Origin of the sequence: Thiomonas bhubaneswarensis (assembly GCF_001418255.1) — a bacterium.
Classification (GTDB): domain Bacteria; phylum Pseudomonadota; class Gammaproteobacteria; order Burkholderiales; family Burkholderiaceae_C; genus Thiomonas; species Thiomonas bhubaneswarensis.
Genome location: NZ_LIPV01000011.1, coordinates 1 through 57,671 on the forward strand (window position 1 = coordinate 1; position 57,671 = coordinate 57,671).

A 57,671-nucleotide genomic window follows, 5' to 3' on the forward strand; every position below is an offset into this window, starting at 1 on the left:
CTTCACGCTTGGTGCCGCGCAGCAGAATGCCCACGTTGTCGCCGGCCTGACCTTGGTCGAGCAGCTTGCGGAACATTTCCACGCCGGTGCAGGTGGTCTTCTGGGTGGGGCGGATGCCGACGATTTCGATTTCTTCGCCCACCTTGATGATGCCGCGCTCGATACGGCCGGTCACGACGGTGCCGCGACCGGAGATGGAGAACACGTCTTCGACGGGCATGAGGAAGGCACCGTCCACGGCGCGCTCGGGCGTGGGGATGTAGCTGTCGAGGGCGTCGGCGAGGTTGAAGATGGCCTTCTCGCCAAGGTCGCCTTTGTCGCCTTCGAGGGCGAGCTTGGCCGAGCCTTTGATGATGGGGGTGTCGTCACCGGGGAAGTCGTACTTGGAGAGGAGCTCGCGCACTTCCATTTCGACGAGTTCGAGCAGCTCGGCGTCGTCGACCATGTCGCATTTGTTGAGGAAGACGACGATGTAGGGCACGCCGACCTGGCGGGCGAGCAGGATGTGCTCGCGGGTCTGGGGCATGGGGCCGTCGGCTGCGGAGACGACGAGGATGGCGCCGTCCATCTGGGCAGCGCCGGTGATCATGTTCTTGACGTAGTCGGCGTGGCCGGGGCAGTCGACGTGGGCGTAGTGACGGGTGGCGGTCTCGTATTCGACGTGCGCGGTGTTGATGGTGATGCCGCGGGCCTTCTCTTCAGGAGCGGCATCAATCTCGTCGTATTTCTTGGCCGAACCGCCAAACTTGGCCGACAGCACGGTGGTGATGGCCGCCGTCAGCGTGGTCTTGCCGTGATCCACGTGACCAATCGTGCCCACGTTGACGTGCGGCTTGGTCCGCTCAAACTTTTCCTTCGCCATGATTCAAACTCCTCAAGCCAACAATGATCGACAAAACAACGAAATCAACTGGTGCCCATGGCGGGAATCGGACCCGCGACCTCTCCCTTACCAAGGGAGTGCTCTACCACTGAGCCACATGGGCATGAACGCCAACGCGCTCAATGCAAAAAACGAAAGATCCTGAAAGACAACCGATACGCAAGACAGGAGGTGGAGCGGGAGACGGGAATCGAACCCGCGCCATTAGCTTGGAAGGCTAAGGTTCTACCATTGAACTACTCCCGCCTTGCCACGCTAACCCTGAGCTGGCGCGATCAAGGCTGCACTCCGCCTGTCAACTGCCGTTCATCTACCTCAACACCCACCAACCCTGCCATCACCGACCGCAACTCGCGACACCGAGAGAAATGGCCTTGTCGATGCTTCTCGAAACTTGGCGCCTGGTGGAGAGGGCTGGATTCGAACCAGCGTACTCGTTAGAGGGCAGATTTACAGTCTGCTGCCATTAACCACTCGGCCACCTCTCCGCAGCGAACCGCAGATTCTTAGCGATTTTTGCGGCGATGTCAAATTCCAGGGCTTTACCCCGAAGAGCCGAAGAGCGCCTGCAAGGCCAGCCCGGGATCTTCGGCGCGCATGAAGGCCTCGCCGACGAGAAAGACCTGAACGCCCGCCTCGCGCATGCGACGGACATGCTCTGGCGCCAGAATGCCGCTTTCGGTCACGACAACGCGGTCGGCCGGAATGCGAGCCAGCAGGTCGAGCGTGGTTTCGAGCCGGGTTTCGAAGGTGCGCAGGTCGCGGTTGTTGACGCCGATCAGCGGCGTGCGCAGCGCCAGCGCGTCTTCCAGTTCGGCGGCGTTGTGCACCTCGACCAGCACATCGAGACCGTAGCTGATCGCCTCGGCCTCCAGATCGACCAGTTGCGCCCTCGGCAACGCGGCGGCAATCAGCAGCACGCAATCGGCCTGCATCGCAGCGGCCTCGGCGATCTGGTAGGCATCGACCATGAAGTCCTTGCGCAGCACCGGCAGATCGCAGGCGGCACGCGCCTGCTGCAGATAGGCGGTCGCGCCCTGGAAGTAGGTCACGTCGGTCAGCACCGACAGGCAAGTGGCGCCCGCAGCCGCGTAGCTGCGTGCAATCGCGGCCGGATCGAAGTCGGCGCGCAGCACGCCGCGCGACGGACTGGCCTTCTTGACTTCGGCAATGACGGCAGGGCCGCCTGCTGCCACCTTGGCTTTCAGCGCGGCGGCAAATCCGCGCGGCGCGCTGCGGGCAGCTGCCTGCTCGCGCAGCGCCGACAGGGGCACGCGCGCTCGGGCGACGGCGACTTCCTCGGCCTTGGTCGCCAGAATGCGCTGCAGGATGTCGCCCTGAGGACGCCCCGCCGCACTCGATGACCCTCCCTTGCCGCTCATGCCGCCTCCGGCGCGCGCAGGGCGGAGGTCACGCGAACAAATTCCCGCATCTTCTCGCGGGCAGCGCCGCTGGCGATCGTCTCGCGCGCCATCTGCACGCCTTCGCTGAGGGTGGGTGCGACATTGGCGGCATAGAGCGCCACGCCGGCATTGAGCGCCACGATGTCGCGGGGCGGGCCATCCACATCGTTGAGCGCCTCGTGCATGAGTTCGATCGACTGCGCGGGCCCCTCCACCCGCAGCGCCTCCAGTGGCGCCGCCTTCAGGCCAAGGTCGCCGGGGTGAATGGCGTATTCGCTGATCTGGCCGTTCTTGAGCTCGCCAATCAGCGTCTCGCCCGACAACGACACCTCGTCGAGTCCATCGAGCCCATGGACCACCACGGCATGCTCGCTGCCCAGACGCTGCAGCACGCGCACCATGATGCCCACCAGATCGGGATGGAACACCCCAAGCAGTTGGTTGGGCGCACCGGCCGGATTGGTCAGCGGCCCGAGGATATTGAACAGGGTGCGCACCCCCAGTTCCTTGCGTACGGGCGCCGCGTGCTTCATCGCCGGATGGTGGTTCGGCGCGAACATGAAGCCGATGCCGCATTCGGCCAGACTCTGCGCCACCTGCTGCGGCGTGAGCTGAATGTTCGCACCCAGCGCTTCGAGCGCATCGGCCGAGCCGGAGGAGGAGCTCACGCTGCGCCCCCCATGCTTGGCCACCTGCGCCCCGGCTGCCGCGACGACGAACATGCTGGCGGTGGAGATGTTGAACGTGCGCGCCGAATCGCCGCCCGTGCCGACGATGTCGACCAGCCGCTTTTTGTCCTCCACCTCGACCGGCGTGGCGAACTCGCGCATCACCGTTGCGGCGGCGGTGATTTCGCCGATGGTTTCCTTCTTCACCCTCAGCCCGGTGATGAGCGCCGCCATCATCACCGGCGGCATTTCTCCGGTCATGATGCGCCGCATCAGCGCGATCATTTCGTCGTGAAAGATCTCGCGGTGTTCGATGACGCGAACCAGCGCCTCCTGATTACTGATGGTCATGGAAATGGCCCTCCTTCAGCGCCAGAAAATTCTGCAGCAATCGGTGCCCGTGCTCCGTCTCGATGGATTCGGGATGGAACTGCACCCCCTCGATGGCGAAATGGCGATGGCGCACGCCCATGATTTCTCCATCCTCGGTCTGCGCCGTGATCTCCAGCGCGGCGGGCAGGCTGGCGCGCTCGATCGCCAACGAGTGGTAGCGCACCACGGTGTAAGGGCTGGGCAGATCGGCGAACACGCCGCGGCCGTCGTGGGTGATGGGGCTGGTCTTGCCGTGCATGATGTGCTGCGCCCGCACGATCCGGCCACCGAAGGCCGCACCGATGGCCTGATGCCCCAGACACACGCCCAGAATCGGCAGCCGCCCGGCGAAATACTGCAGCACCGGCACGGAAATACCGGCCTCGCTGGGCGAGCATGGCCCGGGAGAAATGACGATGCGCTCGGGATGGAGCGCCGCGATGGCTTCGAGATCGAGCTCATCGTTGCGCACGGTGTGCACATCCTGGCCGAGCTCGCCAAAATATTGCACCAGGTTGTAGGTAAAACTGTCGTAGTTGTCGATCATCAGCAGCATGGTGGACTCCGTGGGTCTCGTGGGAGGCGGCGGGTTGCGGCTCAGCCGTCCAGCCCTTCCTGCACCTGTTCGGCCGCGCGCAGCACGGCGCGCGCCTTGGCCTCGGTTTCCCGCCATTCCATCTCGGGCACGGAGTCGGCCACGACCCCGGCTGCGGCCTGCACGTACAGCCAGTTGTCCTTGACGATGCCGGTGCGGATGGCAATGGCCAGATCCATGTCGCCAGCAAAGCTCCAGTAGCCCATCGCCCCGCCGTAGAGCCCGCGCCGCGTGGGTTCGAGTTCGTCGATGACTTCCATCGCCCGAATCTTGGGCGCGCCCGACAGCGTGCCCGCCGGAAAGGTGGCGCGCAGAACGTCCATGGCGGAATGGTCGGGCTGCAGCATGCCTTCGACATTGCTCACGATGTGCATCACGTGCGAGTAGCGCTCGATGGCAAACGCCTCGGTCACCTTGACGCTGCCGGTCTGCGCGATGCGACCCAGATCGTTGCGCGCCAGATCGATGAGCATCAGATGTTCGGCACGCTCTTTCGGATCGGCCAGCAGCTCGACCTCGTTGCGCTGATCGGCCTCCGGCGTGGCGCCACGCGGCCGCGTGCCCGCCAGAGGGCGGATGGTGACCTTGCGCCCCTCGGGCACGGCTTCTTCGCGCACCAGGATTTCGGGCGACGAGGCCGCAATCTGAAAGTCACCGAAGTTGAAGTAAATCATGTACGGCGACGGGTTCAGCGAGCGCAGCGCGCGGTAGAGCGACAGCGGCGAATCGCTGTACCGCTTGCGCAGCCTCTGCCCCACTTGCACCTGCATGAAATCGCCGGCGGCGATGTAGTCCTTCGCCCGCTCGACCGCCTTGAGGTAATCGGCCTTGTCGAACTCGCGCTCGATCGGCGTGACGCTGCTGCGCTGCATGGGCGGCGCCGAGACCGAGTAGCGCAACTGCTCGCGCAGGCTGCGCAGCCGCGAGCGCGCCTTGGTGTAGGCCTCGGGCTGGGCCGGATCGGCGTAGACGATGAGATACAGCCGCCCCGACAGATTGTCGATGACCGCCAGCTCCTCACACAGCATGAGCAGGATGTCGGGCATGCCCAGCGGATCAGGCTTGGGGTACTTGGCAGCCGAGGCCATCAGCCGAGGCTCGATGTAGCGCACGGCGTCGTAGCCGAAATAGCCCGCCAGGCCGCCACAGAAGCGCGGCATGCCCGGGGGCAGCGCCACCTTGAAACGGGCGTGGAACGCCTCGATGAAATCCAGTGGCGGCTGATCCGAGGTTTCGACCACGGCGCCGTCTCGCAGCACTTCGGTGAGGCCGTTTTTCACCCGCAGTTGCGTGCGCGCGGTCAGGCCAATGAAAGAGTAGCGGCCGAAGCGCTCACCCCCCACCACGGATTCGAGCAAAAAGGTGTTGCGTCCACCGTCGGTGCCGTGCCCCAGCTTGAGGTACAGCGAAAGCGGCGTTTCCAGATCCGCCAGCGCTTCGGAGACGAGCGCAATGCGGTTATAGCCCTGGCGGGCCAGTTCCTTGAATTCGAGTTCGGTCATGTTCATCTCGAGGGTCTGCCGCCCGACCCACGCGGGCAGCGGTCATCACGGGAGCGCAGACTGAGGCTAAGGGTCGAACCCGCGCCACAAAAGGCGCAGAACCCAGGCCGTCTTTAGTGCGCGACAGCGGGCACGATCACGCAGGACCGCCAAGGCCAGGCCCCCCGGTCTCCCGAACCCGATGCGTGTCGCCGATGGATGAACATGAAAGTGTGAGCCGTGCAGAGCAATGCGAGTGAGAAATGTAGCAAATTCTCTAAGTCCGGCCCATCACATCGCCCTGCGGCCGTTCAGGCGTCGAAATGCTCCGGCATCTGCACCGCCACAACTTCGCCGCGGGCTGTGGCCACGCCCTGTGCGGACACGGTAGTCGTCACCACGACCTTGCGGCCCTTGATTTCCTTGACAAGCCCGCGGATTTCCAGCTCGACGCCCAGCGGTGTGGGCTTGAGAAAGTCCACATGCAGCGAACCTGTGACAAAGCGGAATGGCGGCTGCGAGTCCATCTCGCGGCCTTCGGCCCGGTACATCGCCGCAGCCGCCGTGCCGGTGCTGTGGCAATCGATCAGCGAAGCGATCAGGCCGCCATAGACAAACCCCGGGACGGCGATGTGATACGGCTGGGGCGTGAACCGCGTCACCGTTTCGTCGCCATCCCAGACCGTCTTGATCTGATGGCCCTGCGCGTTGAGACGGCCGCAACCGTAGCAGTGCGCGAGCGGGTCTGGGTAGAAATCCTGAAAGGCCTTGGGCATGACATCTCCTTCTTGGCTTGGTGCAGAGCATGTTAGGGCCTGGATCCACTTGTCAAAGCGCGGCGTTTTGCGAAAAATGAACGACCGTTCGATTACAGGAGACATCATGGATCACCGCGCCAAACCCTCGCTGCGCAAACTCGCTGCGGCTGCCGCCGTGCTTGCTTCGCTGGCCGCAGGGCTCGCCACGCCGAGCGCCCAGGCACTGACTCTGCACGGGGTGGACATCCCGTCCCAGGTGGAAGTCGGCGGCAAGACGCTCACGCTCAACGGCGCGGGAACCCGCTATGTCTTCCTGTTCAAGGTCTATACCGCCGCCCTGTACCTGCCGCAGAAAAGCTCGCAGCCGCAGGCGATCTACACCATGGCCGGCCCCAAGGAACTCAAGCTCACCATGCTGCGCGACGTCAGCGGCAAGGAGCTCGGCGACAAACTCAATGAAGGGGTCAAGAACAATCTGACTCCGCAGGAATTCAACGCCTTCATTCCCAGCCTCGTGCAGCTTGGCGGCCTGTTCGCGCAGAAGAGCCAGGTCAAGACGGGTGAGACGGTCACCATTCAGGAGATTCCCGGCAAGGGCACGACGATTGCCATCGACGGCATTCCGTCGGGCGGCGTGTTTACCGAGCCGCAGTTTTTCAACTCCATGCTGAAGATCTGGCTGGGCAAAGACCCTGCCGAAGACCGGCTGAAACGAGCATTGCTGGGCAACGCCGACGACGGCAAGTGAGCCTTTCGGGCGCGCTGGCTTGCGCGCCGTCATGTTTGGTGACCACTCCAACACGACGTTTCGGTGAAAACCCGGACACCCAAGGGCCGGGTTCCTAAAATAAGATTTCGCTGATATTCGACCACCCGAGGAGTCCCCAATGAAACAAGTCTGGGCCGCGACCGCCATTGCGCTGGCCGCCACCTTCAGTGCCGCCAGTGCTCAAGCCGCCGTGAACATCGGCGGCATGCCCATCATGCAAACCGCGCCGGCCAACGGCGTTCCGCTGCTGATCAACGGCGCGGGCGTCGTGAACATGGGCGGCAAGATGGCCGCCGCGGTCTACCTGCCGCAGAACACCACGTCGGCAAGCAGCATCATGACCATGCCCGGCGCCAAGTCGATCCGCCTGACCGCCATGGCCAACATGTCGGCCGATGCGCTGGCCAAGGCGCTCGAAGCCGGTGTCAAGAAGGGGGTGTCCGCTGCGCAGTACGCCTCGTTCAAGCCCGCGATGGACGCCTTCGCCAAGCAACTCGCCAGCGTGAAGCAGATCCCCAAGGGTGAAACCGTGGAACTGCTGTTCGAGCCCTCCAACGGCATCGTGCTGATGGGCCCTGGCGCGCACATCATTCCGGGCACGGGCAACGCCGAGCTGTATCAGGCCATGCTGCGCATGCTGCCGGCCAGCGTGTTGTCGAACACCGCAATCCAGAAGCAGAACGTCAGCTGAGCGCGATCTCTAAGCCAATGAAAAAGGCGCCCTCGCAGGGCGCCTTTTTCATTGGCCTGCGCTCAGGCCGGGAGTAGATCGCCGATGCGGTCGGCAAAGGCGTCGGCGTCGGCTGTACGGATAGGCTCGCCGTGGTTGTAGCCGTAGGTGACCAGCGCCACCGGGCAGCCCGCTGCGCGTGCGGCCAGCGCGTCGTTCTGCGAATCGCCGATCATCAGCACCAGCGCGGGCGGCAGACCGAGTTGTTTGCAGGTTTCCAGCAAGGGCATGGGATCGGGCTTTTTGCGCGGGAAGGCATCGCCGCCGTTGACCAGCTCGAAATACTGCAGCAGGCCTTTGATCTGCAGCAGCTGGCGCGCCAGCCCGGTGGGCTTGTTGGTGGCGCAGGCCAGACGCAGCCCGGCGGCCTTGAGCGCGGCGACACCCTCGACGACCCCGGGAAAGGGATCGGCGAACTCGCCGTTGAGCTGGGCATATTGCTGCAGATAGGTGTCGAGCGCACGGGCGTACAAGGCCTGCGCCTGCTCGTCGGGCAGATGAATGCGCAAAACTTGCAGCACCAGATATTCCGACCCCTTGCCGATGCGGTGCTCGACCTGCTCGCGGCTGACCGCAGGCAGACCCAGCACGTCCATGGTGCGCTGCATGGCGGCGTGCAGATCACCCAGGGTGTCGATCATGGTGCCGTCGAGATCAACGATGGCGCCCTGCACGGCGTGGCCCGCCAGCATCACGCCGTCAGGCGTGGTGTTACGCGCGTCCATCAGGCGACTTGCGCGAGCTGGGCGCGCATGGCGTCGATCACGGCCTTGTAGTCGGGTTTGCCGAAAATGGCGCTGCCTGCGACGAAGGTATCCACCCCCGCGGCGGCGGCCGCGGCGATGTTGTCGGGCTTGATGCCGCCGTCGATCTCCAGCAGGATGTCGCGGCCTGACTGCGCCTTGTAGGCGTCGAGCTTGGCGCGCACCTGCCGGGCCTTGGGCAGGCTGCTCTCGATGAAACTCTGACCGCCGAAGCCCGGGTTCACGCTCATCAGCAGCACCAAATCGACCTTGTCCATGACGTAGTCGAGCACGCCCAGCGGCGTGGCGGGGTTGAAAACCAGCCCGGCCTTGGCGCCTCCGTCGCGGATCATCTGCAGCGTGCGGTCCACATGCTTGCTGGCCTCGGGGTGGAAGCTGACGATGTCGGCCCCGGCCTTGACGAACGATTGCGCGATGGCATCCACCGGTTCGACCATCAGGTGCACATCGAGCGTGATGGGGGTGCCGTCGGCCTTCTTGCAGTAGGGCTTGATGGCCTCGGCCACCAGCGGGCCGATGGTGAGGTTGGGCACGTAATGGTTGTCCATCACGTCGAAGTGGATGAAATCGGCGCCGGCGTCAATGACGTTGCGCACCTCCTCGCCCAGACGGGCAAAGTCGGCCGAGAGAATGCTGGGGGCGATGCGGTAGGTTTTCATGGCTGCGGATTCTAGGCCAACGCCGCGCAGCCCCGATAGACTTCTAGAATTGGCCGAATGTCTACTTACCAGTTCTCCGTTTCGGTCATCCCGCAGTTTCTTCCGGAGCAGTCCGACCCGGAGCAGGGGGTCTATGCCTACAGTTACACGGTGACCGTCATCAACACCGGCGGCGTGAGCGCGCAGCTCATTTCGCGCCACTGGATCATCACCGACGGCGCGGGCAAGGTGGAGGAAGTCAGAGGCCTGGGGGTGGTGGGTCAGCAGCCCCTGCTCAAACCGGGTGAGGCGTTTGAGTACACCAGCTGGTCGCAACTGAGCACGCCGATGGGCAGCATGAGGGGCAGTTATTTCTGCGTCGCCGAAGACGGGACGCGCTTCGAGGCGGTCATTCCCGAGTTTGCACTGGTGCAGCCGCGGAGCCTGCATTGATGGGTTTTGCCGCCAGGCGGGCGCGCAAGGCCGCCGCGCTCGCGGCCGAGGGACTGCGCACGCTGATTGCCGCAGCCCATTCGCAATCGCAGCCCGTAGAGCAGTGGTTCTGGGTCATCGAGGCGCTGGACTGGCTGCGCCACGGCCCACCCCCCGAAGTTCTGCGCGCTGAGTTGACGCTCGCGCCCACAGCGGCCCCGGGCGATGCCGCCTTGCCCGAGGAGATCGAGCGGCTCAACCTGCTGCTCGACGTGCTCGACGGCCAGCCCGAGCGCCGCGCGGACATCGCGGCCATTCTGGGGGGGGTGTTGCGGCACACCGACGCCACCTTGCTGCTGGCGGATTTCGGCTTCAGCCAGCGTCCCTCGTTTTTCAGCGAGTTCGGCGAGCGTTTGCGCAACAAGTGGCTGCCCCAGTCGCCCGAAACACGCGATCTGGCCGTTCTGTTCTCGCTGTTCTTCCCGCACGAGCACGATGCAGTCTGGCTGGAGGCGCTCGACACGCGCACGCTTCACCGCCTGACCGAGTTGCTGGCGACGCCCGTCGCCGTCAAGCACGCACAAGACCTGCCTGCCACCGCGGCGCTCTGGCGCACTGCGCTGCTCGACGCGCTGACCTACACCATCAGCCAGATCCGCGCCACCGGCTTCTCGCCCGACCTGCGCTCGCGCATGCAGCGCAACAACGCGCTGGACATGGATGTCGAGGCGCCCTTCAAGCATCTGGCGGCGCAGTATGAGCAGGTGAAGGCGCTGTTGACCAACGACGCATCCGCCGAGCCGAATGCATTGAGCCAGTCGCTGACCCTGTTGCGCGCCGGACTGGCCGCCTGCCGTCAGCAGGCTGATTCGGTCACCGGCCACCTTGAAGACTATGGCACCTCCGTCAGCCTGGTCTATGTGCTGCATCAGCTGCACCAGCGCATCGACCGCGCCGAGGCGCTGTTGAACTGCCTCGTGGGCGACACCCCGGCACGCGACACCGTTCATCTGTTCGCAACCCTGGTGCGCCTGAACGCGCAACGCCGCAGCCTGAGCGCGCTGTGGCGACACAACACCGCGCTGCTGGCCAGGAAAATGGCCGAGCGCCACGCCGAGTCGGGCGAGCATTACATCACCCGCGACCGCCGCGAATACCGCGCCATGCTGGGCGCGGCCATGGGCGGTGGGCTGATCATGGGGTTCACCACCTGGATCAAGATCGGCATTCTCGGGCTGCAGAGTGCACTGTTCTGGACCGGCCTGCTCGCAGGGTTGAACTACGCCGTGAGCTTCGTCATCGTGCAACTGCTGCACTGGACCATCGCCACCAAGCAACCGGCGATGACGGCGCCGGCGATGGCCGACAAGCTCGCCGAGCTGTCCAAGCCCGGCGGCGTGGAGCGCTTCGTCGACGAGGTCGCCAACCTCACCCGTTCGCAGTCGGCCGGGGTGTTCGGCAATGTGCTGATGGTCATGCCCGTGGCGCTGCTCATCGGCCTGGGCGGGCTGGCCTGGTTCGGCCCGCAGTTCCTGCCCGTACCCAAGGCGGAGCATGAGCTTGAGTCGCTGTCGCTGCTCGGGCCGACCCCGCTGTTTGCCGCGTTCACCGGGGTGCTGCTGTTTCTTTCCAGCGTGATTGCGGGCTGGGCGGAGAACGCCTTTGTCCTGCACCGGCTCGACAGCGCACTGGCCTGGAATCCGCGCATCCGCCGTCGCCTGGGGCCGCAGCGCGCCGCGCGTTGGGCCACCTGGTGGCGACGCAACATCGGAGTGATGGCAGGCAATGTGTCGCTCGGCCTGTTGCTGGGGCTGACGCCGGAGTTTTTCCACATTTTCGGCATCGATCTTCAGGTGCGCCACGTCACCCTGTCATCGGGCATGTTCGGCGCGGCCTGCGCCAGTCTGGGGCCCGCGGTGGTGAACGACCCGGCGTTCTGGTGGGCGCTGGCCGGGATAGCCGTCAACGGCGTGCTCAACGTCGGCGTGAGTTTCTATCTGGCCTACCGACTGGCCTTGCGTGCCCGAGGCATCCACGTCAAGGAGCGCCGCGCCATCTACGCCAGCATCGCGCGCCGACTGCTGCGTCGGCCGTGGACATTCATCCTGCCGCCGCGCTCAGCAGCGTCCGCAGACCCCGCATGAAAGGCGCGGCGCTGAGCGTTGTGGGACGCAGTGCGCGGGCCGCGCTGCTGTGCCTCGTGGTCGGCCTGCTGGCCTCGTGTGCCACGACGCCGACGCCCACGACCACCAGCGCGCCGACCGCGGCCATGCCCGCACCGGCCTGGCCGACCACCCCGCCGGGCACGACGACAGCCTTGACCGGTTCCGGGGTGACCTTGACGGCTGCTTCATGGAGCGACCTGCCCGGCTGGTCGCAGGATGACTTCGGCTACGTCTGGCAGGCATTCCGCCGCGACTGCTCGGCACGGCTTCCCGAGGCCCTCGCCGAGGTCTGCGCCCGGGCTGCTTCGGTGCCGCCGAACGACACGCAGGCGCAGCGGGCGTTTTTCCAGGCGCAGTTCGCACCCTGGCAGATCCAGTCAGCCGAGGGCAAGGATGCCGGGCTGATCACCGGGTATTACGAGCCGGTGCTGCACGGCTCGCTCACCCGACAATGGCCTTATGTCGTGCCGGTCTGGGGGCTGCCTGCCGACCTGGTGCCGCGCGCGCCTGGCAACGACGGCATCAGCGGCGGGCGTGTGGCCTGGGTCGATGGCCAGCAGCGCATCCTGCCCTACTGGAACCGGGCGCAGATCCAGGCCGATCCGGCGGTGCAGGCCGCGCTCGACCGCAGCGTGGTGGTCTGGCTCGACAGCGCCGTGGACGCGCTGTTTCTCCAGGTGCAGGGCTCCGGCCTGGTGCGTCTGCCCGACGGCCAGGACCTGCGGCTGAGCTATGCCGGCACCAATGGCTGGCCCTACAAGTCGGTGGGCCGGTGGCTGCTCGACACCGGGCGCGTCAAGGGCACGGTCACCATGTCGGTCATCCGCGCCTGGGCGCAGATGCACCCGGACGAAGTGCCGCAGATGCTGGCCTCCAACCCTCGCGTGGTGTTTTTCACCGCTGCGCTCGACACCGATCCGCAACGCGGGCCGGTGGGCGCGCTGGGCGTGCCGCTGACGGCCATGCGCAGCATCGCCGTGGACAAGCGATCCATCGCGCTGGGTCTGCCGGTCTGGCTGTCCACCTCGCAACCCTATGCGAACGGCACGCCACCGCAGCCGCTCAACCGTTTGGTCTTCGCCCAGGACGTGGGCTCGGCCATCACCGGCACCGTGCGGGCCGACCTGTTCACCGGCACGGGCGATGCCGCCGGTGAACTCGCCGGACGCATGCAGTGGCCCGGCCGGATGTGGGTCTTGCTGCCCGTCATCCCCTGAATACGTCGCGAACTTGCGCGTGGCGGTGGCAGCCCGGACTGAATCGCTTTATGGTTTGGGTTTGATCCTCACTTTGGGAGCCTTGTCCATGACCCTCGACCCACACGATCTCGCCCATGAATTCCCTGCCCTCGCCGACAAGATCCACAGCCTGAAGACCAGCAACGCCCACTTCCACAAACTGGCCGAGCGGTATGAAGAGATCAACAAGGAAACCGTGCAGATCGAAGAAGGCGTGCGCGTCGCAGACGGCGCCTATCTCGAAACCCTAAAAAAGGAGCGGCTGCTGCTCAAGGACCAGATCGCCGCCATGCTCGCGGGGTAAAAACGTCAGGACACCGCCGCGCGCAGTTTCTGCACCCCCGTCCAGACGAGCACGGCGGCGATGCCCGCGATGATGCCGGTGGCGGCGTCGAACAGCAGCGGTGTCAGCCAACCCCAGCCTGCACCGACGCGATATGCCAGACTCTCGCTGGCGTGATGCAGCCAGGGCCAGCCGTGGGCGATGATGCCGCCGCCCACCAAAAACATGGCCGCGGTGCCGACCACGCTCAAGCCCTTCATCAGCCAGGGCGCTGCGGCCAGGATGCCCCGGCCAAGCCGCTGCGCCGCGGCGGAGGTCTGACGGCTCAGGTAGAGCCCGGCATCGTCGAGCTTGACGATGCCGGCCACCAGACCATAAACCCCAACGGTCATCAGCAGCGAAATGCCCACGAGCACCGCCACCTGCGTGGCGAAGCTCGCCTGGGCCACGGCCCCCAGGGTGATGGCGATGATCTCGGCCGACAGCACGAAATCCGTTCGCACCGCGCCCTTGACCTTGTCGCGCTCCAGCGCCAGCAGATCCACCTCGGTGTGTATGAGCGCTTCGGTCAGCTTTTCGTGATGCGCCGCATCCTCCGCGTCGTGGTGAAAGAACTTGTGCGCCAGCTTTTCGGCACCCTCGAAGCACAGGTAAAGACCGCCCACCATCAACAGCGGTGTGATGGCCCAGGGCGCAAACGCGCTGATGGCCAGGGCCAGCGGCACGAGAATGGATTTGTTGATCAACGAGCCCTTGGCCACGGCCAGCACGACCGGAATCTCGCGGTTGCTCTGCACGCCGGTGACCTGCTGGGCGTTGAGCGCCAGATCATCGCCCAGCACGCCCGCGGTCTTTTTCGCCGACAGCTTGGTGAGCACGGCGATGTCGTCCAGCACCGTGGTGATGTCGTCGAGAAGGGCGAGCAGACTGGTGGCCATGATCGGGCGAAATGTGTTACTGAAGGAAAGCGGCATTGGACTACAAACAGCGCGACAGGCGCCGGGCAAACCAACCGCTGTGCGTATGCTTGTGCTTTTTGTGTGACAGTCTCATGCCTTTCGATGGTTTCACCCTGGCGCTGGTCGCGCTGGCCGCTTTCCTGGGCGCTGCGCTGAACGCCGCAGCCGGAGGCGGTAGCTTCCTCACCCTTCCCGCGCTGATCTACGCCGGCGTTCCGCCCGTGGCCGCCAACGCCACCGGCACCACCGCCCTGCTGCCGGGCTATGTCGCCAGCACCTGGGGCTTCCGCGAGGATCTGGGGCCGCCGCGAGCCGTCGGCATGACCGCGCTGCTGGCCACCTGTCTGGTGGGCGGCGGCCTGGGCGCGGGGTTGCTCATCACCACCAGCAATCAGGCGTTTCGGGCGCTGGTGCCTTGGTTGCTGCTGTTCGCCACGGCCTTGTTCGCCTTCGGGCCGACCCTGCTGCGTTGGATCGGTCGCCACCCCGAGCAGCACGCCTCGCGAGCTCAGGCGCTGCTCGGTCTGTTCGTGGTGAGCGTGTATGGCGGCTATTTCAACGGCGGGCTCGGCGTGCTCTTGCTGGCATTGCTGACCCTGATTGGCGAAACCCACCTCAACCGGATGAATGCGCTGAAAAATGCCGTCTCCGCCGTGCTCACCCTGTTCGCCGTGGGTATTTACGCTGCAGCGGGCACGGTGCAGTGGCGCTGGGTTGCGGTGATGCTGCCCGCCGTGCTGCTCGGCGGCTATGTGGGCGCGCGCGCCGCGCGGCGCATTCCCCGCGACGTGATGCGCTGGGGCATCGTCATCATCGGCCTGGTGATGAGCGCGCTGTTTTTTCGCAATTAACCCGCTGCGCAGCAGCCCACTTCGATACGGTTCTTGCCATTGCGCTTGGCGGCGTAAAGCGCCTGATCGGCCAGACGCAAGACCCGATCGAGGTGGGTCATGCCCTGGTGGAACAACGCTAGGCCGATGCTGATGGTCACCGGCTGCGGCCCCTGGGACATGACCACTGGTCGCGCCTGCGCTGCGTGCAGGAAACGCTCGGCGCACTGCTGCGCCTTCTCCAGATCGGCGTCGCGAATCAGCAGGGCGAATTCTTCGCCGCCGATGCGGGCGAACACATCGGAGGCGCGTAGTTGCTCGCGACATTGCGCCACCAGGTGCCGCAAGACTTCGTCGCCGCCCAGATGGCCGTGACGATCGTTGATGGCCTTGAAATTGTCCACATCGATGATGGCCACGGCGAAACTGGCGCCCGTGGCTTCGGCCTGCTGGATCTGCTGCTGCAACGCCTGCATGAAATAGCGCCGGTTATGCAGTCCGGTCAGGGGGTCGTGGTGCACGGCGTGATCGAGTTCGGCGCGGGCACGTTCGAGCTGCAGAACCAGCCGCAGCGTGAGATAGGTCATCACAGGTGCGATCAGCGACGGCGTGGCGATGGTGATGACCCAGGCGGGAAGCCCCATGGTGCCGTCGAACACGAGATAGGTCAGGCCCGCCGCGATCACAATGGATACCGCGACCGACCCCAACGTGATCAGCAGCACCACGGCAGGCAGCCCCCACCTCAGCAGGAGCGCCTTGAGCAGCCCCAGGGAGGGTTGGTCTGCCCTGGGGGCAGTCACTTCCCGCCGTCCTTCACGATGAGATAGACGCCCAAGGCCGCCATTCCCATCCAAAGCGCCATGGCTCCAGTACCCAGCCATTGCGCGACTTGATCGATGAACAGCAGAAACACGGCGGCCAGCGCCAGTACGGCATTGCCCAGCCAGAAGAGACGCCCATGCTTGGGTTGTTGTTGCACTGTGTTCCTCCTGTCCCCGCCAAGGTGTGATGGCGCCAATCGTAGAGCCTTCATGCCCGCATGATCCATCCAGCGCTTGTCTTGCTGCATTGTAGAGACGCCTTTACATTGTTAATCTGAACCCTATTCGGTGAAATGCTCGGTTTCCGAACCGACACCCAGGGAGGGCGTATGGAACTCAACTTCTTCTCGGCAACCAACGCGCACAAGGCCTGGAAGAAACGGCTGCACGATTGCGTCAGCGGCTCGTGCAACACGCTCGACCCCGCCGTGATCGCCTTGGACAACCGCTGTGACCTGGGCAAGTGGCTCTATGCGATTCGCGACCAGCGCCCGGCGCTGAGCGCCGACACGCAACGTCTTTTCACCCGCTTGCTCGAAGAACATGCGGCGTTTCACCGGGTGGCGGCCGGCGTGGTCGAGCAGGCGATGGCCGATCAGCAGAAGGAAGCCCTGCAGCAACTGCAGGCCGGGGGCGAATATGCCCGCATCTCCAATCAGGTCATCGGCACACTCGGCGAGCTCTATCTCAAACGCCGCGAATTCGGCATGGATTGATCCATGCCAAGGCGCTGAGAGTCAGAGGGCGGTCTGCGACAATACCGGCATGACCGCCCCTCTCGCCAACGACACCTTCCTGCGCGCCCTGCGCCGCCAGCCCACCGACTACACCCCGCTCTGGCTTATGCGCCAGGCCGGGCGCTATCTCCCCGAGTACAACGCCACCCGCGCGCGCGCCGGGAGTTTTCTCGGCCTGGCGCAAAACCCCGACTTCGCCACCGAGGTGACGCTGCAGCCGCTGGACCGCTACGCGCTGGACGCGGCCATTCTGTTCTCCGACATCCTCACCGTGCCGGATGCGATGGGGCTGGGCCTGCGCTTTGCGGCGGGGGAAGGCCCGAAGTTCGACCGCCCGCTGCGCACCGAGACCGATGTCGCCGCGCTGGCCGTGCCCGACATGGACAAGCTGCGCTATGTGTTCGATGCAGTGGCGCAAATTCGTCGCGCCCTGGTGCAGAACGGCACCCAGCGCGTGCCGCTCATCGGCTTTTCCGGCAGCCCGTGGACGCTGGCCTGCTACATGGTCGAAGGCGGTGGCAGCGACGACTACCGCACCGTCAAGACGATGCTCTATGCCCGCCCCGATCTGATGCACCGCATTCTTTCGGTGAACGCCGAAGCGGTGGCGCAATACTTGGCGGCGCAGATCGACGCCGGCGCCCAGGCGGTGATGATTTTCGACTCGTGGGGCGGCGTGCTGGCCGATGGCGCCTTCCAGGCCTTCTCACTGGCGTACAGCCAGCGGGTGATTGCGGCGCTCAAGGCCCATGCCGACGCGGCCGACGTGCCGGTCATTCTGTTCACCAAGGGCGGCGGCCAGTGGCTCGAAGCCATGGCCGACACCGGAGCCGACGCCCTGGGGCTGGACTGGACCACCGATCTGGGCCGCGCCCGCGCCCGTGTCGGGCACAAAGTGGCGCTGCAGGGCAACCTCGATCCTACGGTGCTGTTCGCCCCGCCCGAAGCGATCGCCACCGAGGCCCGCCGACTGCTCGACTGCTTCGGCCCGGTCGAGGCTGGCGCGGGGCATGTGTTCAACCTGGGGCATGGCATTTCGCAGTTCACGCCACCCGAGCATGTCTCGGCTCTGGTCGAGGCCGTGCACAGCCATAGCCGCCAGTTGCATCGCCGTTGAGATCGGCTTGCTGCCAGCATCGTCCGAACTTCGCGTGACGGGCTCTTGCCCCAGCCGAGAAGCAAAAATCGGCGCTTTGTCAAGGGCCTCGAATCAGCTTATGCACATTCTTGGTTCCTTTGCAGCGCAGCAAGTTGATCACAGACTTGACTTGAAATTACATCACTCAAGTTATTGATTTTCGCTAAAGTTTTCGATATTTCACAATTTGGCAAATTGTTCTGCACAGGCTTATCCACAGCTTGAACGCCGACCCGCACAGGATTGATGCACAGAGTTATCCACATCCTGCTCCACGCTTCCATTTGCCCTGCATTCACGCCGACTTAGCGCCGATTTCGTCCTCCGATTTTCATCACCCGCGCTCAACTCATGTGCTTTGTCCATCAGGTTGCCGTTGACGCGCCGGGCCTTCAGTTGCTCGATTACAGCGCCGAGACACCCCTCGCCCCGGGCACGCTGGTTCGGGTGCCGCTGGGTCGGCAGACGGTCAGCGGCGTGGTGATGGCGTGCACCGCGATGGACGATTCCCCGCGCGCCATCGCGCTGCGACCCATCGAGGCGGCGTTCGACACCCTGCCCCCGCTCGACGCGGCCTGGCGCGAGCTGCTGCAATTTGTCGCACGCTACTACCAGCGCGCCGTGGGCGAGGTCATCGGCGCGGCGCTGCCAGCGCAGTTGCGCAACCGCAAGCCCGCCGATCTCGCGACGACGACGCCCCAGGATCTCGTTTACCGCTGCACCGAGGCTGGCCTTGAAGAGCTAGGCGCCAGCCTCGCCAGGCGCAGCGTGGCGCTCTGGAGGCTGGCTCGGGCGTTGGGCGTGCCCGGCCCGGAGGCTGCCGACGCGCCGCCCGACCCGGCGGATTCCGCCCCCCTCGCCCTGAGTGAGGCGCGCAGCCTGCATCCTCAGGCACGACAGGTCTTGGCCGAGTGGGCGCAGGCCGGTTGGGTGGAACTCGTCGATACCGCGCCCTCGGCCGCGTCGATGCCCGCACCCGACCTTCATCCCGAGCAGGCGCAGGCGCTGCAGGCCATTGCCGCCAGCGACGGGTTTGCGCCCTTCCTGCTGTTCGGGGTGACGGGCAGCGGCAAGACCGAGGTCTATCTGCAGGCTGCATCGCAGGTGCTGCAGCGCAAGCCCGGCGCGCAGGTACTGGTTCTCACACCAGAAATCAACCTCACGCCGCAACTGGTCCGCCGTTTCGAGCAGCGCTTCGGCGCGGCGCATCTGGCGGTGTTGCACAGCGGACTGTCGGAGGGCCAGCGGCTGCGCCACTGGTTGGCGGCGCACACCGGGCGGGCGCGCATCGTGCTCGGCACCCGACTGGCGGTGCTGGCGTCGATGCCGTCGCTGCGGCTGATCGTGGTCGATGAGGAACACGACACCTCATACAAGCAGCAGGAAGGCGCCCGCTACTCGGCGCGCGACCTGGCCTTGTGGCGAGGGCGGCAGCTCGGCATCGCGGTGGTGCTCGGTTCGGCCACACCTTCGCTGGAGAGCTGGCGCGCGGCGCAGACCGGGCGCTACACGCTGTTGACCCTGACCCAGCGCGCCAGCGGCGTGCTGCCCAGGGTGCGCCTGGCCGATACTCGGCGCGACCCGACCCTGCGCGCGAGCGGCGCCCTGATCGGCCAGACGCTCGACGCCGCGCTGCGCCAGCGGCTCGAACGCGGCGAACAAAGCCTGCTGTTCCTCAACCGCCGCGGCTACGCCCCGGTGCTGAGCTGCCCCGACTGCGGATGGATGTCGGACTGCCCGCATTGCGATGCCCACCTCGTGTTTCACCGCACCGACCGCACTCTGCGCTGCCACCACTGCGGCTTCCAGGCCGCCGTGCCCCGCGCCTGTCCGGGCTGCGGCAGTCTCGATCTGCAGCCCGTGGGCAAGGGCACGCAGCGGGTCGAGGAGGCGCTGGCGGAAAAATACCCCCAGGCCCGCATCGCCCGCATCGACGCCGACAGCACTCGCCGCAAGGGCGCGGCGGCAAGCCGTTTCGACAGCGTGCACGCCGGCGAGGTGGACATTCTGGTGGGCACGCAGATGGTGACCAAGGGCCACGACTTTCAGCGGGTCACGCTGGTGGCCGCGCTCAATCCCGACGCGGGCTTGTTCACCCACGATCCGCGCGGTCCCGAGCGCCTCTTCGCACAGCTCATGCAGGCCGCCGGGCGCGCGGGGCGAGCGGTGTCGGATCAGGATGGGTCCGAGGCATCGGCGCCGGAGATGCTGGTGCAGACGGGCCACCCCGAGCACCCGCTGTACCGGGCGCTGGTCGCGCACGACTATCCCGGCTTCGCCCAGGCCGAGTTGATCGAACGCGAGCGCGGAGGCATGCCGCCGTTCACCTTCCAGGCGCTGCTGCGCGCCGAGCACCGCAGCTTCGATGCCGTGGTCGAATTTCTCGCCGCGGCACAACAACTGGCCGTGCCCCTGGCGCAGCCCCTAGGCGTGACGCTTTACCCCCCGATTCCCGCCGCGCTGGCGCGCGTGGCCGATGTTCACCGCATGCAGATGCTGCTCGAAAGCCAGCATCGCGGTGCCTTGCAGCGCATGCTGACTTCATGGCGCGGCGCCCTCGCCGCCCAACGCTCGCGGGTGCGCTGGGCCGTGGATGTGGACCCGCTCGATTTCTGACCGCACGCTGCGGTGAGTCTTACCGCGAAGCGAGACCCAAGCGAAGGCCAAAGCGTCGTCGCAACACGGTCGGCAACGACATTTCGATACAACAGGGCAGCGCAGCACGGACTAAATTGAGAGCATCGAAAGACGTATTGCACCGCAGCAATCGCCTCACTTTTTTCGGGAGAGCCTCCTCATGTCCACACAACGCCATCTGCATCATCATCCCCTTCCGGCGGGCACGCCGGTGATCGAGTTCGACCACGGCCGTCCGGGCAGCGTCACCCCGGATTCCCCGGCCACCGATGTGATGACCGATCTGCGTCATACCCCCGCCTTCACCATCGATCCCGACGCCACGGCCAACAACGCGCTGCAGAAAATGATGCACGCCGGGGTGCGACTGCTGCTGGTCACCAACGCCTCGCGCCATGTCGTCGGCCTGATCACGGCGCGCGATCTGATGGGCGAAAAGCCCGTACGCGCTGCCACTGAGAACCAGATTCCGAGCGACGCGGTCACTGTGGCGCAGTGCATGGTGCCGCAGCAGCACATCGAAGTGCTCGACTACGCCGAGGTGCTGCGCTCCACCGTGGCCGAAATCGTGCTCACCCTGCGTCATTCCGGCCGCCAGCACGCGCTGGTGCTCGAAACCGACGGCAAACCCGTGGTGCGGGGCATCTTCTCGGCAGTGCGCGTGGGTCGGCAACTTGGCGTGGAGCTGCACGCCAGCGGCCAGATGCAGAGCTTTGCCGAATTGGAACAGGCGATCGCGGCGCTCTGATCGACCCATCCGATCGACGCCGTCAGCGCGGTGTGAGGCGCTGGTTGGCCAACAGCGCCAGCACGGCAAAGGCGCAGAACACCCCGGCCATCGGCAGTGCGCTGTGCGCGCTGAACAGGCCGACAGCCGTGCCGCTGACCGCTGCGAGCGTGAACTGGATGCTGCCGATCAGCGCGGCGGCGCTGCCCACCCGGCCCGACTGGTGCGCCAGCGCCAGCGCCGTCGCGTTCGGAAACGAGAATCCCAGGCTGGACAACGCAAGAAACAGCGGAACGACCACGCCCCAGAGGCCGCCCGCGCCCAGCGCGATCAGCACCACCATCGACACTGCCCAAACCGTGAGGCTGCGCAGCGCGCGACGTAGCAGCGCATCGCTGGCCACGCGGGCCAGAAGCGCGTGGTTGAGCTGCGACGCCGCGATCAGGCCAAGGGCGTTGGCCCCGAACACCCAGCCGAACTGCGCCGGGCTCAGGCCATACACCTGCATGAGCGCGAACGGCGCTCCGGCGATGTAGGCAAACATGGCCGACTGCCCCAACGCACCACTGAGCGCGAAGCCGATGAAGCGCCGGTCGCGCAGCAAATCGCCGTAAGTACGCAAGGCGTTGCGCACCGGGTGTTGCCGGGCACTGCTGCGCGCGCCGGGCGCCAGCGATTCCGGCAAGGCCAGCGCAGCCAGCAGACAGGCGACGCCAAACGCCACCAGCACGAGAAAGATCGCGCGCCAGCTCCAGGTCTGAACCAGGGCGGCGCCCGCCAGCGGCGCCAGAATGGGTGCCGCCCCGAGCACCAGCGTGAGCCGGGAGAACACCCGCGCCGCATCGACCGGCTCGTAAAGATCCCGCACCATGCTGCGAGCGATCACGATGCCTGCGCACCCGCCCAGAGCCTGCAGCAGTCGCCACGCCATCAGGGCGTCGATGGAGGTGGCCAAGGCGCAGCCCAGCGAGCCCACAACGTAGAGCACGATGCCCATGAGCAGCGGCCGCTTGCGCCCGTACCGGTCGGACACCGGCCCCCAGAAAGCCTGGCCCAGCGCCAGTCCGATGAAAAACACCACCAAGGTGCGCTGCACCGCCTCGGGCGTGGTGCGCAGATCGTGCTGCAGGGCGGTGAAGCCCGGCAGGTACATATCGATGGACATCGGGGCGAAGGCGGTCATCGCCCCCAGGGTGAGAATGCGCTGCAGCGCGGTGAGACGGGTCATCCGGCGCATTGTCGCAGCGCCGGATGCAGGCTCAATCCTTGATGATCGCCTTGCGCAGCGCCCTGACCTGCTCGGGCGTGGCCGCCGAGGCGCCATTGCCCCAGGTGGCGCGGATGTAGGTCACGACATCGGCGACCTGCTGGTCATTGAGCGACTGCGCGAAGGGCGGCATGACCATGGGCGCCGGCGCCTTCTCGGTCACCACGGTGCTGCCGCCGGCCAGCACCACGCGAATGCTGTTGTTCGGGTCGGAGCATTGCACCGTGGCGTTTTTCGCCAGCCCGGGGAAGACCTGCGCCAGGCCTTGGCCGTTGGCCTGATGGCAGGCGACGCAGTGCTGGTTGTAGACCGCAGCTCCGCGCTGCACCGTGGCCGAGTCCTTGCTGGCGGGGGTCTGCTGGGTCAGCACAGGCTTGAGCGATTTGATGTAGACCGCCATCGCCTGCAGGTCGTCGGGTTTGAGGTGCTGGGTGCTGTGCGAGATGACCTCGGTCATGCTGCCCAGCGCGGTGAAGTTGGCGGTCTTACCCGTCTGCAGCAACTCGGCGATGTCGCCCGCCGTCCACTTCTGCATGCAGTTGCCGCGCAGATTGGTGGCGAACCAATGTTCGACCTGCGAGCCGGAGAGATAGAAGTCGCCGTTGGGACCGCGCGAGCTCAGCGCCTTTTCCTGGAAGAACAGACCGCGGGGCGTGTGGCAGGAGCCGCAATGGCCCAGCCCTTCGACGAGGTAGGCGCCGCGGTTCCACTGCGCGCTCTGCTTGGGGTCAGGGGTGAAGGTGGTGTCGCGCACGAACATCCAGTTCCAGATGGCCAGCGGCCAGCGGATGGTCATGGGCCACACCATGTCGGGCTTGCGATTGGGCGTGGGGTCGGGCGGCACGCCCTGCATGAAGTAGGCGTACAGCGCCTTCATGTCGGCCTGATTCACCCGCACATAAGACGGATAGGGCATGGCGGGATAGAGATGCTTGCCGCCGGGCGCAACACCATGCCGAACCGCGCGGTCGAACTGCTCGAAGGTGTAATTGCCGATGCCGTGGGTTTTGTCGGGCGTGATGTTGGTGGAATAGATGGCGCCAATGGGCATGTCCATCTTCAGCCCGCCGACAAAGGGCTTTCCGCCGGGTGCCGTGTGGCAGGCCACGCAATCACCGGCCCGCGCGAGATACGCGCCGCGCTGCACCTCCTGATCGGAAAACTTGCCGACCGCTACGGCAAGGCCACACTGCGCCACCAAGGACGCTGCCAGGGCAGCGCGCCATCCCTTGAATTGAGTCATCTTCCGTCCCTTTGCTGATGCCGTGCTCTCGACAGCGAGAGCGCAACCATTTGTAAGCAGGTTACGGGGTGCAGATCATTTCGGGGTTGATGCAGGCCAAAGTGCTGCGACACCGCGTCGCAGCCAGGCTCAGACTGTTGTTTGCGCGAGAACCGCCTGCTCCGGTTCCCTGGGAACGGCCCCGAAGCGGCGCATCAACAGGCCTTGCACCTGTGCGGCAGCGAGATGCTGCACCGCATGCTCGCGCGCAAACTGCGCCGCGGCTTGCGGATCGGCGTGAAATTTGAGGTAGAGCCTGCGGAGCTGGTCTTCATCACAGACGTCCAGTGCCACGCGTTCGTCGATGCGGCCCGCGCGGATCAGCGCCTCGTCGAGGCGGTCGATGTGGTTGGTGGTCATGAACAGCACATTGCCTTCTTGCGTGGCCACGCCGTCGAGCGCGTTGAGAAAGCCCGAGAACGACAGCCGCACCTGGGTATGCGCGGCGTCGCGCTGATGGAAGAAGGCGTCCACGTCCTCGATCAGCAGCAACGATCGCTGCAGCACGGCGGCCAGCAGGGTGTGGATTTTTTCATCCGTCACCACGGGCGAGGCCAGGCTCAGGGTGCAGACATTGAGCCGCAGCTCAGACGCCAGCGCCGTGACCAGCGAAGTCTTGCCCGTACCCGGCGGACCGTACAACAGATAGCCGCGCCGCCAGGGATGCCCAGCTCGGCGTAGCGGTCGCGCGCCCGGTAAAAGCGCTGCAAATCGCCCAGCAGAGTCTCCGCCAGCCCCGCCTTGAGGACCACCGAGGCCAGCGGACGGCGGCTGCCCAGTCGCGCGCGCATCCAGTCGCCGCCATGAAACGGGTTGGGGATATAGACCGAGAGCGCGTCCGACTCGCGGTTGGCGCGGGCATCAATGGCTTGCTGCAGAAAGCGGGTGAGAAAGGCGCTGCTGCGTCCAAAGTGCGACAGGCTGATGCGCTCGAACACGCTTTGCGTCACCTGCACTTCGCGCCGCACCCACACCAGTCGACCGTCGATGCGCAGGATATGCAACCCCTCTCCGGGTGAGAGGTAGGCGCGCGGTGAACTGGTTGACCTGCCGCAGCGCCGGATGCAGGTCCATGTATTCCACCATCGCGGCGAACAGAAATTCGTCACGCGAGTCCAGGGTGAGCGTGGTGATGAAAAACCGCCGTATCCACGAAAGTGCCAGCCCCGGCACATCGCGCAGCCAGAACGCCAGCGCGCCAACCGCAGCCAGAAGCAGCGCCTGCAAGGCCGGGAAGTGCAGCAAGGACTCCAGCATGGAAGATCAACGCGCCAGGGCAGCGACGACGCGGCGCTTCAGCGCAGCACCGCCACCAAGGCCAGCACCAGTGCGACAACGCCCAGCCCGAAAGCCGCCAGCGCCCAGCGCTGCTGCCGCTGCTGAGCCGCAGCAAGCTGCACGCCGGCCTGTTCCAGCGCGGTCACGGTGGTCTGCAACTGCTGCGCCAGCGCGCGCACATGTTCGGCGTTGTGCGTCACCGCGGTCTGCAGCTCCTCGATCTGCCGTTGCTGGGTTTCGGCGGCCTCCTTGTCCGACTTGCGCTGCTTGAACACCGGCAAGGCGAGCTTGGCCACCGATTCGATGTAGGGCAGTGCGGCGCCGATGGCCGTCATCCAGGTTGCGGGCATGGTTCAGAGCTGAGCTGCGTTGAAGGTGTCACAGACTTGCGGGCGACCGCTGGCGAAGCCGGTTTCGAACCAGCGCGCCCGCTGCGCCGACGTGCCATGCGTGAACGAGTCGGGCACCACATAGCCCTGCGCCCGCTGCTGCAGCCGGTCGTCGCCCACCGCCTGCGCGGCGTTGATGGCCTCTTCCACGTCGCCGGGCTCGAGCACCTGCCGCTCGTGCTGGGCGTGATAGGCCCAGACCCCGGCATAGCAGTCGGCTTGCAACTCCAGCCGCACCAGCAGGGCATTGGCCCGCTGCGGGCTGCTGCGCTGCATGGCCTCGCGCACCTTGGCCTCCACACCCAGCAGGTTCTGCACATGATGGCCGACCTCATGCGCGATCACATAAGCCTGGGCGAAGTCGCCTCTGGCGCCCAGACGCTGCTGCAACTCCTGGAAGAACTGGGTATCGAGATAGAGCTTCTGGTCTGAGGGGCAGTAGAACGGCCCGGTGGCTGCTTGCGCATAGCCGCAGGCCGACTGCACCGCACCGGAAAACAGCACCAGCTTGGGATCGACGTACTGCCGCCCGGCCTGCTGAAAAAGCTCGCGCCAGGTGTCTTCGGTATCGGCCAGCACGACGGAGAGGAAGGCCTTGTCCTGCTGGTCCTGGGCGCTGAGCTCGGCGGGCGCGTGCTGCGCGCTTTGCTGCGTTTGCTGCTGCGCCACCTGGTTCAGCACCACGCCCGGATCGACGCCGAAATACAGCGCCACCAAGGCGAGAATGATGGTGCCTATGCCCCCACTCACCAGCCCTCCGCGACGCGCCGGGCCTACGGTGCGCTGGTCTTCGATGTTGTCGCTGCGTCTGCCGTTTTTCCAGAGCATGATCGCCCTACCCTCAAGGAAATGTCGAACCGCCCGCTGACCCTGGGGCGCTCGGATGGAACTGATTATGCCCACTCGCCGGGTGGCTCAGGCTGAGCGGAGCGCGCCACCCGGCTGCGGTCACACCACAGCTCGCGCCGTTTCCGCATTAGAGCTTGCGGACGCGTCGGTCGGCGGCTCGCGCCACTGCCGCATCAGCTCGTCCCACTGCGGCAGCACCTGCTGTAGATGACGCTGCTTGACGTGACCGTAGCCGCGGATGCTGTCGGGCAGGCGTGCGATCTGTAAGGCGAGCTGGCGGCGCGGCTCTGAAGGGTCGGCATCCAGGCCGCGCAGCAATTCGCTCACCGTGTCGCGATAGCGGGCGATCAGGGCGCGTTCCTGCTGCCGTTCGGCCGTATGCCCGAAGGGATCGAGTGCGGTGCCGCGCAGCACCTTGAGCGGCGCCAGCAGCCGGAAGGCCAGGCCCATCCACGGGCCGAACTCGCGCTTGATCAACTCGCCCTTGGCATTGCGCCGGCTCCACAGCGGCGGCGCAAGAAAGTAATGCAGCTTGAAATCGCCTTCGAACTGCTGTTGCAGTTGTTTGGCGAAAGCCGGGTCGGACTGCAGCCGCGCCACTTCATACTCGTCTTTGTACGCCATGAGCTTGAACAGGTTGCGCGCCACGGCCTCGGTCAACGCGGTGGATTTCAGCGGCGCCTCGGCCGCCCGCACCTGCGCCACGAAGGCGGTGAACTGCTGCGCATAGGCGGCGTTCTGGTAGTCGGTGAGGAACCCCACTCGGCGCTTGATGATCTCGTTGAGACTGGGCCGCTTCACCAGCTCGATCACCTGTTCGGTCGCGGTGAGCGCGGCGATGGCCTGGGGGTCATGCGCGGCGTGCCGACCCCACTCGAAGGCCGCCTTGTTTTTCTCCACCTGCACGGCGTTGAGTTCGATGGCGCGCATCAGTGCGGCATGGCCGAGCGGCACCCAGCCCTTCTGCCAGGCAAAGCCCAGCAGCATCGGGTTGGCGTAGATGGCATCGCCCAGCAGTCTTTCGGCGGCGCGCACGCAGTCGAACCCCGCCACCCTGTCGGCGCCCGCGGCCTGTTCGATGGCCTTGTGGCAGGCGGCGTCGGGGAATTGCCAGTCGGGGTTGTGGACGAAGGCCGCCGTGGGCGTGCCGTGGGTGTCGAGCGCGATGTGGGTGCGGCCCTCGCGCACCCGCGAGAGGGTTTCGCGGTCGGCGGTGACGATGGGGTCGCAGCCGAGGATGAGCTCGGCCTCGGCCGTGCCGACCCGGGTGGTGACGATCTGCTCGGGGTCGCCCGCGATGAGCACATGGCTCCAGGTGGCGCCGCCCTTTTGCGCCAGCCCGGCGGCATCCTGCGTGACCACGCCCTTGCCCTCGATGTGCGCGGCCATGCCCAGCAGCTGGCCTATGGTGATGACACCGGTGCCGCCCACACCGGCGACGACGATGCCGTAGCAGCCGCCACCGGCCACGTCGTCACGCACCGGGTCGGGCACCTCGGGATAAGGCAGTTCGGGCATGGACGCCAGATCCGCGCCCGGCTGCGGCCTGGGTTTGCGCAGCGTGCCGCATTCCACCGTGACGAAGCTCGGGCAGAAACCCTTGAGGCAGGAAAAATCCTTGTTGCAGCTGCTCTGGTTGATGGTGCGCTTGCGGCCGAACTCGGTCTCCAGCGGTTCGACCGAGAGGCAGTTGCTCTGGTCGGAACAGTCGCCGCAGCCCTCGCACACCAGGGGGTTGATGACCACGCGCCGCGCCGGATCGACCATCTGCCCGCGCTTGCGGCGGCGGCGCTTTTCGGTGGCGCAGGTCTGGTCGTAGATGATGATGGTGACACCGGCCTCTTCGCGCAGTTCGCGCTGAATGGCGTCGAGATCGTCGCGGTGGCGCACGGTGACGCCGCTGGCCAGACCGACGGCGTGGGCATATTTCTGCGGCGCGTCGGTCACCACCACGATGCGGCGCACGCCCTCAGCTTCAAGCTCACGGCTGATCTGCGGCACCGTCAGACCGCCCTCGACCGGCTGTCCGCCGGTCATCGCCACCGCGTCATTGAACAGAATCTTGTAGGTCGCGTTCACACCTGCAGAAATGGCCTGGCGGATGGCGAGCAGACCCGAGTGGTAGTAAGTGCCGTCGCCCAGGTTGACGAAGACGTGTTTTTCGGTGGTGAACGGCGCCTGGCCCACCCAGGCCACGCCCTCGCCGCCCATCTGGCTGAAGGTCTGCGTGGCGCGGTCCATCCACACCACCATGTAATGGCAGCCTATGCCGGCCATGCCGCGCGAGCCCTCGGGCACGCGGGTAGAGGTGTTGTGCGGGCAGCCTGAGCAGAACCAGGGCGGACGCTGGGCGTTGGCCGCAGGCGCCTGCAGGCTGCGCTCGCGCGCGTCGATCACCGCCAGACGCTCGCGGATGCGCCGCTGCACGTCCACCCCGGCGTCGCGCAGGATGCCCAGCCGCTCCAGACGCGCGGCGATGGCGCGGGCGATGATGGCAGGCGACAGATCGGCCTTGGCCGGCAGCAGCCAGTTGACGCCGGGATTGGGCTGGCTCCATTCGCCGCCGGTGCGGTCGCCCTCGCGCTCGTCGAACTTGCCGATGACGTTGGGCCGCACGTCTTCGCGCCAGTTGTAGAGCTCCTCCTTGAGCTGATACTCGATGACCTGGCGCTTTTCCTCGATGACGAGGATCTCCTGCAGCCCGGTGGCGAATTCGCGCGTGATGCCCGCCTCCAGCGGCCAGACCACGGCGACCTTGTGCAGCCGGATGCCGAGCTGCGCGCAGGTGTCGGCGTCTAGCCCGAGGTCGTTCAAGGCTTGCCGGGTATCGTTGTAGGCCTTGCCCGAAGCCATCAGCCCTAGGCGCGCGTGCGGGCTGTCGATGACGGTGTGGTTGAGGCGATTGGCGCGGATGTAGGCCAGCGCCGCATACCACTTCACATCCATCAGCCGCGCTTCCTGCGCCAGCGGCGTGTCGGGCAGGCGGATGTGCACGCCACCCTCGGGCAGCATGAAATCCTCAGGCAACAGGATGCGCACGCGGTCGGCACCCACATCCACCGCCGCGGAAGACTCCACGATTTCCTGGATGGTCTTCATGCCCGACCAGACCCCGGCATAGCGGCTCAGGGCAAAGGCGTGCACACCCAGATCGAGAATGTCCTGCACCGAGGTGGGAAAGAACACCGGCAGTCCGCACGCCTTGAAAATATGGTCGCTCTGGTGCGCCAGGGTGGACGATTTGGCCACATGGTCATCGCCCGCTACAGCGATCACCCCACCGTGCCGCGCGGTGCCTGCGCTGTTGGCGTGCTTGAACACGTCCGAGCAACGGTCCACCCCGGGCCCCTTGCCGTACCAGATGCCGAACACCCCGTCGTACTTCTTCTTGTCGGGAAACAGGTCGAGCTGCTGCGTGCCCCACACGGCCGTGGCCGCCAGCTCCTCGTTCACCCCGGGTTTGAACACCACGTGGTTGGCTTCGAGAATCTTTTTCGCCTTCCACAGCGCCTGGTCATAGCCACCCAGCGGCGAGCCACGATAGCCCGAGACGAAACCCGCCGTGTTGAGCCCGGCAGCGGCATCGCGCTGGCGCTGCAGCATGGGCAGACGCACCAGCGCCTGGATGCCGCTCATGAAGGCGCGGCCGGATGTGAGGGTGTATTTGTCGTCCAGCGAGATGTTCGCCAGCGCTCGACGGATGGGCTCGGGTAGGGGAGCGTTCATCGCCTGTCTCCTTGTTGCGCGCGCACCTCATGCGGTGGCGCTTGGGATCACCGATCGGCCGCCGATCAGGCTGGCCGGGCAAATGCGGTGCTGCACACGAGCGCAGCCCGCACGCCGTCTTGTGGACGGCGGCCGACTTTGATGCCGGTGACACGATGCTAGTGCGGCTGCAGGGGAGTGAACAGGGGGAGAAGCGATAGGCGCTTCGAGCTTGCGGACATGCGTCTGCGCAAGCTCTTCAGACGATCAGCCGAAGGACGGCAGGGTCAGTACATAGGTGTCGATGGCGGCGTTGGGGTTGACCGTCGGATTGCTCGGGTCGCCATCGCCCCAGTCGCTGTTGAACAGAATGCGCGTGCCGCTGGTGCTGAAGGTCACGTTCGGCTGCGCCCAGTAGTTGCTCTGCGACGCATTGCTGTAATTGCCGGTGGAGCGATGGTGGGCGATACGCCAGGTGGTGCCGTTGGTCAGGTTGGTGATCATCAGCTCCTGATCGAGGATGGTGCAGGGGTTGGCGGTCGGCCCGCTGTTGCCACTGCTGCCCGGCGTGGCCTGACCGTTGCTGCCGGTGCCGTAGATGTTGCCCGTCATCCCGGTGACAACCCACGAAGGGTTTTTCCACGCGGTCGAGCCACTGAGTGACCCCGTGACCGGATAACCCCAGCCGCTGGATTCGCCCACATAGTTGAAGACCTGGCCGGTGTTGATGTTGCAGACGATGACGTTGCCATTGCCGCCGGTGTTGCGGCTGAACTGCGAACCCACCAGCAGGTCGTTGCCGTTGGCGTCCATCGCGGTGTCGCAATGCTCGTTGGTGTCGAAGTTCACCATGCGAAGCAGCTTGCCGGTGGTCGCGTCGAAAATGCCCGATTGCGTGGTGGGGGTCGATTCGAGATTCGTGGCGGCAGCGCCATTCCAGATGAAGAACTTGCCTGACACGGAAGGGAACGGCGTCGATCCCCGCGCCTGCGGTTGCGGAATGGTCGAGTCGTAAATCGTGAACGCGCCCGTCGCCTCGTTGAAACCGAACACCCACATGCCCAGCTCGCCCGCGACATTGCCGATCGGCCCGCCAAACGCCCCCAGGCCCCAGACTCTCTGTCCCAGAGAGTTCACCCCCAGCGCGAACGGATAACCGCAACGCACACCCGTCACGCCAGACGGGCAACCCGGCGGCAGTCCGTTGGGCAGGAAACTGTGAATGATGGTCTTGGCACCGGTTTCGACGTTGATCGCGGTGAGGTCGGCCAGATTGGTGCTTCCCGACGAATGATTGTCGATGTAGCGCAGCGTGGCTGGGTCTTGGTGATCCCAATAGAACTGCTCGACGTCACCCGGGTTGATGTCGAGGAACTTGATGAAGGCGTAAGTCGTGCCGTCGTACATGGCCCAGCCTTGTTGCCCACCGGTCTGCGCCGTGGAACCCGGCACGTACAGGATGAAGCGGGTTTCGTCGCAGTTCCAGGCCATCGCCGTGGGATAGGCCGGGGCGACGCAGAGATTCTTGAAGTCGGCCACGCAGTCGGTGATGCGGGTGATCTTGAGGCCGAAGTCGGGGTCGGTGACGGTTTGGCCCTTGGCAGGTTTGGCCAGCTTGCTGTAGGGCACAGGGTTCATGCCCACTTGTTTCAGACCGACGGAGAGATCCTGTCCAACGGGCACGACGTAGGGCGTGGTGCTTGCCGGGGTGGTCGATACCGGGCTGGTACTTGCCGGGGTGGCTCCACCGGGTGTCGCGGCCACTGCGCCGGCCGATCCGGTGCTGGCTGTGCTGGTTCCTCCCCCGCCGCCGCAGGCGGCGAGCGAGCCTACCGCTGGAATGGCGAGAAGGGATTTCTGGATGAAAAGACGACGGGACGGCTGCATGGTGTGACTCCAAAATGGGTGGTTGCGCAGGCGGAATGCCTCTGCAGCGAGGCATTCCGTGCCGCGTGAACCACGCAAAACCAGGCGAAGTCACAGGCCGTCTTCTGGCAACCCGGGCGGGCGAAAAAGGTCACACCGCCGACTTAGACAAAGGACTTATACCCTATTTGAGGGGGTTTTTTCCGCGGCGTCTGTATCTGAAAGTAAAAGATGCATCATTTTCTACGCCTGCAGGGTCACTGCTGCTGGCACACCGTGTTGGTGTTCTGCAGGAAGTTGGTCACCGTGGCCTGGCGGCCCTTGAACCAGACCTGAAAGGCGCTGTTGCGGTAGCGGGCGCCATCGGCGGAGACGGTCTGGTCAAGGGTGAGATTGCCCAGCGCCGTCTGCAGGGTGACCGACACGTCGCCAAAGGTGGCGATGAAGGAGCTGCCATCCTGACAGTTGAAGCGCACCGCGCCGGGCGGCAAGGCCGGAGCGTTCGAGGGCGGTGCCGACTCGGACTGGGCAGGCGGGGGTGGCGCCACCGCCGCGCTGGGCGCACTCGCAGCGGGCGCGACGCCGGACGGCCCGAGCGGCTGCACCGTGATCGGCGCGCTCGGCGCCAGCGGCTGCGCTTCGCTCGGCGGCGGCTGGACGGGCTGCGGCGTCACGGGCGCATAGGTCGAGGGCGGCACGGTCACGCGCGGCGCGGGCGGGTTGAGCTGCTGCACCGGCGCGGGCTGGTTGAGGTTGACCGGGGTCGCACACCCCCCCAGGGCCAGGGCACCCAGGGCAGCGAGTGCCGCGCTCAAGCGCAGGGGACGATGGACGACAGGCGATGGAGGGTGACGATGCATGCGTGGGCTCCCGAAGACTTTGGCGCAAATTGAACCATACAAACGCGCCTGGGAGCCTGTCGGGCTTGAGGCGCGGAAGGCGAAAATGGGCATGGGGATGCCATGTGGCAGCCCGCGATCCTCAAGTCCGACAGGCTCCTCGCCCCACCGTATGACGCGGCGCAACTGTAGAGACTTGTAAAGCTGACATCATGCATAGCTTGCAATCTTGCGATCGCGCTTGACCTCAGGCGCTTCCGAAGGAACCCGTCTTGCCGACCTTTGCCCTTGCCGTCCTGCTGGGCTGTGCGCTGCAGACCGCGCAGGCTGCGCTGTGGCCGCAGCCGGTTTATGTCGCGCAGACGGCAGCCGGTGCCGCAGCGACTCTGGCGCTGATCGGCTGGCGCGGCCGCCGTGGCGGTAGGCCTTGCCAGCGGCGCCTCGCGCGTCTGGGCGTGCAGGCCTTGCTCGCGCTCGGCGGGGCGATGCTGGCCTTCGGCATGGCGGGCTGGCGAGCGCATCCGCTGCTGGCCGACCGGCTCGACCCGGCACTGGAATCTCAAGTGGTGCAGGTGCGCGGCGTGGTGACCGACCTGCCCGTGCTCTACCCCGACGCGACGCGCTTCGTCCTCGACGTCACGCAGGCCCCGCCCGGGGTGCCGGACAGGCTATCGCTCAGCTGGTACGCAAAGCGGCCACGCAACGGGCCCGCTGAGGCGCCACCGCGCGTGCATCCAGGTCAGATCTGGCAATTCTCCGTGCGGCTCAAGCGCCCGCACGGCTATGCCAACCCGGGCGGCAACGATGCCGAACTGAGCTTGTTCCGCGACGGCATCGGCGCCACCGGCACGGTCAGCCGCATGGGCCCGCCGCCGCAACGGCTTGGCATGCGCCACGACCCCGCCGACTGGGTCGCCCAACTGCGTGACCACCTGCGCCAGCGCATGATGGCCGCGTTGCAGGGGCCGCCCGGCCCCCTCCCAACCTCCCCCACTGCCGGGGGAGGTGAGAACAGTGCTTCGCACACGCTACGGATGCCCCTCCCCGCAGCGGGCACCGTCATCGCCCTGGCGCTGGGCGACCAGGCCGCCATCACCGCCAGCGACTGGGCCACTTACCGCATCACCGGGGTCGCGCACCTGATGAGCATCTCGGGCCTGCACATCACCCTGCTGGCCTGGCTGGCGATGCGGCTGATCAGCGCGGCCTGGCGGCAGACGGCCCGCCTGCGTCGCCCGTGGACGCTGGTGCTGCCCGCGCCCACCGTGGCGGCCTGGGGGGCGCTGGTCACGGCCACCGCTTATGCCGTGGTCGCGGGCTGGGGCGTGCCCGCGCAGCGCACCCTGCTGATGCTGGCGGTGGTGCTGATCCTGCGCCAGCGTGGGCTGCGCGCGGACTGGCGTGACGTGATGGCGCTGGCGCTCACCGCCGTGCTGCTGTGGGACCCGTGGGCGGTGCGGCAGGCCGGATTCTGGCTGTCCTTCGTCGCGGTGGGCATGCTGTTCGTCGCCGCCGACCGCGGGCGGCCCGAGGGCCTGGGTGCCGATGCGGCCCGGCCGCCGTGGTGGCGGCGGGTCTGGCTGCGGCTGCGCGAGGCCAGCCGCACGCAGTGGGTCGCCACCCTGGCGCTGGCACCGCTCACGCTGTTGTTCTTCCAGCAGATCGCGCTGCTCTCGCCTCTGGCCAATGCCCTGGCCATTCCCGTCGTCACCATGGGCGTGGCGCCGCTGGCGGTGGGCGGCCTGCTGTTGCCGTCGCCGCTGGACGGCTGGGTCTGGCGCCTCGCCGCGTGGATTCAGCAAGGGTTGGATGTCGCGCTGCGGCATCTGGCCGACTGGCCGCTGGCGCAATGGCATGCCGCCGCGCCCGATGCCCTCACCCTGGGTCTGGCCGCGCTGGGCGTGCTGGCGTTGGCGCTGCCGTGGGGTTGGCGGCTGCGCGCGCCGGGGCTGTTGCTGCTGGTGCCGCTGGCCAGCAACCCCGGCACCGCGCCCGCACAGGGCGAGACGGAGCTGTGGTTCGCCGATGTCGGCCAGGGCATGGCGGTGGTGGTGCGCACCGCGCGCCACACCCTGCTGTTTGATACCGGGCCGCAGCAGGCGCCAGGGGTGGACGCCGGCGGGCGCGTGCTGCTGCCGCTGCTGCACAGCCTGGGCGTGCGGCGTCTGGACCGCGTGGTGGTGAGCCACGACGACAGCGACCACGCCGGCGGCGCGGCCACCATCGCCCGCGCCCACCCCAAGGCCGAGCTGCTGACCTCGGCGCCACCACAGGCTGCTGCGCGCTACGGTCTGAGCAAGGTCCACGCCTGCGCCGCCGGGCAACGCTGGACCTGGGACGGCGTGGACTTTCGCATCATCAGCCCGCTGCCTGAGGAGCTGCCGCGCAACGACAACGCCGCCTCCTGCGTGCTGCATGTGAGCGCGCGCGGCGCCTCGGCGCTGCTCACCGGCGACATCGACCAGCCGCAGGAACGCGCGCTGCACGCGGCTGAGGCGCTGCCCTATGCCGATGTGCTGTTGGTGCCGCACCACGGCAGCAAAACCTCGTCGAGCGACGCCCTGCTCGACGCCGTGATGCCCCGCGCCGCGGTGGTGCAGGCGGGCTACCGCAACGCCCACGGCCATCCGCATCCGCTGGTGGTCGAGCGCTACTCCGCGCGCGGCATCGCGCTGTGGCGCACCGATCTTCAGGGCGCGCTTCGCTGGCGCGACGAAGCGCCCGATACCTTTGTCGCCTGGCGGGCGCAACAGCCGCACTATTGGAGCGCGCAGCAAGAAGCATCCTCCGACTGACCGCTAGTTGACGCCGATCAGCGCAGCGCCGCTGCGTCATCGCGCTGTCACATGGCCCCCACGGTTGGCCTGTATCTTGCTAACCTCGCTGCACAGGTCTGCCCAGACGGCCGCTTCGAGAGACGACGATGCCCTTCTACGATGAAATGACCCCCGCGAGCGGCGGCGTGCGCCCGCACTATGCGCAGTACGCCCAGTGGCTGGCGCAGCAACCGCCCGACACCATACGCGCCAAGCGCGAGGAAGCCGAGCTGATCTTTCGCCGCGTCGGCATCACCTTCGCGGTGTACGGCGACGAGGCGGGCACCGAGCGGCTCATTCCCTTCGACCTGATACCGCGCATCATTCCCGCGGCCGAATGGAAGCATCTCGAAGCCGGGCTGAAGCAGCGCGTCACCGCGCTCAACCGCTTCATCCACGACGTCTATCACGATCAGGAGATCCTCAAGGCGGGCATCGTGCCGACCGAGCAGGTCTATGGCAACGCCCAGTTTCGCCCCGAGATGATGGGCATCGACCTGCCGCACCACGTCTACGCGCAGATCGCCGGCATCGACATCGTGCGCGCCGAAAACGCCCAGGGCGAGGGCGAATACTTCGTGCTCGAAGACAACCTGCGCGTGCCCTCGGGCGTGAGCTACATGCTGGAAAACCGGCGCATGATGATGCGCCTGTTCCCCGAGCTGTTCGCCCGCCACAGCATCGCCCCGGTGGCGCATTACCCCGATCTGCTGCTGGAAAAGCTGCGCGCCGTGGCGCCGTCCAGCGTGAGCGAACCCACCGTGGTCGTGCTCACGCCGGGGATGTACAACTCGGCGTATTTCGAACACGCCTTCCTCGCCCAGCAAATGGGCGTGGAGCTGGTCGAGGGGCAGGATCTGTTCGTCAAGGACGACTTCGTCTACATGCGCACCACCCAGGGCCCGCAGCGGGTGGACGTGATCTACCGCCGCGTCGACGACGACTTTCTCGATCCCAAGGTGTTCCGCGCCGACTCCTCGCTGGGCTGCGCCGGGCTGATGCGCGCCTACCGCGCGGGCAACGTCAATCTGGCCAACGCCATCGGCACCGGCGTGGCCGACGACAAGTCGATCTATCCCTATGTGCCGCGCATGATCGAGTTCTACCTGGGTGAAGCGCCGCTACTGCACAACGTGCCCACCCGCATGTGCCGCGAGCCCGACAGCCTGAGCTATGTGCTGGAGCACCTGTCCGAGCTGGTGGTCAAGGAGGTGCACGGCGCCGGGGGCTACGGCATGCTGGTCGGCCCGGCTTCCACCCAGGCCGAGATCGCCGCGTTCGCCGAGAAAATCAAGGCCAACCCCCATCACTACATCGCCCAGCCCACGCTGGCCCTGTCCACCTGCCCCACCTATGTCGAGTCGGGCATTGCGCCGCGTCACCTCGATCTGCGGCCCTTCGTGCTGTCGGGCAAGACCGTGTCCATCGTGCCCGGTGGCCTCACACGGGTGGCGCTGACCGAGGGCTCGCTGGTGGTCAACTCCTCGCAAGGCGGCGGCACTAAAGACACCTGGGTGCTGGAAAAGTAGACCCCCGCCCTTCGCATCCAACCGGCAAGGAACTCCCATGCTCAGCCGCACCGCCGATCACCTGTTCTGGATGGCCCGCTACACCGAACGCGCCGAAAACACCGCCCGCATGCTCGACGTGCATGTGCAATCGGCCCTGCTGCCGCAGGGCGCCGAGGCCATGCAGTTGGGCTGGCGCGGGCTGCTGGGCATCTCCGAGCTGACCTCGGCCTATACCGAGCGCTTTGGCGCCATCGACGCCGACAAGGTGCTCGACTTCATGGTGTGCGACACCGGCAACCCCTCGTCGATCCAGAGCTGCCTGCGCGCGGCGCGCGAGAACGCCCGCGCGGTGCGCGGCGCCATCACCACCGAGGTGTGGGAAACGGTCAACCAGACCTGGCTCGAATCGCAGCGCCTGCTGACCAAGGGATTGTGCGGACAGGATCCGGCCCAGTTTTTCGAGTGGGTGAAATACCGCTCGCACCTCTCGCGCGGGGTGACCTCGGGCACCATGCTGCAGGACGAGGCCTACCACTTCCTGCGTATCGGCACCTTTCTGGAACGAGCCGACAACACCGCCCGCCTGCTCGACGTGAAATTCCACGCCCTGCAGTCCGACTTCTACGGATCGACGAATGGGAATGGCCGCCTGCAGGAGCTCGACTTCTACCACTGGTCGGGCGTGCTGCGTTCGGTTTCGGGGTTCGAGGTTTACCGCAAGGTGTACCGCGACGTCATCACCCCCGAGCGCGTGGCCGGGCTGCTCATCCTGCGGCCCGACATGCCGCGCTCGCTGGCGGCCTGCATGGCCGCGGTGAACCACCACCTACAGGCCGTGGCCAACCCGCAGTCGCGCGAGACATTGCGCCGCGCGGGTCTGCTCAACGCCCAGCTACAGTTCGGTCGGCTCGACGACATCATGGCCACCGGGCTGCACGCCTATCTCACTCACTTCCTGGAGCGCATCAACGATCTGGGCGTGGGCATCAGCCAGGATTTCCTCGCCGCCTGAAGCCGCCAGTCATCCTTCAAACTCTCTTTCGCAGGTGCCCGGATGTCCATCCACGTCGCGCTCACGCACACCACCACCTACCGCTTCGATCGCCCGGTAGGACTTTCCCCGCACGTCGTGCGCCTGCGCCCGGCGCCGCATTGCCGCACGCCCATCCTGTCGTACAGCCAGCGCGTCGAGCCAGCCCAGCATTTCATCAACTGGCAGCAAGACCCTTTCTCCAACTACCTCGCGCGCCTGACCTTTCCCAACAAGACCACCCTGCTGCAGATCACCGTCGATCTCGTGGCCGAGATGGCGGTCTACAACCCCTTCGACTTCTTCCTCGAACCCGAGGCCGAGCAATTCCCCTTCACCTATGCGCCCGATCTGAAGGCCGAGCTCGCCCCCTATCTGGCCGCCGACGCGCGCACCCCGCGCCTCGATGCCCTGCTCAAGAGCCTCGACCTCACCCCGCGCCGCACCATCGACTTCCTGGTGGACGTCAACCAGCGGCTGCAGCGCGACATCGGCTACACCATCCGCTTGGAGCCGGGGGTGCAGACCCCCGAACAGACGCTGGAACTGGCCTGCGGCTCCTGCCGTGACACCGGCTGGCTCATGGTCCAGGTATTGCGCCACCTCGGGCTGGCCGCGCGCTTCGTCTCCGGCTACCTGATCCAGCTCACACCCGACGTCAAGGCGCTCGACGGCCCCAGCGGCGCCGAGGCCGACTTCACCGATCTGCATGCGTGGTGCGAGGTCTATCTACCGGGGGCGGGCTGGATCGGCCTCGACCCCACGTCGGGGCTGCTCGCTGGCGAAGGCCACATTCCGCTGGCCTGCACCCCACAGCCCTCGGGCGCGGCGCCGGTCGAGGGCCTGGTGGACGAGTGCGAGGTGGAATTCAGCCACCACATGGCCGTCACCCGCATCTATGAATCGCCGCGCGTCACCAAGCCCTATACCGATGACCAGTGGCAGGCCGTGCTCACCCTGGGCGAAGTGGTCGACCAGCACCTGAAGACCGGCGACGTGCGCCTCACCCAGGGCGGCGAGCCCACCTTCGTCGCCACCACCGACCGCGACGCGCCGGAATGGAACACCGACGCGCTCGGGCCCACCAAGCGCGGCTACGCCGGCGAGCTCATCGGCAGGCTCATCGCCCGCTACGGCCCTGGCGGTTTTCTGCACTTCGGCCAGGGCAAGTGGTACCCCGGCGAGCAACTGCCGCGCTGGGCGCTGTCGGCCATCTGGCGTCGCGACGGCCAGCCCTGCTGGCACAACCCCGCGCTGTTCGCCGACGAACGGCTGGGCGGCACCGCCACCGCCCTCGACGCCCAGACCTTCATGCTGGCCCTGGTCGATACGCTGGGGGTCGATCCGGCCCACGTGCAGACCGGCTTCGAGGACACGTGGTACTACCTGTGGCGCGAGCGCCGCCTGCCGGTCAACGTCGACCCGTTCGACTCGCGGGTGGACGACGAGCTCGAACGCGCCCGCCTGCGCAAGGTGTTCAGCCAGGGCCTGAAGGCGCCCACCGGCTATGCCCTGCCGATCCGCCGCGAGCCCGGTTCACCCCAGAAGAATGGACAGCCCCCAGGTCTGGGCGACGCCCAGACCGCTCCCCAAGGGGGTCAAGGAAACTTGGGACGGCCCGGCGTTTCCTTGAGCGGCCCGCGCTGGATCTCCGGCCCGTGGTTCTTCCGCGACGAGCGCATGTACCTGATTCCCGGCGACTCGGCCATGGGCTGGCGCCTGCCGCTGGACTCGCTGCCCTGGGCTTCCGACGGCGATCGCGCCTCCGACTGGCCGCAAGACCCCTTCGCCCCGCGCGGCAACCTGCCCGACGCCGCCGCACTGCGGCTGCAGTACGGCCCGATGCACCGCATCGGGGGCGGTTACGCCGAAGGTGGCACCGTCGGGGTGCAGAACCAGGGTGTCGCCGCACCGCTTCGGGGCGAGGTGGCGGGTCGCGGTGGCGCGGCATGGTCCAGTGGCGATGGCCAGCGCCTGCGGCCAGGCGACAGCCGCTACCCCGATCGTTTCGAGTCGGCGAGCTGGATTCTGCGCACCGCGCTGTGCGTGGAGGCTCGCGGCGGTGTGCTCTATGTGTTCATGCCGCCGCTGGCCAGCGCCGACGACTACCTCGACCTGCTCGCCGCCATCGAGACCACCGCCGAGCGGCTGCGGGTCAAGCTGGTGCTCGAAGGCTACCCGCCGCCGCGCGACCCGCGGCTGAACCAGCTTCAGGTCACGCCCGACCCCGGCGTCATCGAGGTCAACATCCACCCGGCGCACAACTGGGCCGAACTGGTCGATCACACCGAATTTCTCTACCAGGCGGCGTTCCAGACCCGGCTGGGCGCCGAAAAGTTCATGCTCGACGGCCGCCACACCGGCACCGGCGGTGGCAACCATGTGGTGCTCGGCGGCGCCACCCCGGCGGACAGCCCCTTCCTGCGCCGTCCCGACCTGTTGGCCAGCCTGATCGCCTACTGGCACAACCACCCCAGCCTGAGCTATCTGTTCTCCGGCCTGTTCATCGGCCCCACCAGCCAGGCGCCGCGGGTGGACGAGGCGCGCGACGATCAGGTCTATGAACTCGAGATCGCCCTGAACGAGCTGCGCGCCAACCGTGCGCGTTACGGAGTTGACGCACCCGCATGGTTCGTGGATCGCACCCTGCGCAACATCCTCATCGACGTCACCGGCAACACCCATCGCAGCGAGTTCTGCATCGACAAGCTCTACAGCCCCGACGGCGCCACCGGGCGGCTGGGCCTGCTGGAGCTGCGCGCCTTCGAAATGCCACCGCATGCGCGCATGAGCGTGGTGCAGCAACTGCTGTTGCGCGCGCTCATCGCCCGCTTCTGGCACACCCCCTACACCGCGCGGCTGCAACGCTGGGGCACTGCCCTGCACGACCGCTTTCTGCTGCCAACCTTCATTGCGCTGGACTTCGAGGACGTGCTCACCGAGGTGCGCGAAGCCGGTTACGACTTCGATCCGCAATGGTTCGCGCCGCACCACACCTTCCGCTTCCCACTGCTGGGCGACTACGCGGTGCGCGGCATGAAGCTGGAGCTGCGCATGGCGCTGGAGCCCTGGCACGTCATGGGCGAGGAAGGCGCGGTGGGCGGCACGGTGCGCTATGTCGATTCCTCGCTGGAGAGGGTGGAGGTGAAGATCAACGGCCTGACCGACAGCCGCCATGTGCTCACCGTCAACGGCCAGGCGCTGCCGCTGCAGCCCACCGGGCGCAGCGGCGAATTCGTCTGCGGCGTGCGCTATCGCGCCTGGAGGCCGCCTTCGGCGCTGCACCCGGGCATCGGCGTGCACGCGCCGCTGACCTTCGATCTGGTGGACACCTGGATGCAGCGCTCGCTCGGCGGCTGCCGGTACCACGTCGAGCATCCGGGCGGCAGCAACCCCTCCACCTTCCCGATCAACGCCTACGAGGCCGAGAGCCGCAGGCTGGCGCGCTTTTTCCGCATGGGCCACACACCAGGGCGCATGCAGGTCGCCCCGGCGCATCCGAGCCTGGAATTCCCGTTCACGCTCGATCTGCGCTCGCCCAGCTGATCCAACCCCGGCATGGGGGGCTGGGTTTTGACGCCCCGCCCCTTCATGCCACAATGCCTCATGGCCAGCCTGTTCCAGAACCCTTCCCAGGACCACGCCGATCCGGGCGATGAATGCGCGGCGCTCGCGCGCGACCTGGCCGCGTCCGTGCTTCCGGGCCATTGGGACGAGCTGCGCGGCCGCGTCTCCGACGGCGCCACCGGCACGCCGCTGACGCCGATGTGGGAGCAGTTCTTCCGCCTGCTCGGCCCCGGCGGCTTCGACGCCCTGGGCGCGCGTCAGCAGCAACTGCTGCAGCAGATTCACGACGACGGCGTGACCTACAACGTCCACGCCGACGCGGCACAGGCGGTGCGAGCTTGGTCGGTCGATCTGTTCCCGCTGCTGATCGACGCCGCCGCGTGGAAACAGATTTCCGCCGGGGCCGCGCAGCGCGCCGCCTTGCTCAACGCCATTCTGGCCGACATCTACACTGGCGCGCAGCGCACCCTCAAGGAAGGCCTGCTGCCCCCGGCGCTGGTGCAGGGCCACCCCGGCTATCTGCGCGCGGTGCACGGGCACGCGCCGCCGGGCAACGTCTGGCTGCACATCGCCGCCTTCGATCTGGCGCGCGGGCCCGACGGGGTGTGGCGCGTAGTCAACCAGCGGGTGCAAGCCCCGTCCGGGCTGGGCTATCTGCTGGAAAACCGCATCCTCATCTCGCGCCTGTTCCCCGACGCCTTCACCCAGCTCAAGGTGCAGCGCCTGGCAGCGAGCTACCGACTGCTGATGGACACCCTGCTGCGCCTGTCGCCCGGCGGCAGCGGCAGCCGCGTGGTGCTGCTCACCCCCGGCCCCTACAGCGAAACCTATTTCGAGCAGGTGTATCTGGCGCGCTACCTGGGCATCACCCTGGCCGAGGGCAGCGACCTGACCGTGCGTGAAGACCGGCTCTACCTCAAGACCCTGCGCGGCCTGGAGCCGGTGCATGTGGTACTGCGGCGGCTCGACGACAGTTTCTGCGACCCGCTGGAGTTGCGCCCCGACTCGATGCTGGGCGTGGCCGGGCTGCTGCAGGCGGTGCGCGCCGGCCATGTGCTCGTGGCCAATGCGCTGGGGGCCGGTTTTCTCGAATCGCCCGCGGTGCAGGGCTTTCTGCCCAAGCTGTGCGAAACCCTGCTGGGCGAGCCGCTCAAGCTGCCCTCGCTGCCCACCTGGTGGTGCGGCGAGCCGGGTGTGTGCGACGCGCCGCTGGACGATCTGCGCTCATGGGTCATCAAGCCGGTGCACGCCGATTGCGGCTTCGAGCCGACGGTGATGGCCAGCCTCGACTACGGCCAGCTTCCCGCCTGGCGCGAGCGCGTGCATGCCGACCCGGCGCGCGTCACGCTGCAGCAATACCAGCCGCTGCCGCAGGTGCCGGTATGGAGCGACGACCGCCTGGCCGCGCGCGCCGCCATGTTGCGCGTCTATGCCCTGTCCGACGGCCAGGGCGGCTGGCGGGTGTTGCCTGGCGGTCTGGTGCGCACCGCGCCGCGCGGCGGCAACACCGTGTCGATGCAGCGCGGCGGCAGCAGCCAGGACGCCTGGGTCATCACTGGCGACGCGGTCGACGACTCCACCCTTCTGCCCCCGCCGATGCGGCCGCAGGATCTGGTGAACCATCACCGTGTGGTCACCAGCCGCGCGGCCGAAAACCTGTTCTGGCTGGGCCGCTACAGCGAACGCGCCGAATACAGCGCGCGGCTGGCGCGCATCACCCTGCGCGCGCTCTCGGGCGACGACGACCTCGGCCCCGCGGTGCGCGACATGGTCGACTCGTGGTGTCGCCAGGCCGGGCTGATCGAACCCGAGTCGCCCTCGCTGAGCGACAACCCGCACGGCTTCGAGCGCTGCATCGTGCGCGGCCTCACCCCGGGGCAGCATGCCGGGGGCATCGTGCAGAACATCCAGGCGCTCGGCTTCGCCGCCACCCAGGTGCGCGAGCGCTTGGGCGGCGATCACCGGCAGTGGATCGCCTCGGCCACCGCGCTCGAACTGCTGCCCGCCGCCGCCCGGCGCGACGAATTGCAGGCCGCACAGGCGCTGCGCGGCCTGGAGCAGCTCACCGAAATCCTCAGCGCCATCACCGGCGCGCAGACCGACCGCATGACCCGCGACGATGGCTGGCGACTGCTGAGCATCGGCCGCCACATCGAGCGCCTGACCCTGCTGGGCGAAGCACTGAGCCTAGCCTTCCGCACCAACGCGGTCCACACCGACAGCGGCTTCAACCTGCTGCTGGCCTTGTTCGACAGCACCATCACCTACCGCGCGCTCTACCAGAAGCGGCTGGAAATTCCGCCGCTGCTCGACCTGCTAATGCTCGACCGCGAGAACCCCCGCGCCCTTGGCTGGGTGGCGCAGACCCTGCGGGCACGCATGGCCAAGCTGCCCGGCGAGGCTGCCGACAAGGAGGCGCTGCTCGCCCTCGCCCCCGACCCCGACGACTGGCATCTGCCCGAGCTCTGCACCCACAACCAGGATAGTCACTACGCCTGGCTGGAGCTCACGCTGACGCAGAGCATCGAGGGCGCCTGGCGCCTGTCCGACGAGATCAGCCGCCGCTATTTCGCCCACGCCAACGCCCCCGACCGCACCCTGGGCGGGTACTGAAAGCCGAACGCATGACGCAAGACGCCCCGACCCCGCCGTCTCTGGGTGAGGCCGACCCGGCCGCCGCCGTGCTCTACCGCGTGGTGCACGAAACCGCCTACACCTACGCCACCCCGGTCGAGCTGGCGCACCATCTGGCCCACCTCTGCCCGCTCGACAATGGCGTGCAGCAGCGCGTCGACCATGCATGCGACATTCACCCCGAACCCGGCCACCGCCGCAGCGAGGTCGACGTGTTCGGCAACGCCCGTGAGTTCTTCGCCTACTACAGCCCGCACGACACCCTGACCGTGCGCGCCACCAGTCTGGTGCGGGTGCGCCCGCCCGATGCGCCCGACTGGGGCGTCAGCCCCGCCTGGGAGCAGGTGCGCGAACAACTGCTCTACCGCGCCGACAGGCCTTATGTGGCCGAGTCAGAGTTCACCTTCGGCACCCATTTCGCCCCGGTGTTCACTGCGGCCGCGGCCTATGCCGCGCCCAGCTTCGCACCGGGCCGGCCGCTGCTCGAAGGCGCGCGCGACCTGATGCAGCGCATCCACGCCGACTTCACCTACAACCCCGAGAGCACCGAAGTCCAGACCCGCGCCCCGCAGGCACTCGAACTGCGCGCCGGGGTCTGCCAGGACTACGCCCACGTGATGATTTCCGCGCTGCGCAGCCTGGGACTGGCCGCGCGCTACGTCAGCGGCTATCTGCGCTCCCACCCCAGGCCCGGCGAGGAACAGCTCGTCGGCGCCGATGCCTCACACGCCTGGGTGTCGGTATGGTGCCCGGTGAACGGCTGGGTCGAGTTCGATCCCACCAACAACCGCCAGCCCGCCGCCGACTATGTACGCATCGCACTGGGCCGCGACTTCGCCGACGTCTCGCCGCTGCGCGGCGTCATCCGCGGCGGCGGCGAACACACCCTGAAGGTCGGTGTGCATGTCAGTCCGGTCGAGGACTGAGAAGCTGTGAATGGCCCACGCAGACGCGAATAACTGCGTTATTGCGTAATTCTTTGCATCATCGGCCGCGCGGCCCGGGCAAGCCCTGACGCCCAGCCCGAAGGGTGGCCCGTGCCTCTGCCGGGCGGCGCCTTCGCACGCGGCTCGGGCCGACATGATCGGCAACACGGCAGCACTCATCCGGTTACATCGCTTCCATTTTTTAGCGGCAATCGCCGAATCGCCGCCGATGATGAAGACATCCAACCTGGCGTTGGACGATGGGCCGGTCCGTATTCACTCCGCGCCGCCCGTGCACTTCCCACCCCGAGGGCAGGCTCTCCATGCATCGACTCGCTGCGATTGAACGACCCGCGCGCCGCTGGCGCTGGATGATTCTGCTGGGCGCCCTGCTGCTTGCCGGCTGCAGCGGCATGGGCCATGGCAGCTTTCTGCATCCGCACGGGCCCATCGCCGCAGACGACCGCCATACGCTGCTCATCACGGTGCTGCTCATGCTGATCGTGGTGGTGCCGGTGTTCATCCTCACGCCGCTGTTCGCCTGGCGCTACCGGCGCGGCAACACGCGTGCGGTCTATCGTCCGCGCTGGGAGTTTTCGCTGCCGTTGGAAATTCTGGTGTGGGGCGTGCCGGTGCTGATCGTCATCGCGCTGGGAGTGATCGTCTGGCAGCAGTCACACCGGCTCGATCCTTACCGCCCGATCGCGTCGGCCTCGGCCCCACTGGACGTGCAGGTCATCGGCATGGACTGGAAGTGGCTGTTCATCTACCCGCAGGAGCACATCGCCACCGTCAACGAGCTGGTCATTCCCGCCAACCGGCCGGTGCACATGAGCCTGACGAGCGACACGGTGATGCAGTCGCTGCTGGTGCCCGAGCTGGCTGGGCAGATCTACGCCATGGCCGGCATGCGCACGCAACTGAACATGCTGGCGAGCCACACCGGCACGTATCTGGGCGAGAACACACAGTACAACGGAGACGGTTTCCAGAAGCAGAAATTCCAGGTGCATGCGGTCAGCGCGGCGCAGTTCGCCCACTGGGTGGAGCAGGTGCGCTCGAACGGCCAGACGCTTGACGCCGCCCGCTATGCCCTGCTGGCCAAGCCCTCGGTGCTGCCCGCGCCCGAGCAGTTCGGCAACGTCACGCCGGGGCTGTTCTACCAGGTGATTGGCCACTTCTGCCCCATGTGCGCCGAGCAGTTGCAAAAGACCCGGGCCGACGCGCCCGCCACTCAAGACGCGAAGGCCAGCCATGACTGACACCGGCGGTATCGGGCATCTGCTGCTCGGCAACCTCACCCTGCAAGCGCTTCCCACCTACAGCGCGGTGGCCGCCACCGGCGCCAGCATCGCGGTGCTGGGCGCGGTGGTGACCTTCGGTCTCATCACCTATCTGAAAAAGTGGCGCTACCTGTGGACGGAGTGGTTCACCAGCGTCGATCACAAGCGCATCGGCATCATGTACATCGTGCTGGCGCTGGTGATGCTCACGCGCGCCGTGATCGAGGGCGTGCTCATGCGGCTGCAGCAGGCCGACGCGGTGAACCAGCCGGGCTTCCTCGCCCCGGAGCATTTCGGCCAGCTGTTCACCACCCACGGCACCATCATGATCTTTTTCATGGCCATGCCGTTTCTCACCGGGCTGATCAACTACGCCATGCCGCTGCAGATCGGCGCACGCGACGTGGCCTTTCCGCTGCTCAACTCCATCAGCCTGTGGCTGACCGGCGGCGGCGCCGGCATCATGATGATGTCGTTGGTGCTGGGCAAGTTCTCTACCGGCGGCTGGAGCGGCTACCCGCCGTACACCGAAATGGCGTTTCAGCCCGGCGTGGGGCCCGACTACTGGATCTGGGCGGTGACGCTCAGCTCCATCGGCACCATGCTCACCGGCATCAACTTCGCCGTGACCATCTACAAGGGCCGAGCGCCGGGCATGAAGCTCATGGACATGCCGCTGTTCACCTGGACGGCGCTGTGCACCAGCATCCTGATGATCTTCGCCATGCCGCCGCTGACCGTGGCCACCGTGCTGCTCGCGCTCGATCGCTACGTGGGCACGCATTTTTTCACCAACGGCATGGGCGGCAACATGATGAACTACGCCAACCTGTTCTGGCTGTTCGGTCACCCGGAGGTGTACATCCTCATCCTGCCGGCCTTCGGCGTGTATTCGGAGGTGATCGCGGTGTTCTCCTCCAAGCGGCTGTACGGCTACACCTCGCTGGTATGGGCCACCATGGCGATCGCCGTGCTGTCGTTCACGGTGTGGCTGCACCACTTCTTCACCATGGGGCAGGACGCAAACATCAACGCCTTCTTCAGCATCGCCACCATGACCATCGGCATCCCGACCGGGGTGAAGATCTACGATTGGCTGTTCACCATGTACCGCGGCCGCGTGCGCTTCAGCGTGCCCATGCTCTTCTCGCTGGCTTTTCTGGTCACCTTCGTCATCGGCGGCATGACGGGCATCATCCTCGCGGTGCCGCCTCTGGACTTCATGGTGCACAACACCGTGTTTCTGGTCGCGCACTTTCACAACATGCTCATTCCCGGCCTACTTTACGGCATGATCGCCGGGTATGAATTCTGGTTTCCCAAGGCCTTCGGCTTTCGCCTGAACGAACGCTGGGGGCGCATCGCGTTCTTCTGCTGGGTGGCCGGCTTCTACCTCGCCTTCATGCCGCTGTATGTGCTGGGGCTCGAAGGCATGCCGCGCCGGTCGGTCGAGGTGTTCAACAACGGCTTCCTGCCCTGGCTGATCGTCGCGGCCTTCGGTGCGCTGCTGCTGTTCAGCGGTCTGGCCAGCCTGTTCGTGCAGTTGTGGATTTCGGTGCGCGACCGCGAGCACAACCGCGTGCCAGTCGGAGACCCCTGGGACGGCCGCGGGCTCGAATGGGCCATACCCGCCCCGGCGCCCGAATACAACTTCGCCGTCGTGCCGCAGGTGCACGGGCGCGACGCCTTCACGGCGCAGAAGGAAGAGGGCGCGGCCTACCGCGCGCCGGCGAAGTACGAAGACATCGGCGTGCCGAAGAACAGTGCCGTGGGCCCGGTGGTGGGGCTGGCTGGCGCGGCCTGCGCCTTCGGGCTGGTGTGGCACATCTGGTGGCTGGCGATCGCCGCGCTGGTGGTGATCTGGGGCGCGGTCATCGCGCGCAGCTTCGTGCGCGACACGGAAAGGATCATTCCCGCGGAAGAGATCGAGGCCGAGCAGCGCGCCTGGCTCGAACAGGCCCACAGCGTGCGCGCGATCGATCGCGACCTTGAATTCACGCCCGAGAACAAGGGCCTTGCGGAGACCATGACATGAACATCAGCGCCCGCCTGCATCCCGGCCTCAACCTGCACCACACCGACCCGCACACCCACATCAAGGCGGTGGGGCCGCTGTTCGGCTTCTGGGTGTTCCTGATGAGCGACGCCATCATCTTCTCGCTGCTGTTCGCCAACTACGGCGTGCTGCTGCACGGCACCGCCGGCGGGCCGGGGCCAGCCGAGGTGTACGACATGAGGAGCGCCTTCATCGAGACCATGCTGCTGCTGGCGAGCAGTTTCACCTTCGGCATGGCCTCGCTCTCCATGAAATACGGTCGCGGCACTGGAAAGCTGGTCGGCTGGCTGGCGGTGACGCTGCTGCTCGGCCTGGGCTTCATCGCCATGGAGCTGCGCGACTTCGCCACCATGATCGCCGCAGGCGCCGGGCCGGACCGCAGCGGCTTTCTCTCGGGCTTTTTCATCCTGGTGTCCACCCACGGCCTGCATGTGCTCAGCGGCTGCATCTGGATGGTGGTGATGATGGTGCAGATCGCCGTGTTCGGGCTCGACACCCGTGTGAAAACCAACCTGATGCGACTGGCCCTGTTCTGGCACTTTCTCGACATCATCTGGGTGGGCATTTTCTCCGTCGTCTATCTGCAGGGGCTGATCAAATGAGCGAGCACATCGAGACCTATCGGCATGACCTGCGCAGCTACCTCATTGGCCTGGCACTCGCGCTGCTGCTGACCGGCGCTGCCTTCGCCGCCGTGCTGTGGCAGGTGGCGCCGCCGCATGTGCTGCTGGGCATCGTGTTCGGCCTGGGGCTGTTGCAGGTGATCGCGCACTTCCGCTTCTTCCTGCACATCGACTTGGGCAAGTCCGCCCGCGACGACCTGCAGCTCATCCTGTTCTCCACCCTCATCATCCTGCTGATGGTGGGCGGCACCCTGGTCATCCTGATGAATCTGCGCACGCGGATGATGTGAGCGCGGCCCCGCCGGGAATGCGGCCGCATGGCAGGTCGGCGCGGGTGTAGGGCTGGGCGCGTCCGCTGAGCGCGCAGGCCACGGTTTCCAGCAGCGCATTGGTCGGGAAGATGCGGCCATAGGTCAACACCAGCGGCAAGGCCAGCGCCAGCGGCAGCAGCCAGACGGCAAGCGCCGAGCGAGTCGGCGTTGCCCGCCCCAGAGGCACCAGGAACAACAGCGCCAGCGCCGCGCCCCAGAGCGCGCCCAGAGCCGCCTCGGGCGGGGTATGTACGTCGATGGCCAGCCGCGACATCACGATGGCCGCAGCCAGCAGAAAGCCCAGCAACGTCAGCACCCTGCGCATCGCCAATCCCTGCCCAGCGGCCAGCAGCGCGCCGATGGTGGGCCACACCAGCATGGACAGAGCGCTGTGGCCGCTGAGGCCGGTGAAATCCAGCCCCGGCGGATGAATGCCCCAGCCCATGAACGCGATTTTGGTCAACGCCACGACACCCGCATCGAGTCCGAGCAAAACGCCCCAGAGCACCGCCAGTCGCAAGCCGTGACGCTGCGCGATCCACATCACCACCACACCCGCCAGGGGGATGAGAACGGCGCTGTCGCCGAAGTCGGTGATGGCGATCCAGAGATGATGGGGAGTCATGCAGGCTCAGGGGGAACGATGATCACCGCGCAGCGCAAAAACGCGCCAAGCGGTGGATCGTAGCCAGCAGAATCCGTGCCTGTTGCCGTGCTCAGGGCTTGCCGTAGTCCTTGGGCATGAACTGCATCTTGTCCCACGGGAAGTTCTGCAGTACCTGCCAGTAGGCAAGGCCACCGAACAGGGCGGGATAGGGATCGGCCGCCCCCGCGAGGGTGTAGGTCATGGGGTTGACTGCGCGCAGCGAGACATTGCCCGCCGTGTCCCAAACGACGAAGCCGTACTTCTGCGCCGCCTTGGCGATGATCTTGCCCACCGGCGTCAGAGGTAGCGCATCAACGTTCACGCTGGGATCGAGGCGCATGCGCGTGCCCTCGGGAATGGCGTTGACCTGATTGTCGAGGTTGTAGCCATCGGTGCGGTTCGCAGGCCAGGAGAGGGTGGGATACTTGGCCGGGCTGGGAAGAGAGATGCCGATGACGTGGTTGATGGCGCCGTTCTTCAACTCCTGTGCCGTGATCTCGCCGCCGATGAAAGGCAGTCCGGTGGCCGTGGTGCCGTAGGGATTGGGGTAGATGCCATCGCTCTGCGTGGTATTTTGGATGCGCCCGCCCCAGCATGCCGTCCACTGGCCGTTGCTCTGCCTCATGACCCAGAAATCCCACAGGGTCTTGGTGCTGATGTCGTAGATGGACATCTCGCTGTCGGTGCCCAGGGCTTCGGTGGCACCTGCGGGTATGGGCACGCCCTTCCATTGCGCGATCAGATTGGGGTCGGTCCAGCCCTTGTTCTGACAGTCGTTGAAGCCGACGTCGACCGTCTGCGACACGGGGTAGATGGGCATGCCGTCCTGCCAGGTCACCGTCTTGCCCCCCCCCATCGTCTGCACGAAATAGATCGGCGCGGCGTAGCTGGTGGTGTTGAGCGCGGTGGTGCCGTTGTAGCGGTTGACGATCTGCGCCACCAGGTTCTTGGCATAGTCAGCGGACAACGGGTTGAGGGTCGCGTTCGACGGAATCGGCTGGTACCAGAAGCTGCTCGGTGCGAACACACGGGTGATGGACGTTGAGGAGGCGGTCGTGGGTGCAGCCGTCGGTGCGGGGGTTGCAGTCGAGATCGAGACGACCGTCGGGGTTTCGGCAGACGAACTGGTCTGCGTTGAGGTGGCCGTGGTGCTCGTGTTGACCGCGGCGCTGGGGCTGGTGCCGTCGACGGAACTGGAGGTGCCGCCACCACAGCCGCCGAGCGAGGCCATCAGGCCGACGGCGATCGAAAGACGCTGAATTGAATTCATGATGATTTTCTCCGGGCCCGCCAGGTGTTTCGCTCACCTCGGCCCGCATGGCATGCCAAAAGACCCGCGCCGAGCAAGCTGCGGCACGGATCATCGAGGCGCCATGCTAGCGACCCCGCCCCGCGGCCCCCATCGGAAAAGGCTGCTTTTTTTGTCAGAAATTTCCTAATCTGTCGCGAACTTCGGGGAAAGCAACGGGAACGTGCACTTATTTGATGCTAAACGCACCATTTTGATGCGAAACATCCCTCGTGGGTCCGTCCGGCACAGGCTGCGATCCTGTGGATCGTGCGATGGGCCGTCCTGCATCCTCCAGCTTCGGGCACGGCGCGATCAATGCCGCCCGTAAGCGTCCTCGAAGCGCACGATGTCGTCCTCGCCAAGGTAGGCGCCGCTCTGCACTTCGATCATGACCAGATCGAGGATGCCCGGGTTTTCCAGCCGATGGCGGATGCCCGCAGGAATGTAGGTGGACTCGTTGGTGCGCACGAGCATCGACTGCTCGCCGTTGACCACGCGCGCCGTGCCCGAAACCACGATCCAGTGCTCGCTGCGATGGTGGTGCATCTGCAGCGACAGCGCGCGCTTGGGCTTGACCACGATGCGCTTGATCTTGAACTGCGCGCCCTCCTCGAGCACGGTGTAAGTCCCCCAGGGCCGATGCACTTCGCGGTGCAGCCGGTAGGCTTCGTGGCCGTTGGCCTTGAGCTGGGCGGTGATCTGCCTGACGTCCTGCGCGTGGCGGCGGTCGGCCACCAGCACCGCGTCGGGGGTGTCGACGACGATCAGATCGCGCACCCCGACCAGCCCCACCACACGCTGCGGGCTCTGCACATAGCAGTCGTGCACGTCGTGCATCAGCGCCTCGCCGTGGACGCGGTTGCCCTGGTCGTCGGCGGTCTGCAGCTCGCTCAGAGCGGTCCAGGAGCCGATGTCGCTCCAGCCGATGTCGCATGGCACCACGGCGACGTTGCGCGAGTTTTCCATCAGGGCGTAGTCGATGGAGATGTCAGGCGCGTACCGGAAGGTCTCGGCCTGCAGTTCCACCTGCATCTGCCCCGCGCCCTCGATCTGCGGCGAGGCGCCCAGGCAGTCGTGCAGGCTTTCGAGCACACTGGGGGCATGCTGCGCGAGTTCGCGCAGCACCGTGTCGACGCGCAGGCAGAACATGCCGCTGTTCCACAGGTAGCGGCCGCTGGCGAGGTACTCGGCGGCCAGCTCCAGCGGCGGCTTTTCGACAAAGCGCAGCACCCGGTGGCCGTCGGCCTCGATGTAGCCATAGCCGGTCTCGGGCGCCGTGGGGCGGATGCCGAAGGTCACCATGTTGCCCGCCTCGGCCAGCACCCGGGCCTCTGCCGTGGCCTGGGCGAAGGCTTCCGGACGTGTGATGAGATGATCGGCTGCGAGCACCAGCAGCGTGGCATCCGCGCCGACATGCTGCTCGGCCCACAGCGCGGCGGCAGCCAGCGCGGGCGCGGTATTGCGACCGTAGGGCTCGAGGATGTAGGCGGTGGGCAAGCCATTCGGATTCACCCGGGCGTATTCATCCTTGGTCTTGAACAGCAGCTCGCGGTTGGTCACGGTCAGCACCTGTTCCACTCCGGGAAGCGCCGCAGCTCGGGCGAAGGTTTTCTGCAGCAGACTCTGACCGTCGGCGAGTTGCATGAAGGGTTTGGGATGCTGTTCGCGCGACACCGGCCACAGACGTGTGCCCGCGCCACCACAGAGAATCACGGGCAGCAGAACGCCCTGTGCAGAGACCGCCTGCTGCAGCGCTGCGGGGAGCACGGCGTCGTTCATGGCGTGCGCGGCGCCCGCGTGAACAGGCCGCCGACGATTTCACGCAACGCGATGGCAACGAAGGCGGTATCGCGCAGCAGATAGCGCCGGATCAGTCGCCTCGGGTCCTGCGCCATGCGCCACAACCATTCCAGGCCGCTGCGCTGCATCCATTGCGGCGCGCGCTGCAGGGTGCCGGCGGCGAAGTCGAGTGCGGCGCCGATGCACAGCACCATGCCGACGTCGAGCTGGTCGAGGTGGGCATGGCTCCAGATCTCCTGCTTGGGCGCGCCCACGCCGAAGAACAGCAGATCGGGGCGCGTCGCCCGGCACAGCTCGATGATCTCCTGCGTCTGCGCCGCGTCAGCCTCGAAGCCGAAGGGCGGACAGTGCACCGCCACCACCCGCAAGGCCGGATGGCGCGCACGCATCACCTCGGCGGCGCGCGCAGCGATACCCGGCATACCGCCGACAAAGGCGACGCTCAGCCCCATCGCCTCGGCCTGCGCGCACAACGCGGGCAGCAGATCGGCCCCGGTGACGCGCCCCGGCAGGGCCTTGCCACGAATCAGACGGCTGGCCCAGATCAACGGCATGCCATCGGCGAACAGAAAACGCGCGCCGCGGTAGATTTGCCGCACCTCGGGGCGCTGCTGTACCGTGACGATATGGTCGACGTTCGGGGTGATGACCAGGCCGCGTTCGCGCCGCTGCGCCGCTGCGGCGATGGCTCGAACGGCGGCGTCGAAGGGAAGGGTTTGAAAATTCAGCCCGAACAGATGGACGGTGGGGGCGGACGGCGTCATGGCGGTGGTGTCCTCCAGCGTTCAGCGACGCTGCTCACGCTCGGTTCGCACCCAGGCGCGCTCGCGTCGCCACAGAAAGCCCAGGTACACCGGAATCTTCCACAGCACATACAGCGGCGCGGCCGCGAGTTCGCCCGCGCCGAGAATGTCTCGACCGAAGCGAGCCCACGCGACGAGCACGGCAGCTCCGAACGCCGCACATGCCGCCAGCGCCAGCACCAGCGGCGCCACCCAGCCCGCCAGCAGCCAAGCGACCCCGCTCACCGCCAACAGAGCGGCCAACAGCACCGCGAGCAACGCCAGCGGAGGAACGATCAGGTCAGCGGCCACGGCGAGAAGCTGGCCGCTGCGCTGGCGCAATGCCCGGGCGACCAGTCGCGGCGCCGCGTGCAGCATCACGCCCAAGTGACCATGCTCCCAGCGGGTGCGCTGCTTGCGCGCGCTGGAACCGCTGCCCGGCAGGCTGCTGCGCACCTCGGCGGCGGGCTCGAAGCGCGGCGCGGCGCCCGCACGGGTGAGATCGAGACCGAGCTGCAGGTCTTCGACCAGATGCGAAGAGCCGAGCTCGAAACGCGCCAGCAGCGCCCAGGGAAACGCCATGCCGCTGCCCATCAATGGACAGGGCAGCCCGAGCGCGCCCCAACCCAGCGGACGCACGAGGGTTTTGACGCGCCAGGCGAAGGCCGAGACATGGCTCATCAGCCCGGCGTCGGCCGGCGCATCCATGCGGTAGTGCGCCTGGATGGGCTGCTGCCGCCCCCAGGCCTGTTGCGCCAGCAACGGCAGCGCGCCGGGCCGGGCCTCACAGTCGGCATCGAGCACGATCACCACCTCGGGCGGGTCGGCGGCGAGATGGCGCATGCCATGCGCCAGGGCGTAGCCCTTGCCACGTCGTTGCGTATCGTGGCGTTCGATCACTTCGGCGCCGGCTGTGCGGGCGCGCTGCGCGGTGGCGTCGCTGCAGTTGTCGGCCACGACCAGCACGCGGTCGGCGCTGCACAACTGCGGCAGCGCGGTGGCGATGGCGGCGGCGATGCCCTGCTCCTCGTCGTGCGCCGGCATGAGCACGGCGATGCGGCCTGAAAACGGCTGCGCTTGAGCACGAGAAATATTGAGCCCCGAAAGCCGCCGCGCCGCTCCCAGCGCCAGCAGCACCTGCAGCAAAAGAATGACCGCCGGGACAGCCAGCAGCAAGCCGACTGCGCACAACAAGACCTGGAGGGTGAGCATCATGCTGCGGCTCCGGTATGGCGGGTGCGAAACAGCTCTCCCAGGCGCTGGGCCTCGCGGTCCACGTCGTGCAGCGCCAGCACCGCCTCTCGCGCCTGCGCGCCCATGCGGGCGAGCTGCGCGGCGTCGGTCTCCAGGGCTCGGCGCATCGCCGCGGCCAGCGCCTGCGCGTCGCCTGCGGGGCAGAGCCAGCCGCTGTGCCCTTCTTCCACCAACTCGGGAATGGCGGCAATGTGGGTGCCCACCACCGGGCGGCTCAAGGCCATGGCTTCCATCACCACCACCGGCAAGCCTTCCGCGAAGCTGGACACGACCAGGGCACGCGAGGCCAGCAGCAGACGACGCACTTCGGCACTGTCGACCCAGCCGGTGATGCGGACCAGACCCACGAGATCGCGGCGTTCGATCTCGGTCTCCAGCTCGGCGCGCAGTTCGCCGTCGCCCGCGAGCACCAGGGTGAAGTCCAGTCCGTCCATGGCCAGAAGCTGCGCGGCCTCGATCAGCAGCAGATGGCCCTTCTGCTCGCTCAGCCGCCCGATGCACAGCAGTTGCCGTGACGCGTTGGGGGCGGGATCGGCCCCATCATGAAACGCGGACTCGACGCCACAGCGCACCACTTCGATCTTGTCCCACTGCGCAGGCAGCGCCCAGCGATAGAGCTGGCTTCTGCAGAACGAGCTGATGGCGACCACGAAGCTGCTGTGCGCGATCTTTTCGCGCAGGTGGATGCCCTGCGGCTTGTCGAATTCTTCCGGCCCATGCACGGTGAAGCTGTACGACGGCCCACCCAGCAACCGCGCCAGCAGCGCCACCTCGGCCGAATTGGTGCCGAAGTGGGCGTGCAGATGCCGGGCTCCGGCGGCCTCGGCCCACTCCACCACGCGGCAGGCCTCGGCGACGTAGATCAGGTGATAGACGAGGCCGCGCTCGTTGTGCCGCGACAGTTGTACGGCCCAACGTAGCGCCCGCATCAGTCCGGCCGGACGCCCCAGCGCGGTGCGCAGCACGGCCGCCAGCAGGCCGCGCAGCCCCTGTTGCAGCACATACTGGGTGCGCTCGCGCTCGGCACGGTCGGCGGCATCGACCACGTCGGTGTCCCAGCCACGCAGGGCGATGCGCTGCACGGCGATGCCCTGCCGCTCCAGCGCGTGAATCTCGCGCCGAATGAAGGTATGGCTCACCTTGGGATACTGATTGACGAAGTAAGCGACCTGCATAAAGGCTCCCGCATACCGCGATCAGGGCGACGGCACCGTGCCGACACTTGGGTCATGCAAGGGTCGTGCCGGGGCGCCCGCCACGGTCACCCCCGGCGGTACATCGCGCGTGACCACCGACAGCGCGCCCACGCGACAACCCGCGCCGAGCCTCACGCCGCCAATCACCTGGGCGTAGGCGCCAAGCTCCACCCCGTCCTCGAGCACCGGCACCGGCCCGCCCTCGGTCTTGTTGCCGATGGTCACGCCCTGGCGCAGGGTGCAGTGGCTGCCGATCCTGGCCTCGGGGTGAATGAACACCCCGCCGAAGTGATAGATGCGCAGCCCGCCGCCGATCTGCGCCGCCTTGGGCAGGCTTATGCCCGTGACGGTCTCGGCCCAGCGAAACAACAGCCAGTACAGCCTGGTATGCAGACGCTTGCGCAAACCTGCGGACCGGGCATCGACGCGGCGGCCGTAGCGGTACACCCAGATGGCCCACAGCGACTGCTCCTTGAACAGCGGCCTGGGCTGATTCACGCGCCGTAGATCGGCCTGCCAGTCAGGGTCGTCTCGAGATCGCATCGGAGCGTCGGGTTATGGCACAGCGCGCATACCGTCAGTGTTTCGCTCGGGCATCGATGACCATGCGCTATTCACGCGCCGGTGAAGAGTAAGCCAAATGCGATTTGGGTGCCCATCTGGCGATAGCTTGGAGTCGATGGAAATAATCCACGAACGTCAGGCTGCCACACAGATCCATCCCTGATTTTCGAATCGCCTCCACAGATTCCCCATTTTTTTCTGCGAGCGCCCACAGGATGGCATTTCTCAACGCTTGCGCATCATGCGCTGGAACCACCAGGGCGTCGATACCGGGGCGGAGGTGATCATTCACACCCATGACGTCGGAAACAATCGTCAGCTTTCCAAGCGCCATGGCGCTCAAATAAGTCTGTTGCCCAGCCGACCGCCTGGGATGGGCAACGAGCGGGACCACCACGATTGAACTGCGAGACAGTGCTGCATAATATTCTTGTTGATCGAGCCACTTCACGGTTACGTTATCAGGTAAATCGCTGTAAATATTGGAACTCGCGATGAGAAACCGCTTATCGCAACCCCGCGCAGCCTCAATCAAGGTTTCATAATCCCTGCTGCTGTTTCCGCCCGAGAAAACAACAACATCTTCCTTTTCATCTTGGGACGATGGCGCGATTGCGTTTAAGTTTGGCGGTAGTTGCGTACAAAATTTAGTGAAAATCACCCGATCAGCGTGAATCCCTGTTTCCCGACGGAATAGATCGACCTCGGCTTTCGACAGGAAGCAGTAGAACGTCCAGGGTGACTCGGCCGCAAGCAACAATTTCCTTTGAAACCAGGCATAAAGTCTGTGAAATTGCTTGGTCTTGCTGCGATCCCCTTCGGCACGGGGATGCCAGGTCGCGTCCGAGATGACGATCGTGATGCCTTTGCGGAAC

General features: G+C 66.5%; 49 protein-coding genes and 3 tRNA genes (1 of these 52 running past the window's edge). 21 read left to right on the forward strand and 31 right to left on the reverse strand.

Annotation, left to right across the window (positions count from 1 at the left end; all coding sequences use genetic code 11):
• From tuf to ASC45_RS13500, 9 genes are all read right to left on the reverse strand, one after another.
• The coding region (tuf, locus tag ASC45_RS13460) for an elongation factor Tu (protein ID WP_055451557.1) at positions 1-862 on the reverse strand (862 nt) is incomplete at its 3' end.
• A 49-nt stretch (positions 863-911) separates the two neighbouring features.
• Positions 912-986 (reverse strand) — tRNA-Thr (locus ASC45_RS13465).
• Between the two features lie 69 nt (positions 987-1,055).
• Positions 1,056-1,129, reverse strand: a tRNA-Gly gene (locus ASC45_RS13470).
• Positions 1,130-1,285: 156 nt separating this feature from the next.
• Positions 1,286-1,371 (reverse strand) — tRNA-Tyr (locus ASC45_RS13475).
• A 54-nt stretch (positions 1,372-1,425) separates the two neighbouring features.
• A complete protein-coding gene (gene trpC, locus ASC45_RS13480) occupies positions 1,426-2,265 on the reverse strand; it encodes an indole-3-glycerol phosphate synthase TrpC (RefSeq protein ID WP_055451558.1) in 840 nt (279 codons plus the stop codon).
• Entirely contained in the window at positions 2,262-3,305 is a 1,044-nt protein-coding gene (gene trpD, locus ASC45_RS13485) for an anthranilate phosphoribosyltransferase (protein WP_055451559.1), read from the reverse strand. The genes trpC and trpD overlap by 4 nt, the downstream gene beginning before the upstream one ends.
• The gene (locus ASC45_RS13490; RefSeq protein WP_055451560.1) at positions 3,292-3,882 is read right to left on the reverse strand and encodes an anthranilate synthase component II; all 591 of its coding nucleotides are present in this window, start codon (positions 3,880-3,882) and stop codon (positions 3,292-3,294) included. The genes trpD and ASC45_RS13490 overlap by 14 nt, the downstream gene beginning before the upstream one ends.
• 41 nt (positions 3,883-3,923) lie before the next feature.
• Complete coding sequence (gene trpE, locus ASC45_RS13495; protein ID WP_055451614.1) at positions 3,924-5,423, reverse strand: anthranilate synthase component I; 1,500 nt, start codon at positions 5,421-5,423, stop codon at positions 3,924-3,926.
• Between the two features lie 290 nt (positions 5,424-5,713).
• The gene (locus tag ASC45_RS13500) at positions 5,714-6,178 is read right to left on the reverse strand and encodes a PaaI family thioesterase (protein ID WP_055451561.1); all 465 of its coding nucleotides are present in this window, start codon (positions 6,176-6,178) and stop codon (positions 5,714-5,716) included.
• A 106-nt stretch (positions 6,179-6,284) separates the two neighbouring features.
• On the opposite strand from ASC45_RS13500, the gene ASC45_RS13505 reads away from it, so the two are divergent.
• Both ASC45_RS13505 and ASC45_RS13510 read left to right on the forward strand, forming a co-directional pair.
• Positions 6,285-6,908, forward strand: coding sequence for a chalcone isomerase family protein (locus tag ASC45_RS13505; protein ID WP_055451562.1), 624 nt, complete (start codon positions 6,285-6,287; stop codon positions 6,906-6,908).
• Between the two features lie 139 nt (positions 6,909-7,047).
• Complete coding sequence (locus ASC45_RS13510) at positions 7,048-7,620, forward strand: chalcone isomerase family protein (protein ID WP_055451563.1); 573 nt, start codon at positions 7,048-7,050, stop codon at positions 7,618-7,620.
• 62 nt (positions 7,621-7,682) lie between these two features.
• On the opposite strand, the gene gph is transcribed toward ASC45_RS13510, so the two are convergent.
• Complete coding sequence (gene gph / locus ASC45_RS13515) at positions 7,683-8,384, reverse strand: phosphoglycolate phosphatase (RefSeq protein ID WP_055451564.1); 702 nt, start codon at positions 8,382-8,384, stop codon at positions 7,683-7,685.
• A complete protein-coding gene (gene rpe, locus ASC45_RS13520; RefSeq protein ID WP_055451565.1) occupies positions 8,384-9,082 on the reverse strand; it encodes a ribulose-phosphate 3-epimerase in 699 nt (232 codons plus the stop codon). Before rpe ends, gph begins: the two co-directional genes overlap by 1 nt.
• A gap of 57 nt (positions 9,083-9,139) precedes the next feature.
• On the opposite strand from rpe, the gene apaG reads away from it, so the two are divergent.
• The 4 genes from apaG to ASC45_RS13540 all read left to right on the forward strand — a co-directional run bounded on the left by apaG (position 9,140) and on the right by ASC45_RS13540 (position 13,200).
• Positions 9,140-9,514: a Co2+/Mg2+ efflux protein ApaG gene (gene apaG, locus ASC45_RS13525; RefSeq protein ID WP_055451566.1), complete on the forward strand. Its 375-nt coding sequence runs from the start codon at positions 9,140-9,142 to the stop codon at positions 9,512-9,514.
• Positions 9,514-11,637 carry a site-specific recombinase gene (locus ASC45_RS13530; RefSeq protein ID WP_055451567.1) on the forward strand — a complete coding sequence of 708 codons (2,124 nt, stop codon included), beginning with the start codon at positions 9,514-9,516 and terminating at the stop codon, positions 11,635-11,637. Before apaG ends, ASC45_RS13530 begins: the two co-directional genes overlap by 1 nt.
• Positions 11,634-12,875, forward strand: coding sequence for a murein transglycosylase A (mltA, locus tag ASC45_RS13535; protein ID WP_072243077.1), 1,242 nt, complete (start codon positions 11,634-11,636; stop codon positions 12,873-12,875). Before ASC45_RS13530 ends, mltA begins: the two co-directional genes overlap by 4 nt.
• An 88-nt stretch (positions 12,876-12,963) precedes the next feature.
• Positions 12,964-13,200 (forward strand): HP1242/YdcH family protein, encoded by a 237-nt coding sequence (locus ASC45_RS13540; RefSeq protein ID WP_055451568.1) that lies wholly within the window; start codon positions 12,964-12,966, stop codon positions 13,198-13,200.
• Positions 13,201-13,205: 5 nt separating this feature from the next.
• Here the strand turns inward: ASC45_RS13540 and ASC45_RS13545 are convergent, their stop codons facing one another.
• Positions 13,206-14,117 carry a DUF808 domain-containing protein gene (locus ASC45_RS13545; protein ID WP_055451569.1) on the reverse strand — a complete coding sequence of 304 codons (912 nt, stop codon included), beginning with the start codon at positions 14,115-14,117 and terminating at the stop codon, positions 13,206-13,208.
• A 113-nt stretch (positions 14,118-14,230) separates the two neighbouring features.
• Between ASC45_RS13545 and ASC45_RS13550 the strand changes: the two genes are divergently transcribed.
• Positions 14,231-14,989, forward strand: a complete 759-nt coding sequence (locus ASC45_RS13550; protein WP_055451570.1) for a sulfite exporter TauE/SafE family protein — start codon at positions 14,231-14,233, stop codon at positions 14,987-14,989.
• Here the strand turns inward: ASC45_RS13550 and ASC45_RS13555 are convergent.
• Positions 14,986-15,771, reverse strand: coding sequence for a GGDEF domain-containing protein (locus tag ASC45_RS13555; protein WP_055451571.1), 786 nt, complete (start codon positions 15,769-15,771; stop codon positions 14,986-14,988). The genes ASC45_RS13550 and ASC45_RS13555 overlap by 4 nt on opposite strands.
• Positions 15,768-15,950: a hypothetical protein gene (locus tag ASC45_RS13560; RefSeq protein WP_055451572.1), complete on the reverse strand. Its 183-nt coding sequence runs from the start codon at positions 15,948-15,950 to the stop codon at positions 15,768-15,770. The genes ASC45_RS13555 and ASC45_RS13560 overlap by 4 nt, the downstream gene beginning before the upstream one ends.
• 171 nt (positions 15,951-16,121) lie before the next feature.
• Here ASC45_RS13560 and ASC45_RS13565 point away from each other — a divergent pair, with 171 nt between their 5' ends.
• The 4 genes from ASC45_RS13565 to ASC45_RS13580 all read left to right on the forward strand — a co-directional run bounded on the left by ASC45_RS13565 (position 16,122) and on the right by ASC45_RS13580 (position 21,052).
• Positions 16,122-16,508: a CZB domain-containing protein gene (locus tag ASC45_RS13565; RefSeq protein WP_055451573.1), complete on the forward strand. Its 387-nt coding sequence runs from the start codon at positions 16,122-16,124 to the stop codon at positions 16,506-16,508.
• A 49-nt stretch (positions 16,509-16,557) separates the two neighbouring features.
• The gene (gene hemE / locus ASC45_RS13570; protein ID WP_055451574.1) at positions 16,558-17,646 is read left to right on the forward strand and encodes a uroporphyrinogen decarboxylase; all 1,089 of its coding nucleotides are present in this window, start codon (positions 16,558-16,560) and stop codon (positions 17,644-17,646) included.
• A gap of 372 nt (positions 17,647-18,018) precedes the next feature.
• The gene (locus ASC45_RS13575; protein WP_055451575.1) at positions 18,019-20,283 is read left to right on the forward strand and encodes a primosomal protein N'; all 2,265 of its coding nucleotides are present in this window, start codon (positions 18,019-18,021) and stop codon (positions 20,281-20,283) included.
• A gap of 181 nt (positions 20,284-20,464) precedes the next feature.
• The gene (locus ASC45_RS13580) at positions 20,465-21,052 is read left to right on the forward strand and encodes a CBS domain-containing protein (RefSeq protein WP_055451576.1); all 588 of its coding nucleotides are present in this window, start codon (positions 20,465-20,467) and stop codon (positions 21,050-21,052) included.
• 22 nt (positions 21,053-21,074) lie between these two features.
• Here ASC45_RS13580 and ASC45_RS13585 read toward each other — a convergent pair whose 3' ends face one another.
• From ASC45_RS13585 to ASC45_RS13625, 9 genes are all read right to left on the reverse strand, one after another.
• A complete protein-coding gene (locus ASC45_RS13585) occupies positions 21,075-22,259 on the reverse strand; it encodes a Bcr/CflA family efflux MFS transporter (protein WP_055451577.1) in 1,185 nt (394 codons plus the stop codon).
• Between the two features lie 31 nt (positions 22,260-22,290).
• Positions 22,291-23,541 carry a c-type cytochrome gene (locus tag ASC45_RS13590; protein WP_055451578.1) on the reverse strand — a complete coding sequence of 417 codons (1,251 nt, stop codon included), beginning with the start codon at positions 23,539-23,541 and terminating at the stop codon, positions 22,291-22,293.
• 129 nt (positions 23,542-23,670) lie between these two features.
• Positions 23,671-24,222: an AAA family ATPase gene (locus tag ASC45_RS15610; RefSeq protein ID WP_072243078.1), complete on the reverse strand. Its 552-nt coding sequence runs from the start codon at positions 24,220-24,222 to the stop codon at positions 23,671-23,673.
• Positions 24,141-24,755 carry a hypothetical protein gene (locus ASC45_RS13600; RefSeq protein WP_082454437.1) on the reverse strand — a complete coding sequence of 205 codons (615 nt, stop codon included), beginning with the start codon at positions 24,753-24,755 and terminating at the stop codon, positions 24,141-24,143. Before ASC45_RS13600 ends, ASC45_RS15610 begins: the two co-directional genes overlap by 82 nt.
• 120 nt (positions 24,756-24,875) lie before the next feature.
• Positions 24,876-25,208: a hypothetical protein gene (locus ASC45_RS13605; protein WP_055451581.1), complete on the reverse strand. Its 333-nt coding sequence runs from the start codon at positions 25,206-25,208 to the stop codon at positions 24,876-24,878.
• Positions 25,209-25,211: 3 nt separating this feature from the next.
• Entirely contained in the window at positions 25,212-26,075 is an 864-nt protein-coding gene (ypfJ, locus tag ASC45_RS13610) for a KPN_02809 family neutral zinc metallopeptidase (protein WP_055451582.1), read from the reverse strand.
• Between the two features lie 120 nt (positions 26,076-26,195).
• Positions 26,196-29,822, reverse strand: a complete 3,627-nt coding sequence (locus tag ASC45_RS13615) for an indolepyruvate ferredoxin oxidoreductase family protein (protein WP_055451583.1) — start codon at positions 29,820-29,822, stop codon at positions 26,196-26,198.
• Positions 29,823-30,068: 246 nt separating this feature from the next.
• Positions 30,069-31,688 (reverse strand): hypothetical protein, encoded by a 1,620-nt coding sequence (locus tag ASC45_RS13620; protein WP_055451584.1) that lies wholly within the window; start codon positions 31,686-31,688, stop codon positions 30,069-30,071.
• A 236-nt stretch (positions 31,689-31,924) separates the two neighbouring features.
• On the reverse strand, positions 31,925-32,527 hold the full coding sequence (locus ASC45_RS13625) for an MliC family protein (protein ID WP_055451585.1): 603 nt from the start codon (positions 32,525-32,527) through the stop codon (positions 31,925-31,927).
• 251 nt (positions 32,528-32,778) lie between these two features.
• Between ASC45_RS13625 and ASC45_RS13630 the strand changes: the two genes are divergently transcribed.
• From ASC45_RS13630 to ASC45_RS13675, 10 genes are all read left to right on the forward strand, one after another.
• The gene (locus ASC45_RS13630) at positions 32,779-35,301 is read left to right on the forward strand and encodes a DNA internalization-related competence protein ComEC/Rec2 (RefSeq protein WP_082454439.1); all 2,523 of its coding nucleotides are present in this window, start codon (positions 32,779-32,781) and stop codon (positions 35,299-35,301) included.
• 128 nt (positions 35,302-35,429) lie between these two features.
• Positions 35,430-36,851 (forward strand): circularly permuted type 2 ATP-grasp protein, encoded by a 1,422-nt coding sequence (locus ASC45_RS13635; RefSeq protein ID WP_055451586.1) that lies wholly within the window; start codon positions 35,430-35,432, stop codon positions 36,849-36,851.
• 37 nt (positions 36,852-36,888) lie between these two features.
• The gene (locus ASC45_RS13640; RefSeq protein ID WP_055451587.1) at positions 36,889-37,845 is read left to right on the forward strand and encodes an alpha-E domain-containing protein; all 957 of its coding nucleotides are present in this window, start codon (positions 36,889-36,891) and stop codon (positions 37,843-37,845) included.
• 42 nt (positions 37,846-37,887) lie between these two features.
• Positions 37,888-41,409: a transglutaminase family protein gene (locus ASC45_RS13645; RefSeq protein ID WP_055451588.1), complete on the forward strand. Its 3,522-nt coding sequence runs from the start codon at positions 37,888-37,890 to the stop codon at positions 41,407-41,409.
• 60 nt (positions 41,410-41,469) lie between these two features.
• Positions 41,470-44,043, forward strand: coding sequence for a circularly permuted type 2 ATP-grasp protein (locus ASC45_RS13650; protein ID WP_055451589.1), 2,574 nt, complete (start codon positions 41,470-41,472; stop codon positions 44,041-44,043).
• Between the two features lie 11 nt (positions 44,044-44,054).
• Positions 44,055-44,990: a transglutaminase family protein gene (locus ASC45_RS13655; RefSeq protein ID WP_055451590.1), complete on the forward strand. Its 936-nt coding sequence runs from the start codon at positions 44,055-44,057 to the stop codon at positions 44,988-44,990.
• Positions 44,991-45,313: 323 nt separating this feature from the next.
• The gene (gene cyoA / locus ASC45_RS13660) at positions 45,314-46,252 is read left to right on the forward strand and encodes a ubiquinol oxidase subunit II (protein WP_245610069.1); all 939 of its coding nucleotides are present in this window, start codon (positions 45,314-45,316) and stop codon (positions 46,250-46,252) included.
• A gap of 22 nt (positions 46,253-46,274) precedes the next feature.
• On the forward strand, positions 46,275-48,308 hold the full coding sequence (locus ASC45_RS13665; protein WP_425427638.1) for a cbb3-type cytochrome c oxidase subunit I: 2,034 nt from the start codon (positions 46,275-46,277) through the stop codon (positions 48,306-48,308).
• Entirely contained in the window at positions 48,305-48,931 is a 627-nt protein-coding gene (gene cyoC / locus ASC45_RS13670; RefSeq protein WP_055451592.1) for a cytochrome o ubiquinol oxidase subunit III, read from the forward strand. Before ASC45_RS13665 ends, cyoC begins: the two co-directional genes overlap by 4 nt.
• On the forward strand, positions 48,928-49,242 hold the full coding sequence (locus ASC45_RS13675) for a cytochrome o ubiquinol oxidase subunit IV (protein ID WP_055451593.1): 315 nt from the start codon (positions 48,928-48,930) through the stop codon (positions 49,240-49,242). The genes cyoC and ASC45_RS13675 overlap by 4 nt, the downstream gene beginning before the upstream one ends.
• On the opposite strand, the gene ASC45_RS13680 is transcribed toward ASC45_RS13675, so the two are convergent.
• The 8 genes from ASC45_RS13680 to ASC45_RS13715 all read right to left on the reverse strand — a co-directional run.
• Positions 49,208-49,888, reverse strand: a complete 681-nt coding sequence (locus ASC45_RS13680; protein ID WP_055451594.1) for a phosphatase PAP2 family protein — start codon at positions 49,886-49,888, stop codon at positions 49,208-49,210. The genes ASC45_RS13675 and ASC45_RS13680 overlap by 35 nt on opposite strands.
• Positions 49,889-49,979: 91 nt before the next feature.
• Positions 49,980-51,179: a hypothetical protein gene (locus ASC45_RS13685; RefSeq protein WP_055451595.1), complete on the reverse strand. Its 1,200-nt coding sequence runs from the start codon at positions 51,177-51,179 to the stop codon at positions 49,980-49,982.
• Between the two features lie 333 nt (positions 51,180-51,512).
• A complete protein-coding gene (locus tag ASC45_RS13690) occupies positions 51,513-52,979 on the reverse strand; it encodes a mannose-1-phosphate guanylyltransferase/mannose-6-phosphate isomerase (RefSeq protein WP_055451596.1) in 1,467 nt (488 codons plus the stop codon).
• Positions 52,976-53,764 (reverse strand): WecB/TagA/CpsF family glycosyltransferase, encoded by a 789-nt coding sequence (locus ASC45_RS13695; protein WP_055451597.1) that lies wholly within the window; start codon positions 53,762-53,764, stop codon positions 52,976-52,978. Before ASC45_RS13695 ends, ASC45_RS13690 begins: the two co-directional genes overlap by 4 nt.
• 21 nt (positions 53,765-53,785) lie before the next feature.
• Positions 53,786-54,997 (reverse strand): glycosyltransferase family 2 protein, encoded by a 1,212-nt coding sequence (locus ASC45_RS13700; protein WP_055451598.1) that lies wholly within the window; start codon positions 54,995-54,997, stop codon positions 53,786-53,788.
• The gene (locus ASC45_RS13705) at positions 54,994-56,211 is read right to left on the reverse strand and encodes a glycosyltransferase family 4 protein (protein WP_055451599.1); all 1,218 of its coding nucleotides are present in this window, start codon (positions 56,209-56,211) and stop codon (positions 54,994-54,996) included. The genes ASC45_RS13700 and ASC45_RS13705 overlap by 4 nt, the downstream gene beginning before the upstream one ends.
• 21 nt (positions 56,212-56,232) lie before the next feature.
• Entirely contained in the window at positions 56,233-56,775 is a 543-nt protein-coding gene (locus tag ASC45_RS13710; RefSeq protein WP_055451600.1) for a serine O-acetyltransferase, read from the reverse strand.
• 67 nt (positions 56,776-56,842) lie between these two features.
• Positions 56,843-57,671: the 3' portion of a glycosyltransferase gene (locus tag ASC45_RS13715; protein WP_167344859.1), read on the reverse strand. The gene runs 203 nt beyond the window's last position; 829 of the gene's 1,032 nt are visible here — the last part of the coding sequence; its start codon lies beyond the right edge, outside the window; it ends in the stop codon at positions 56,843-56,845.

Bases quoted from the DNA above. Each gene is read 5' to 3' on its own strand.
- trpC (WP_055451558.1), bottom strand. From the start codon at position 2,265: ATGAGCGGCAAGGGAGGGTCATCGAGTGCGGCGGGGCGTCCTCAGGGC.
- trpD (WP_055451559.1), bottom strand. From the start codon at position 3,305: ATGACCATCAGTAATCAGGAGGCGCTGGTTCGCGTCATCGAACACCGC.
- ASC45_RS13490 (WP_055451560.1), bottom strand. From the start codon at position 3,882: ATGCTGCTGATGATCGACAACTACGACAGTTTTACCTACAACCTGGTG.
- trpE (WP_055451614.1), bottom strand. From the start codon at position 5,423: ATGACCGAACTCGAATTCAAGGAACTGGCCCGCCAGGGCTATAACCGC.
- ASC45_RS13500 (WP_055451561.1), bottom strand. From the start codon at position 6,178: ATGCCCAAGGCCTTTCAGGATTTCTACCCAGACCCGCTCGCGCACTGC.
- ASC45_RS13505 (WP_055451562.1), top strand. From the start codon at position 6,285: ATGGATCACCGCGCCAAACCCTCGCTGCGCAAACTCGCTGCGGCTGCC.
- ASC45_RS13510 (WP_055451563.1), top strand. From the start codon at position 7,048: ATGAAACAAGTCTGGGCCGCGACCGCCATTGCGCTGGCCGCCACCTTC.
- gph (WP_055451564.1), bottom strand. From the start codon at position 8,384: ATGGACGCGCGTAACACCACGCCTGACGGCGTGATGCTGGCGGGCCAC.
- rpe (WP_055451565.1), bottom strand. From the start codon at position 9,082: ATGAAAACCTACCGCATCGCCCCCAGCATTCTCTCGGCCGACTTTGCC.
- apaG (WP_055451566.1), top strand. From the start codon at position 9,140: ATGTCTACTTACCAGTTCTCCGTTTCGGTCATCCCGCAGTTTCTTCCG.
- ASC45_RS13530 (WP_055451567.1), top strand. From the start codon at position 9,514: ATGGGTTTTGCCGCCAGGCGGGCGCGCAAGGCCGCCGCGCTCGCGGCC.
- mltA (WP_072243077.1), top strand. From the start codon at position 11,634: ATGAAAGGCGCGGCGCTGAGCGTTGTGGGACGCAGTGCGCGGGCCGCG.
- ASC45_RS13540 (WP_055451568.1), top strand. From the start codon at position 12,964: ATGACCCTCGACCCACACGATCTCGCCCATGAATTCCCTGCCCTCGCC.
- ASC45_RS13545 (WP_055451569.1), bottom strand. From the start codon at position 14,117: ATGGCCACCAGTCTGCTCGCCCTTCTCGACGACATCACCACGGTGCTG.
- ASC45_RS13550 (WP_055451570.1), top strand. From the start codon at position 14,231: ATGCCTTTCGATGGTTTCACCCTGGCGCTGGTCGCGCTGGCCGCTTTC.
- ASC45_RS13565 (WP_055451573.1), top strand. From the start codon at position 16,122: ATGGAACTCAACTTCTTCTCGGCAACCAACGCGCACAAGGCCTGGAAG.
- hemE (WP_055451574.1), top strand. From the start codon at position 16,558: ATGACCGCCCCTCTCGCCAACGACACCTTCCTGCGCGCCCTGCGCCGC.
- ASC45_RS13575 (WP_055451575.1), top strand. From the start codon at position 18,019: ATGTGCTTTGTCCATCAGGTTGCCGTTGACGCGCCGGGCCTTCAGTTG.
- ASC45_RS13580 (WP_055451576.1), top strand. From the start codon at position 20,465: ATGTCCACACAACGCCATCTGCATCATCATCCCCTTCCGGCGGGCACG.
- ASC45_RS13585 (WP_055451577.1), bottom strand. From the start codon at position 22,259: ATGACCCGTCTCACCGCGCTGCAGCGCATTCTCACCCTGGGGGCGATG.
- ASC45_RS13590 (WP_055451578.1), bottom strand. From the start codon at position 23,541: ATGACTCAATTCAAGGGATGGCGCGCTGCCCTGGCAGCGTCCTTGGTG.
- ASC45_RS13600 (WP_082454437.1), bottom strand. From the start codon at position 24,755: ATGTGCCGGGGCTGGCACTTTCGTGGATACGGCGGTTTTTCATCACCA.
- ASC45_RS13605 (WP_055451581.1), bottom strand. From the start codon at position 25,208: ATGCCCGCAACCTGGATGACGGCCATCGGCGCCGCACTGCCCTACATC.
- ypfJ (WP_055451582.1), bottom strand. From the start codon at position 26,075: ATGCTCTGGAAAAACGGCAGACGCAGCGACAACATCGAAGACCAGCGC.
- ASC45_RS13615 (WP_055451583.1), bottom strand. From the start codon at position 29,822: ATGAACGCTCCCCTACCCGAGCCCATCCGTCGAGCGCTGGCGAACATC.
- ASC45_RS13620 (WP_055451584.1), bottom strand. From the start codon at position 31,688: ATGCAGCCGTCCCGTCGTCTTTTCATCCAGAAATCCCTTCTCGCCATT.
- ASC45_RS13625 (WP_055451585.1), bottom strand. From the start codon at position 32,527: ATGCATCGTCACCCTCCATCGCCTGTCGTCCATCGTCCCCTGCGCTTG.
- ASC45_RS13635 (WP_055451586.1), top strand. From the start codon at position 35,430: ATGCCCTTCTACGATGAAATGACCCCCGCGAGCGGCGGCGTGCGCCCG.
- ASC45_RS13640 (WP_055451587.1), top strand. From the start codon at position 36,889: ATGCTCAGCCGCACCGCCGATCACCTGTTCTGGATGGCCCGCTACACC.
- ASC45_RS13645 (WP_055451588.1), top strand. From the start codon at position 37,888: ATGTCCATCCACGTCGCGCTCACGCACACCACCACCTACCGCTTCGAT.
- ASC45_RS13650 (WP_055451589.1), top strand. From the start codon at position 41,470: ATGGCCAGCCTGTTCCAGAACCCTTCCCAGGACCACGCCGATCCGGGC.
- ASC45_RS13655 (WP_055451590.1), top strand. From the start codon at position 44,055: ATGACGCAAGACGCCCCGACCCCGCCGTCTCTGGGTGAGGCCGACCCG.
- cyoA (WP_245610069.1), top strand. From the start codon at position 45,314: ATGCATCGACTCGCTGCGATTGAACGACCCGCGCGCCGCTGGCGCTGG.
- cyoC (WP_055451592.1), top strand. From the start codon at position 48,305: ATGAACATCAGCGCCCGCCTGCATCCCGGCCTCAACCTGCACCACACC.
- ASC45_RS13675 (WP_055451593.1), top strand. From the start codon at position 48,928: ATGAGCGAGCACATCGAGACCTATCGGCATGACCTGCGCAGCTACCTC.
- ASC45_RS13680 (WP_055451594.1), bottom strand. From the start codon at position 49,888: ATGACTCCCCATCATCTCTGGATCGCCATCACCGACTTCGGCGACAGC.
- ASC45_RS13685 (WP_055451595.1), bottom strand. From the start codon at position 51,179: ATGAATTCAATTCAGCGTCTTTCGATCGCCGTCGGCCTGATGGCCTCG.
- ASC45_RS13690 (WP_055451596.1), bottom strand. From the start codon at position 52,979: ATGAACGACGCCGTGCTCCCCGCAGCGCTGCAGCAGGCGGTCTCTGCA.
- ASC45_RS13695 (WP_055451597.1), bottom strand. From the start codon at position 53,764: ATGACGCCGTCCGCCCCCACCGTCCATCTGTTCGGGCTGAATTTTCAA.
- ASC45_RS13700 (WP_055451598.1), bottom strand. From the start codon at position 54,997: ATGATGCTCACCCTCCAGGTCTTGTTGTGCGCAGTCGGCTTGCTGCTG.
- ASC45_RS13705 (WP_055451599.1), bottom strand. From the start codon at position 56,211: ATGCAGGTCGCTTACTTCGTCAATCAGTATCCCAAGGTGAGCCATACC.
- ASC45_RS13710 (WP_055451600.1), bottom strand. From the start codon at position 56,775: ATGCGATCTCGAGACGACCCTGACTGGCAGGCCGATCTACGGCGCGTG.